At 69.8% G+C, this 47,099-nt stretch carries 54 protein-coding genes (1 of these 54 running past the window's edge); 15 read left to right on the top strand and 39 right to left on the bottom strand.

Annotated elements, in window-relative coordinates:
* Window positions 1–339 precede the first annotated feature (339 nt).
* The 10 genes from AB0N89_RS11430 to AB0N89_RS11385 form a co-directional block, all read right to left on the bottom strand.
* Complete coding sequence (locus AB0N89_RS11430; protein ID WP_364203248.1) at window positions 340–1,608, bottom strand: deoxyguanosinetriphosphate triphosphohydrolase; 1,269 nt, start codon at window positions 1,606–1,608, stop codon at window positions 340–342.
* A gap of 38 nt (window positions 1,609–1,646) precedes the next feature.
* Window positions 1,647–2,279, bottom strand: a complete 633-nt coding sequence (locus AB0N89_RS11425) for a YdcF family protein (protein ID WP_364203246.1) — start codon at window positions 2,277–2,279, stop codon at window positions 1,647–1,649.
* Window positions 2,280–2,311: 32 nt separating this feature from the next.
* Window positions 2,312–2,917 (bottom strand): response regulator transcription factor, encoded by a 606-nt coding sequence (locus tag AB0N89_RS11420; RefSeq protein ID WP_364203244.1) that lies wholly within the window; start codon window positions 2,915–2,917, stop codon window positions 2,312–2,314.
* On the bottom strand, window positions 2,914–4,110 hold the full coding sequence (locus AB0N89_RS11415; protein WP_364203242.1) for a sensor histidine kinase: 1,197 nt from the start codon (window positions 4,108–4,110) through the stop codon (window positions 2,914–2,916). Before AB0N89_RS11415 ends, AB0N89_RS11420 begins: the two co-directional genes overlap by 4 nt.
* Before the next feature lie 15 nt (window positions 4,111–4,125).
* Window positions 4,126–4,854, bottom strand: coding sequence for an ABC transporter permease (locus tag AB0N89_RS11410; RefSeq protein ID WP_364203239.1), 729 nt, complete (start codon window positions 4,852–4,854; stop codon window positions 4,126–4,128).
* Window positions 4,851–5,780, bottom strand: coding sequence for an ABC transporter ATP-binding protein (locus AB0N89_RS11405; protein WP_364203236.1), 930 nt, complete (start codon window positions 5,778–5,780; stop codon window positions 4,851–4,853). The genes AB0N89_RS11410 and AB0N89_RS11405 overlap by 4 nt, the downstream gene beginning before the upstream one ends.
* 268 nt (window positions 5,781–6,048) lie before the next feature.
* Entirely contained in the window at window positions 6,049–7,437 is a 1,389-nt protein-coding gene (locus AB0N89_RS11400) for a glycine--tRNA ligase (RefSeq protein WP_364203234.1), read from the bottom strand.
* Between the two features lie 91 nt (window positions 7,438–7,528).
* Entirely contained in the window at window positions 7,529–8,191 is a 663-nt protein-coding gene (locus AB0N89_RS11395; RefSeq protein ID WP_364203231.1) for a class F sortase, read from the bottom strand.
* Between the two features lie 93 nt (window positions 8,192–8,284).
* Window positions 8,285–8,914 (bottom strand): class F sortase, encoded by a 630-nt coding sequence (locus AB0N89_RS11390; RefSeq protein WP_364203228.1) that lies wholly within the window; start codon window positions 8,912–8,914, stop codon window positions 8,285–8,287.
* 7 nt (window positions 8,915–8,921) lie between these two features.
* Complete coding sequence (locus AB0N89_RS11385) at window positions 8,922–9,992, bottom strand: hypothetical protein (protein ID WP_364203226.1); 1,071 nt, start codon at window positions 9,990–9,992, stop codon at window positions 8,922–8,924.
* Window positions 9,993–10,180: 188 nt separating this feature from the next.
* Between AB0N89_RS11385 and AB0N89_RS11380 the strand changes: the two genes are divergently transcribed.
* Complete coding sequence (locus AB0N89_RS11380; protein ID WP_020629375.1) at window positions 10,181–10,600, top strand: metalloregulator ArsR/SmtB family transcription factor; 420 nt, start codon at window positions 10,181–10,183, stop codon at window positions 10,598–10,600.
* 2 nt (window positions 10,601–10,602) lie between these two features.
* Window positions 10,603–11,016: a Fur family transcriptional regulator gene (locus tag AB0N89_RS11375; RefSeq protein WP_020629376.1), complete on the top strand. Its 414-nt coding sequence runs from the start codon at window positions 10,603–10,605 to the stop codon at window positions 11,014–11,016.
* A 64-nt stretch (window positions 11,017–11,080) separates the two neighbouring features.
* On the opposite strand, the gene AB0N89_RS11370 is transcribed toward AB0N89_RS11375, so the two are convergent.
* The 20 genes from AB0N89_RS11370 to AB0N89_RS11275 all read right to left on the bottom strand — a co-directional run bounded on the left by AB0N89_RS11370 (window position 11,081) and on the right by AB0N89_RS11275 (window position 25,938).
* Window positions 11,081–11,806, bottom strand: a complete 726-nt coding sequence (locus tag AB0N89_RS11370; RefSeq protein ID WP_364203223.1) for a TIGR03943 family protein — start codon at window positions 11,804–11,806, stop codon at window positions 11,081–11,083.
* On the bottom strand, window positions 11,803–12,816 hold the full coding sequence (locus AB0N89_RS11365) for a permease (protein WP_364203220.1): 1,014 nt from the start codon (window positions 12,814–12,816) through the stop codon (window positions 11,803–11,805). Before AB0N89_RS11365 ends, AB0N89_RS11370 begins: the two co-directional genes overlap by 4 nt.
* Window positions 12,817–12,853: 37 nt before the next feature.
* Complete coding sequence (locus tag AB0N89_RS11360; RefSeq protein ID WP_364203217.1) at window positions 12,854–13,276, bottom strand: hypothetical protein; 423 nt, start codon at window positions 13,274–13,276, stop codon at window positions 12,854–12,856.
* On the bottom strand, window positions 13,273–14,094 hold the full coding sequence (locus AB0N89_RS11355) for an isoprenyl transferase (protein ID WP_364203214.1): 822 nt from the start codon (window positions 14,092–14,094) through the stop codon (window positions 13,273–13,275). The genes AB0N89_RS11360 and AB0N89_RS11355 overlap by 4 nt, the downstream gene beginning before the upstream one ends.
* Before the next feature lie 39 nt (window positions 14,095–14,133).
* Window positions 14,134–14,895 carry a DNA repair protein RecO gene (recO, locus tag AB0N89_RS11350; RefSeq protein ID WP_038517050.1) on the bottom strand — a complete coding sequence of 254 codons (762 nt, stop codon included), beginning with the start codon at window positions 14,893–14,895 and terminating at the stop codon, window positions 14,134–14,136.
* Window positions 14,896–14,944: 49 nt separating this feature from the next.
* Window positions 14,945–15,379, bottom strand: coding sequence for a CD225/dispanin family protein (locus AB0N89_RS11345; protein WP_364203211.1), 435 nt, complete (start codon window positions 15,377–15,379; stop codon window positions 14,945–14,947).
* Between the two features lie 27 nt (window positions 15,380–15,406).
* Complete coding sequence (locus tag AB0N89_RS11340; protein ID WP_364203208.1) at window positions 15,407–15,880, bottom strand: CD225/dispanin family protein; 474 nt, start codon at window positions 15,878–15,880, stop codon at window positions 15,407–15,409.
* 54 nt (window positions 15,881–15,934) lie between these two features.
* A complete protein-coding gene (locus tag AB0N89_RS11335; protein ID WP_364203205.1) occupies window positions 15,935–17,104 on the bottom strand; it encodes an RDD family protein in 1,170 nt (389 codons plus the stop codon).
* A 146-nt stretch (window positions 17,105–17,250) separates the two neighbouring features.
* Window positions 17,251–17,703 (bottom strand): DUF2752 domain-containing protein, encoded by a 453-nt coding sequence (locus AB0N89_RS11330; RefSeq protein WP_364203202.1) that lies wholly within the window; start codon window positions 17,701–17,703, stop codon window positions 17,251–17,253.
* Window positions 17,700–18,050 carry a CD225/dispanin family protein gene (locus AB0N89_RS11325; protein WP_364203199.1) on the bottom strand — a complete coding sequence of 117 codons (351 nt, stop codon included), beginning with the start codon at window positions 18,048–18,050 and terminating at the stop codon, window positions 17,700–17,702. The genes AB0N89_RS11330 and AB0N89_RS11325 overlap by 4 nt, the downstream gene beginning before the upstream one ends.
* 25 nt (window positions 18,051–18,075) lie before the next feature.
* Window positions 18,076–18,417, bottom strand: coding sequence for a CD225/dispanin family protein (locus tag AB0N89_RS11320; protein ID WP_364203196.1), 342 nt, complete (start codon window positions 18,415–18,417; stop codon window positions 18,076–18,078).
* Between the two features lie 156 nt (window positions 18,418–18,573).
* Window positions 18,574–19,473, bottom strand: a complete 900-nt coding sequence (era, locus tag AB0N89_RS11315; protein ID WP_005158763.1) for a GTPase Era — start codon at window positions 19,471–19,473, stop codon at window positions 18,574–18,576.
* Entirely contained in the window at window positions 19,473–19,799 is a 327-nt protein-coding gene (locus AB0N89_RS11310) for a cytidine deaminase (protein WP_364203194.1), read from the bottom strand. Before AB0N89_RS11310 ends, era begins: the two co-directional genes overlap by 1 nt.
* Complete coding sequence (locus AB0N89_RS11305; RefSeq protein WP_364203191.1) at window positions 19,792–21,144, bottom strand: hemolysin family protein; 1,353 nt, start codon at window positions 21,142–21,144, stop codon at window positions 19,792–19,794. The genes AB0N89_RS11310 and AB0N89_RS11305 overlap by 8 nt, the downstream gene beginning before the upstream one ends.
* 10 nt (window positions 21,145–21,154) lie before the next feature.
* Window positions 21,155–21,709 carry an rRNA maturation RNase YbeY gene (ybeY, locus tag AB0N89_RS11300; RefSeq protein ID WP_364203188.1) on the bottom strand — a complete coding sequence of 185 codons (555 nt, stop codon included), beginning with the start codon at window positions 21,707–21,709 and terminating at the stop codon, window positions 21,155–21,157.
* Window positions 21,706–22,791, bottom strand: coding sequence for a PhoH family protein (locus AB0N89_RS11295; RefSeq protein ID WP_364203185.1), 1,086 nt, complete (start codon window positions 22,789–22,791; stop codon window positions 21,706–21,708). Before AB0N89_RS11295 ends, ybeY begins: the two co-directional genes overlap by 4 nt.
* A gap of 114 nt (window positions 22,792–22,905) precedes the next feature.
* Window positions 22,906–23,256: a histidine triad nucleotide-binding protein gene (locus AB0N89_RS11290; RefSeq protein ID WP_364203183.1), complete on the bottom strand. Its 351-nt coding sequence runs from the start codon at window positions 23,254–23,256 to the stop codon at window positions 22,906–22,908.
* A gap of 87 nt (window positions 23,257–23,343) precedes the next feature.
* Window positions 23,344–23,733: an NUDIX domain-containing protein gene (locus tag AB0N89_RS11285; RefSeq protein ID WP_364203180.1), complete on the bottom strand. Its 390-nt coding sequence runs from the start codon at window positions 23,731–23,733 to the stop codon at window positions 23,344–23,346.
* 136 nt (window positions 23,734–23,869) lie between these two features.
* Entirely contained in the window at window positions 23,870–25,213 is a 1,344-nt protein-coding gene (locus AB0N89_RS11280; RefSeq protein ID WP_364203178.1) for an ATP-binding protein, read from the bottom strand.
* Window positions 25,210–25,938 carry a response regulator transcription factor gene (locus AB0N89_RS11275; protein ID WP_039917931.1) on the bottom strand — a complete coding sequence of 243 codons (729 nt, stop codon included), beginning with the start codon at window positions 25,936–25,938 and terminating at the stop codon, window positions 25,210–25,212. The genes AB0N89_RS11280 and AB0N89_RS11275 overlap by 4 nt, the downstream gene beginning before the upstream one ends.
* A 144-nt stretch (window positions 25,939–26,082) precedes the next feature.
* On the opposite strand from AB0N89_RS11275, the gene AB0N89_RS11270 reads away from it, so the two are divergent.
* The 3 genes from AB0N89_RS11270 to AB0N89_RS11260 are packed head-to-tail and all read left to right on the top strand — an operon-like array spanning window position 26,083 to window position 29,041.
* The gene (locus AB0N89_RS11270; RefSeq protein WP_364203175.1) at window positions 26,083–27,174 is read left to right on the top strand and encodes an outer membrane lipoprotein carrier protein LolA; all 1,092 of its coding nucleotides are present in this window, start codon (window positions 26,083–26,085) and stop codon (window positions 27,172–27,174) included.
* Window positions 27,171–28,166, top strand: coding sequence for an ABC transporter ATP-binding protein (locus AB0N89_RS11265; protein WP_364203172.1), 996 nt, complete (start codon window positions 27,171–27,173; stop codon window positions 28,164–28,166). The genes AB0N89_RS11270 and AB0N89_RS11265 overlap by 4 nt, the downstream gene beginning before the upstream one ends.
* On the top strand, window positions 28,163–29,041 hold the full coding sequence (locus AB0N89_RS11260; RefSeq protein WP_364203169.1) for an ABC transporter permease subunit: 879 nt from the start codon (window positions 28,163–28,165) through the stop codon (window positions 29,039–29,041). Before AB0N89_RS11265 ends, AB0N89_RS11260 begins: the two co-directional genes overlap by 4 nt.
* Before the next feature lie 93 nt (window positions 29,042–29,134).
* Here the strand turns inward: AB0N89_RS11260 and AB0N89_RS11255 are convergent, their stop codons facing one another.
* From AB0N89_RS11255 to AB0N89_RS11245, 3 genes are all read right to left on the bottom strand, one after another.
* On the bottom strand, window positions 29,135–30,151 hold the full coding sequence (locus tag AB0N89_RS11255; RefSeq protein WP_364203167.1) for an ABC transporter ATP-binding protein: 1,017 nt from the start codon (window positions 30,149–30,151) through the stop codon (window positions 29,135–29,137).
* Window positions 30,151–31,737, bottom strand: coding sequence for an iron ABC transporter permease (locus tag AB0N89_RS11250; RefSeq protein ID WP_364203265.1), 1,587 nt, complete (start codon window positions 31,735–31,737; stop codon window positions 30,151–30,153). Before AB0N89_RS11250 ends, AB0N89_RS11255 begins: the two co-directional genes overlap by 1 nt.
* Window positions 31,738–31,958: 221 nt before the next feature.
* Window positions 31,959–33,011 carry a thiamine ABC transporter substrate-binding protein gene (locus AB0N89_RS11245; RefSeq protein ID WP_364203164.1) on the bottom strand — a complete coding sequence of 351 codons (1,053 nt, stop codon included), beginning with the start codon at window positions 33,009–33,011 and terminating at the stop codon, window positions 31,959–31,961.
* 76 nt (window positions 33,012–33,087) lie between these two features.
* On the opposite strand from AB0N89_RS11245, the gene AB0N89_RS11240 reads away from it, so the two are divergent.
* Window positions 33,088–33,378, top strand: a complete 291-nt coding sequence (locus tag AB0N89_RS11240; protein WP_364203162.1) for a 4a-hydroxytetrahydrobiopterin dehydratase — start codon at window positions 33,088–33,090, stop codon at window positions 33,376–33,378.
* A 376-nt stretch (window positions 33,379–33,754) separates the two neighbouring features.
* Here AB0N89_RS11240 and AB0N89_RS11235 read toward each other — a convergent pair whose 3' ends face one another.
* From AB0N89_RS11235 to AB0N89_RS11225, 3 genes are read right to left on the bottom strand one after another with little or no spacing between them, the layout of a single operon-like run.
* A complete protein-coding gene (locus AB0N89_RS11235; RefSeq protein WP_364203262.1) occupies window positions 33,755–34,099 on the bottom strand; it encodes a helix-turn-helix domain-containing protein in 345 nt (114 codons plus the stop codon).
* Between the two features lie 17 nt (window positions 34,100–34,116).
* Window positions 34,117–34,497, bottom strand: coding sequence for a type II toxin-antitoxin system death-on-curing family toxin (locus AB0N89_RS11230; protein ID WP_364203159.1), 381 nt, complete (start codon window positions 34,495–34,497; stop codon window positions 34,117–34,119).
* Entirely contained in the window at window positions 34,494–34,697 is a 204-nt protein-coding gene (locus tag AB0N89_RS11225; protein WP_364203156.1) for a CopG family transcriptional regulator, read from the bottom strand. The genes AB0N89_RS11230 and AB0N89_RS11225 overlap by 4 nt, the downstream gene beginning before the upstream one ends.
* A gap of 158 nt (window positions 34,698–34,855) precedes the next feature.
* Between AB0N89_RS11225 and AB0N89_RS11220 the strand changes: the two genes are divergently transcribed.
* The 5 genes from AB0N89_RS11220 to AB0N89_RS11200 all read left to right on the top strand — a co-directional run bounded on the left by AB0N89_RS11220 (window position 34,856) and on the right by AB0N89_RS11200 (window position 38,389).
* Entirely contained in the window at window positions 34,856–35,230 is a 375-nt protein-coding gene (locus AB0N89_RS11220; RefSeq protein ID WP_364203154.1) for a hypothetical protein, read from the top strand.
* A 93-nt stretch (window positions 35,231–35,323) separates the two neighbouring features.
* A complete protein-coding gene (locus tag AB0N89_RS11215) occupies window positions 35,324–36,685 on the top strand; it encodes a M28 family peptidase (RefSeq protein ID WP_364203151.1) in 1,362 nt (453 codons plus the stop codon).
* Between the two features lie 111 nt (window positions 36,686–36,796).
* Window positions 36,797–37,954, top strand: coding sequence for a hypothetical protein (locus AB0N89_RS11210; protein WP_364203148.1), 1,158 nt, complete (start codon window positions 36,797–36,799; stop codon window positions 37,952–37,954).
* 18 nt (window positions 37,955–37,972) lie between these two features.
* Window positions 37,973–38,173, top strand: coding sequence for a hypothetical protein (locus tag AB0N89_RS11205; RefSeq protein WP_364203145.1), 201 nt, complete (start codon window positions 37,973–37,975; stop codon window positions 38,171–38,173).
* 51 nt (window positions 38,174–38,224) lie between these two features.
* Window positions 38,225–38,389 carry a hypothetical protein gene (locus tag AB0N89_RS11200; protein ID WP_364203142.1) on the top strand — a complete coding sequence of 55 codons (165 nt, stop codon included), beginning with the start codon at window positions 38,225–38,227 and terminating at the stop codon, window positions 38,387–38,389.
* A gap of 60 nt (window positions 38,390–38,449) precedes the next feature.
* Here the strand turns inward: AB0N89_RS11200 and ychF are convergent, their stop codons facing one another.
* Window positions 38,450–39,532 carry a redox-regulated ATPase YchF gene (gene ychF, locus AB0N89_RS11195; protein ID WP_093936618.1) on the bottom strand — a complete coding sequence of 361 codons (1,083 nt, stop codon included), beginning with the start codon at window positions 39,530–39,532 and terminating at the stop codon, window positions 38,450–38,452.
* A 105-nt stretch (window positions 39,533–39,637) separates the two neighbouring features.
* Here ychF and AB0N89_RS11190 point away from each other — a divergent pair, with 105 nt between their 5' ends.
* A complete protein-coding gene (locus tag AB0N89_RS11190; protein ID WP_364203139.1) occupies window positions 39,638–41,089 on the top strand; it encodes an AlkA N-terminal domain-containing protein in 1,452 nt (483 codons plus the stop codon).
* A 10-nt stretch (window positions 41,090–41,099) separates the two neighbouring features.
* Window positions 41,100–41,600, top strand: a complete 501-nt coding sequence (locus tag AB0N89_RS11185; RefSeq protein WP_364203136.1) for a methylated-DNA--[protein]-cysteine S-methyltransferase — start codon at window positions 41,100–41,102, stop codon at window positions 41,598–41,600.
* A gap of 15 nt (window positions 41,601–41,615) precedes the next feature.
* Here AB0N89_RS11185 and AB0N89_RS11180 read toward each other — a convergent pair whose 3' ends face one another.
* Entirely contained in the window at window positions 41,616–44,567 is a 2,952-nt protein-coding gene (locus AB0N89_RS11180; protein ID WP_364203133.1) for an SMC family ATPase, read from the bottom strand.
* Complete coding sequence (locus AB0N89_RS11175; protein ID WP_364203130.1) at window positions 44,564–45,715, bottom strand: exonuclease SbcCD subunit D; 1,152 nt, start codon at window positions 45,713–45,715, stop codon at window positions 44,564–44,566. The genes AB0N89_RS11180 and AB0N89_RS11175 overlap by 4 nt, the downstream gene beginning before the upstream one ends.
* Window positions 45,716–45,893: 178 nt before the next feature.
* On the opposite strand from AB0N89_RS11175, the gene rmuC reads away from it, so the two are divergent.
* Window positions 45,894–46,808, top strand: coding sequence for a DNA recombination protein RmuC (gene rmuC / locus AB0N89_RS11170; RefSeq protein ID WP_364203127.1), 915 nt, complete (start codon window positions 45,894–45,896; stop codon window positions 46,806–46,808).
* Window positions 46,809–47,036: 228 nt separating this feature from the next.
* Window positions 47,037–47,099: the beginning of a DUF6542 domain-containing protein gene (locus AB0N89_RS11165; protein WP_364203124.1), read on the top strand. Its footprint extends 816 nt past the window's final position; only the first 63 of its 879 coding nucleotides appear in the window; the start codon lies at window positions 47,037–47,039; the stop codon falls past the right edge of the window.

The following is a 47,099-nucleotide window of genomic DNA, read 5'->3' as shown; positions in this document are numbered from 1 at the left end:
CGTCAACCGGACCGTGCTCATGCTCCTGCGCCGGGAGCTCCCGGAGGACGAGTACGCCAGGATCGCCGCGTTCTTCGCCGCCGGCGCCCCCGACAACCCGAATCGCCACTCACGACCACTTGTACCGACGCCCTACTTGCCACTCACGACCACCCCGACCCAGCGTCCGACGGCAGCGCCCAACGTCGCGAAAGCCACTTTCGGGACGTCAGATGTCGCGAAAGTGGCTTTCACGGCACCCGAAGCTGGCAAGCGCGCGAGCGGCGAGCACGACACCCTTGCCTTTCCCCGCGCCCGGCGGTTCCCCCTCGGGTTCCAACCCGAAGGGCCACTCACGACTCAGCCGTGGCGGCCGGTGTGCCAGGCGTGCCACGCGTAGGCCTGGGCGTCCGTGAGCGACGCCACCTGGTCGACGACCACGCGCAGGCGGGCCGCGTCGTCCGGGGCGGCCTCCCACGCGGGCAGGAACAGGCCGTCCAGCGCGTCCGGCGCGCGGCGGCACAGCGCACCGACCAGTTCGGCGAGCGTCTGACGCTGGCCGTCCTGCATCGCGAGACGCCGTTTGTCGCTCATCACATACCGCAGCGCGAGCGCCTTGAACAACGCGACCTCGGCCGCGACCTGCTCCGGGACGACCAGCCGCGCGCTGTACCGGCTCAGCGGGCCCTCGCCGTGCACCTCCCGGGTCGCGCCGACGACCGCCGTCGCGAACCGGCCGACCAGCTCGCTCGTCAGCCGCTTCAGCGCGACCTGCGCTTTGAGCGATCCGTCGAGCCCGGGTTCGGTGAGTTCCGCGACCACGGGCAGGTCGAGCAGTTCCTTCGCCGCACCCTCCAAAGTGGACTGCGACTGGTCCGAGAACCGCCGCGCGGCCTCGGCCACCGCCGCGCGCTCCTCGGCGTCGGCCAGTACCCGCAACGAGATCCGGCCCGCGAGCACCCCGTCCTCGACGTCGTGCACGGAGTAGGCGACGTCGTCGGACCAGTCCATGATCTGCGCTTCCAGACAGGTGCGGCGGTCCGGCGCGCCCGAGCGGACCCACGCGAACACCTCGGCGTCGTCGGCGTAGACGCCGTACTTCGGATTGCCCTCTTCACGTGGCCACGGGTACTTCGTCGAAGCGTCGAGGCAGGCGCGGGTAAGGTTCAGCCCGCCGACGGCACCGCCTTCGAGCAGGACCTTGGGCTCCAGCCTGGTCAGGATCCGCAACGTCTGCGCGTTGCCCTCGAAACCGCCGCACGGCTGCGCGACCTCGTTCAGCGCGCGCTCGCCGTTGTGCCCGAACGGCGGATGCCCGATGTCGTGCGCGAGCCCGGCGGTGTCCACCAGGTCCGGGTCCGCGCCCAGCTCGTCCGCGATGCCCCGGCCGATCTGCGCGACCTCCAGCGAATGCGTCAGCCGGGTGCGGGGCACGCCGCTGACCTCGGCGCCCTCACCGGGGCCGACCACCTGGGTCTTGCCCGCCAGCCGCCGCAGGGCCGCCGAGTGCAGCACCCGCGCGCGATCGCGGGCGAAGGCGCTCCGCCCGTCCTCCGCGCCCTCCAGCGCCGCGCCCTTGGGCCGCTCGGGCAGCAGACGCGCCCTGTCGGCTTCGGTGTAGGTGTCCACGCGACCAGCTTAAACGCGATCACCGACACTGAGCGGGTTCAGACCTCCGCCGGGAACCTCGTGAGGCGGTAGTACAGCAGCGCACCGGTCTCCCGGACGATGTAGCGCGCCTGTGTCTCGCGGGTCTGCACGATCGGGCCGCTGTGGGTGGGCGACGTCCACGCCTCCAGACCGAGGTCGTCGGCCATCACCCGCGCGCGGAACGAATGCCACGGGTCGCTGACCAGCACCGCGGTCTTCCAGCCCCGCTTCTGCACCTGATCGGCGACAGCGCGCAGGCTGCGCAGAGTGTCGCTGCCCTCGCCGACCGGCAGTGTCGCCGACTCGGGCACGCCGCGTTTGCGCAGCCACTGCGCGCCGGCCTGCGCCTCGGTGTAGTTGTCGTCGGCCCGCTTGCCGCCCGCGGTGACGATGACCTTCGCGACGCCCTGGTCGTACAGCGTCTTCGCCTTGGCCAGCCGTGACTGGAAGATCTCCGACGGCCTGCCGTTGTACTGGGCCGCGCCGAGGACCACGATCACGTCGGCACGGTCACGCACGTCCTCCCGCGCGACCTGCCAGACGCGGAACGCCGTCCCGCCGATCACCGCGACGACGATCAGCAGGAACCCCGCCAGGGTCCGGCGCACCCGGTTCGCGCGGGTGGGCTTGGTCCGTTCGGCGGTACTCACGCCGGTGATTCTCGCAGAGCCGCGAGTCGATCTCAGAGCCAGCCGTGCTCTTCCGCGAGCCGCACCGCCTCGGCCCGCGTCCTCGCCCCGGTCTTGCCGATCGCGGCCGAAAGATGGTTCCGCACAGTGCCTTCGGAAAGGTGCAGCGCACCCGCGATGTCGGCCACCGTGCTGCCGTCCTTGGCCGCTTTGAGGACGTCGTGCTCGCGTCCGGTCAGCGGGCTCGCGCCGGTGGCGAGCGATTCGGCGGCGAGCGCGGGATCGACCACGCGGAGTCCACTGTGGACTCTTCGGACGGCGTCGACGAGCTGCTCCGGCGGCGCGTCCTTGACCACGAATCCCGCCGCGCCCGCCGCCATCGCCCGGGAGAGGTAACCCGGCCTGCCGAAGGTGGTGCAGATGATGATCCGGCACGACGGCAGCGCGACGTGCAGCTCGGCGGCGGCTTCGAGGCCGTCCTTTCCCGGCATCTGCACGTCGAGCAACGCGACGTCCGGGGCGGTCTCCTTCGCCCGGTGAAGCACCTCGTCGCCCGAGCCGACCTGGGCGACCACCTCGATGTCGGTTTCGAGGCCGAGCACGGTGGCCAACGCCCCACGCACCATGGCCTGGTCGTCGGCGAGCAGGACCCGGATCACGCGCAGCCTCCAGCGGGTTCGGTGAGCGGCGCGCGTGCGCCGCTCCGCACGGCGGATTCCGGTACCTCCGCGCGGACGAGCCATCCTCCCCCAGAAGGCGCGGTGGCGGTCAAGGTTCCGCCGACCGCGTCCAAGCGTTCTTTGAGACCGCGCAGGCCGTTCCCCGCCAGGACCTCGCCGCCGTCGCCGTCGTCCTCGATCTCCAGCCAGGTCTTGCCGAGCCGGACCTTGACCCGCTTCGCCCCGGAATGCCGGAGCACGTTGGTGACCGCCTCCCGCAGCACGTAGCCGAAGGTCCGCTGCAAGGCGGGGTCGACGTTGTCCACCGCGTGCGGCAGGTCCGCGTCGATCTCGGCCGCCCGCAGCGCCGCCCGGGCTCCGGCGACCTCCGCCGAAAGGGACACCTCGCGATATTCGGACACCGTGGCGCGGATGTCCGAGAGCGCGCTACGGGTCAGGTTCTCGACGTCGGTGATCTCCTGCAGCGCGCGGGGATCGTCCTTGCCGCCTTCGAGGATCCGGCGGGCGAGCCCGGCCTTGACCGTGATGGTGGTGAGGCTGTGACCCAGGATGTCGTGCAGATCCCGCGCCAGGCGCTCGCGTTCCCCCGCGACCGCGAGCGTCGCGATCTCCTCGTTCGCCGCCTCCAGTTTCCGCACCGCGCGGACGAGGTTCGCCATGAAGAACATCGCCGCCGTGATCGAGGTGACCGCGATGAGATCCCCGAAGTCGTCCCGCCCCTGGAAGAGGTGGACGACCAGGATCAGCAGCAGCGCCCCGCTGTCCAGGATCAGCGCCCACGCCGGCGGCAGGGTGAAGGCCAGCACCGCCGTCGCGTAGATCAGCACGTACGGGTTGGTGTCGGACAGGAAGGTCAGGACCAGACCGATGAGCAGCATCGACGCGGAGAGGGTGTAGGTCACCCTCCGCCGGGACGGGCGGAGCACCAGCGGGAACAGCACGTAGCAGGCGGAATAGGCGATCAGCAACAGGATGACCAGCACGTCCGCCCAGGTCCGCCCGGAGGAGAACAGGGTGAGCGCGGCGGGGATGAGCAGCGGCAGGACGAACAGGAGACCGAGCACGCCCCACCGGCCCGGCCGGGGTCCCCGGCCGGTCCGCGGCGGCATGTCCGCCCACCAGTTCTCACGGCTGTTCAAGCCCGTCGTCACCCTGCCCGGGTAGTCGCTCACCGGTTCACCTTTTTCTCAGACCCGCGCACTGTCTTTACGGTAACGCCTGACCACCAGCACCCCGAGGACCGCGGTCCACGCCGCCAGCACGCCCAGGGCGGCCGGGAGACTCACCGTGAGATGGTCGGTGACGACCGGGCGGACCAGCTGGATCAGCCAGTACGTCGGCGTCACCTGGGCGATGTCCGCCATCCACGACGGCATCCCGTCGATCGGGATCCACAGGCCGCCCAGGAAACCCATGCCCATCATGACGATCATGTTCAGCGGCTGCATCGACTCCGGGGTGCCGAACTGGCCCAGCAGCAGACCGAGCAGGACCAGCGGGATCGCCCCGAGCCAGATGCCGAACACCAGCCGCATCCAGCCGGCGGCGTCGAGGTGGACCCCCTGGACCAGGACCCCGATCAGCGGCACGAGGAGCAGTCCGGGAAGGGCCACGAGCATCGCCGAGAGCGCCTTGCCGCCGAGATAACCGGCGCCGGTCAGCGGGGTCAGCCGCAGCTGGCGCTGCCAGCCCGTGGACCGTTCGAGAGCCAGTTTCGCGCCGCTCGTCATCGCGGCGGAGAAGGTGCCGAACGCCATCATGTTGACCATGATCACCCCGGCGATGTTCACGTCGGCGGAGCCGAAAACGTTGGCCTGCAACAGGAACATCAGCACCGGGAAAGCGACGGCGAAGAGCACGAACCGCGTCGAACGGAAGGTGCGGACGATCTCGGTCTTGAGATAGGTCAGGTTCATCGGACGGCTTCCTCGGTGTTTTCCGTGTCGGTGGTCAGGGAAAGGAACGCGCCTTCGAGGCCGACAGCGCTGATCTCGATGTCGTGCGCTTCGGGGACTTCGGTCATCAGCGCGCGGAGCGTGGTGTCGGAATCGGAACTGGAGATCGCGACGCGGCCACCCCGGAGTTCGAACCCGGTGACCGCGGGCAGCCCCGCGATCACCGGCTCCGCCGCCGCGGGCACCGCCGCGCGGATCGTGCGCCCCCCTGCCAGCGCACGCACCTGCGCGACCGAACCGTCCGCGACGATCCGCCCCGACCGCATCAGCACGACACGGTCGGCGAACTCTTCGGCCTCTTCGAGGTAGTGGGTCGCGAAGAGGACGGTGCGGCCGGAGTTCGTGTACTCGTACATGGACTTCCAGAACTCGCGGCGCGTGCCGACGTCCATCGCGGCGGTCGGCTCGTCGAGGATCAGCAGGTCGGGATCGCTCACCAGCGCGACCGCGAACCGCACGCGCTGCTTCTGCCCACCGGAAAGCTTGGTGGAGCGCCGGTTCGCGATGTCCTCGATCCCGGCGCGGCGCAGCGCCTCGCGCACCGGCATCGGCTTGCGGTGCAGCGCGGCGACCATGCCGACGGTCTCGGCGACCGTGAGATCCTCGACGAGCGCGCCGCCCTGCAGCATCGCGCCGATCATCCCGTCGCCGACCGCCTCGCCCGGCTTCCGCCCGAACACGGTCACGGTGCCGCTGTCGGGCACGGACAGGCCCAGGATCATGTCGACCGTGGTGGATTTGCCCGCGCCGTTGGGGCCGAGGAGGGCGACCACCTCGCCCGGCGCGATCGTGAGGTCCAGGCCGTCGACGGCGTGGACGTCGCCGTAGTGCTTACGCAGGCCGGAAAGTCGTACCGCCGCCCCCGCGGTGATGTCTTGTTCTCGCATGCCTAGAGCTTGTCGCGCTCAGGCGTTCCGGCCGTGGGCCGCGCGTCATGACCTGGGGGTGACAGTTGTCAGGGGTGGGGCGTTCCAGTGGGGGGCGTGTTCGGTCGCACGCCAGCCTCGGTGTCGCCCCTGAGGACCGCAAGACCCGCTCATCACCCGCCGACACCGGTCCGTGAAGGCCTCCTTGAGGGACTCTGGGTCCCTCAAGGAGGCCTTCACGGACTTGGGCATCCCATAAGGACACTTCAATACGTACGTGAAGGGGGCGTCAGCAGCCGATCAGCCGACCCGCCAGGTAGGACTCCAGCTTGTCGATCGCGACCCGCTCCTGCGCCATGGTGTCGCGCTCCCGCACGGTCACCGCGTGGTCGTTGAGCGAGTCGAAGTCGACGGTGACGCAGTACGGCGTCCCGATCTCGTCCTGGCGCCGGTAGCGGCGGCCGATGGCGCCGGCGTCGTCGAAGTCGACGTTCCAGTGCTTGCGCAGCGCCGCCGCGACGTCGCGCGCCTTCGGCGTGAGGTCGGCGTTGCGGGACAGCGGGAGGACAGCGACCTTGAACGGCGCGAGCCGGTAGTCCAGCTTGAGCACCGCGCGGGTGTCGGTGCTGCCCTTGGCGTTCGGCACCTCTTCCTCGTGGTAGGCGTCGACGAGGAACGCCATCATCGACCGGCCGACACCGGCCGCGGGCTCGATGACGAACGGGCGGAACCGCTGCTTCGTGGCCTGGTCGAAGAACGACAGGTCGACGCCGGAGTGGTTCGAGTGCGTCGTGAGGTCGAAGTCGGTGCGGTTCGCGATGCCCTCGAGCTCGCCCCACTCCTGGCCCGCGTTGAACGCGAAGCGGTATTCGATGTCGACGGTGCGCTTCGAGTAGTGGGAGAGCTTTTCCTTCGGGTGCTCGTACAGGCGGAGGTTGTCCGCCTTGATGCCGAGGTCCTTGTACCACTCGGTGCGCGCGTCGATCCAGTACTGGTGCCAGGTCTCGTCCTCGCCCGGCTCGACGAAGAACTCCATCTCCATCTGCTCGAACTCCCGCGTGCGGAAGATGAAGTTGCCCGGCGTGATCTCGTTCCGGAACGACTTGCCGATCTGGCCGATGCCGAACGGCGGCTTCTTGCGCGCCGCGGTCTGCACGTTGAGGAAGTTGATGAAGATACCCTGCGCGGTCTCCGGGCGGAGGTAGTGCACGCCTTCCTCGGACTCGACCGGGCCGAGGTAGGTCTTCAGCATCATGTTGAAGTCACGCGGCGCGGTGTACTGCCCGCGGGTGCCGCAGTTCGGGCACGGGACCTCGGACAGGTCGTCCTCGGACACCTCCTTGCCCGAGCGGGCGGAGAAGTCCTCGGCCAGCTGGTCGGCGCGGAAACGCTTGTGACAGGACAGGCATTCGATCAGCGGGTCGGTGAAGACGTCGAGGTGACCCGACGCGCTCCAGACCTGGCGCGGCAGGATGACCGAGGAGTCGAGGCCGACGACGTCGTCCCGGCTCTGCACGACGGTCTTCCACCACTGGCGCTTGATGTTGTCCTTGAGTTCGACACCGAGGGGCCCGTAGTCCCACGCCGACTTGGTACCGCCGTAGATCTCTCCACACGGGAAAACGAAGCCTCGACGCTTGCACAGGCTGACGACGGTCTCAATGGTGTTGGCGGGCACTCCACGCTCCGAAGCATGCGGGGACGGGTATGGGTTAGAAGGACAAGCCTAACCGCCCGCCCCCGCGCGGCCTCCGGCGAGGTCGGACCGCTCAGGGGCGGGTGACCAACGAGGCGGTGACGATGCGGTTGTCCTCGTAACCGTCGGTCCCGCCGACGTATTCGCCACCACAGGTGACCAGGACCAGCCGGTGCGGTCCGTCCGGCCCGAACAGCTTTTCCGACTGCTCGGCCAGCTTCGTCTTGTGCACGGTGACGATCTCGCTGATCTTGTAGACCCACTTGCCGCCGTCGGTGTCGACGAGGTCGACCTCCTGACCGGTCTTGAGCCGCCACAATTCGTCGAACGGGCCCTTCTTGCCCTTCCAGTTCACGTGCCCGGAAAGCAGGGAAGCGCCCTGCTCGGCGCCGAGTTTCGCGCCCCACCAGGTGGCTTCGTCGAGCCCCTCGGGGATGGGCAGGGTCCCGTCCGCGGTCAGCTCCTTGCGGATCAGTTTCGCCGTGCCGCCGCCGGGAAGTTTGACCGTGCCGGGCGCTTGGCCCGTCTCGAGCGGGGCCTGCGACGGCTGCGCCGCGGACGTGTTCGCCTGATCCTGCGCGGCCGCGACGACCGGGTCACTCTTTCCGGCGAACATCAGCACCGCGACCACGGCCGCCACCACGAAGATCGCGGCGCCGGCGAGGATCAACCCCAGCTTGGAGCGCTTCTTCGGCTGCTCCGCGCTCGCCGTGCCGTCGTCGAACTGTCCCACCATCGGGTACTACTCCTTGCTCGCGTCAAGCCGCCGGAGCGGCCGGTGTCGCTAGACACGCGACGTGAGCCGAGAGGGGTTGCACCGACTTCCGCGTCAGGCGGGTGGTCCGGAGACGGGAGTAGCGACGATGACGCGGTTGTCGCGGTAGCCGTCCGTCCCGCCGAGATAGTCGCCGCCGCAGGTGACCAGCACCAGCCGATGCGGCCCGCTCTGCGTGAACAGCTTCGCCGCCTGCGCGGGCAGATCGTTCTTGTGCAGGGTGACGACCTCGCGGACGCGGTAGACCCAGATCCCGCCCGCGGCGTCGCTGACGGCGACCTCCTGGCCTTCCCGCATCCGCCACAGCTCGTCGAACGGCCCTTTGACGCCGCCCCAGTTGACGTGCCCGGAGATCAGCGCGGTACCCGCTTCGGCGCCGAGCCGCGCACCCCACCAGGCCGCGTCGCCGAGGCCGCGCGGGATCGGGAGGGTGCCGTCGGAGTTGACCTCGGAGCGGACGAGCTTCGCCGATCCACCGTCCGGCAGCCGGATGGTGCCGGGGCGCTGGCCACGCTTCGCGTTGTCGGCGGGCAGCACCAAGGGGGCGCCGTCCTCCCCCGGCATGACCGGGGGTTCGGCCACCGGGACCGCGGGTTCCGGCGGGATCCAGGTCAGCACGATCACGCCCGCGGAGATGGCGAGCGCGCAGACGACGGCGGAGAGTCCCGCCAGCCAGGTCCGCACCGGGCCGCTACTTCTCCCGCACCGGGACGGGTTTGCGGCGACGGAGGAGCAACATGGTCGCGGCGCCGATCACGATACCGCCGCCCAGCAGCCCGAGTCCGACCACGGTCCGCGTCGAGTCCTCTGCCTGCGGCGGGATGCCGCCCGCGGGGACCGTTCCCGGCACCGCGGGCTGCTCGGGCGCCGCGCCCGGTCCGGTCCCGCCCGCGGGCTTCGCCGTGAAGTTCTTCGGGATCCCGCAGCTCACGCCGCCGAGCACGATCGTCGTACGGGCCTCACGCAGGTCCTTGCCCGCCCCGTCGCGCACGTGCGTGACGATGTCCAGTTTCCAGCCCGCCACCGCGGTGACGTCGCCGTTGCGCCAGCCGTCCTGCCGGATGAGCTGGTCGAACGCGGTCACCCGGGACACGGTCAGGTCGGAAGTCGTCTTGCCCTTGTCGATGTTCTCGTTCTTGACGACCGACGGCGGGCCCAGTGTCAGCCCCTTGACGTCGATCCCCGAAGCACCGGCCGGCTTCAGCGCGCCGCTCTGGTCCCGCACCCAGATCTTCTCGACGCTCGTCGACGACGTCGCCTTGCTGGGCGAGGCGCAGTCGACGGAGCTCTTCGCGCCTTCGAGCACCAACACGGTGTTGTCGGCGGACTTCGCGCCGCCGCGCCCGTTGTCGATCAGGGCGTAGTTGCTCTCCGCGACCGCCGTCGGGACGGTGGTCTGCTGCAGCGCGGCGATCACGTTGTGGTCGCGGCCGGCGATCCCGGCCGGGTACGGGTTGTCGGCGCCGTAGCGGCCCAGGTTGATGTCCCATTTGTCGCCGAAGGTGTTCTTCTCGCCCTGGTCACGGGGAACCTGGGTGCGATCCGGGGAGAGCTTGGACTGACCGGGCGTCAGCGGCGACCGCTGGGTCTCGGTGACCAGCGATCCCGGGTTCCCGATGCGCACCGACGCCACGTTCGCGAACGACACGGGACCGGTCTTCTCATCGACGGCCTGCGTCGTCTGCGCGGAGGCGAACCCCGGGACCGACGCCAAAGCTACGGCCGCCGTCGCGGCGGCCAGCTTCGTCACGAAACGAGTCATTTCTCCCCACTGCCTCCCTCAGCCCTCGCGACAACCTTGCACCGTTGGCGACGACATGCGAAGTGGAATGGTCATTTCTCAGCGAAGTCACCCGAATGGAGCAGTAACGTCGCCGCCAAGTGGTCGCCCGGTCGGCGAACAGACCACCTCGGGCGGGAACACTAAGATGGACTCGACTGTTACTGGCAATGACTTCGGAAATCATGATGGACATGGAGGCGGCGATGGCTACGGTGACCCCGGACTCGGCCGCCCCGGGCTTCACGGAAGACCCCGGGCCGCATTCGGCGGCCCGCCCCCTCGCCGAACCCGCCGCGTCGGCCTCGGCCGCCGTCCTCGCGGACGCCGGCGACCTGCTCAGGGCCCTCGCCGCGCCCGTGCGCATCGCCATCGTCCTGCAGCTGCGTAACGCGGACCGGTGCGTACACGAATTGGTGGACACACTCGATGTGGCGCAGCCGCTGATCAGCCAGCACCTGCGGGTGCTCAAGACGGCGGGTGTCGTACAGGGTGAGCGACGCGGCCGTGAGGTGGTGTACCGGCTGGTCGACGATCACCTTGCGCATATCGTGGTGGACGCCGTAGCCCACGTTCAGGAGGGGAAGTGAGCATGAGTCCGACGACGGCCAACAGTTCCGCGCCGGTGCCGGGACGCCGGTCGACGAAACAGCGGGCCGCCGTGGTCGAGCTGCTCAAGGAGATCGACGACTTCCGTTCCGCCCAGGAACTGCACGACGAGCTGCGCAAACGCGGCGACGGCATCGGGCTCACCACGGTGTACCGGACGCTGCAGTCGCTCTCGGAGGCCGGTGAGATCGACGTCCTGCGCACCGACACCGGTGAGGCCATCTACCGGCGCTGCTCGTCGCACCACCACCATCACCTGGTGTGCCGCCTCTGCGGGAGCACCGTCGAGGTGGAGGGGCCCGCGGTCGAGCGGTGGGCCGAGAAGATCGCTTCCGAGCACGGCTTCTCCGACATCAGCCACACCGTGGAGATCGTCGGGACCTGCTCGAACCACTGACGAGTGTCATGAAAGGGTCGTTCAGGACGAAAAATGTCCTGAACGACCCTTTCATGACATCCGGTCAGTACTCGTAGGGGTCCTTCGGCGCCGGCACCTGCCGCACCGAGGTGAGCGTCAAGTCCGGCATGTAGCTGTTCTCCCGGACCGCCGTCCCCGGCACGACGGTCCCGGTCACTTCCAGCCAGGTGTCGTTGCCGAAACCCGACGCGCCCTCGCCCACCAGCCGCACGGTGATCGGGAAGGCGTCGGCCGCGCAGCAGCCGATGACCATCCTGGCCAGCATCGTGTTGCCCTCGTTGTGCACGACGAACCCCGACAGCCGCACCGTGCGCCCGTTCAGCGTCCCGCTCTTGTCCCAGCCGGCCCGGCTGACGAAGTCGTTGACCTCCAGTGGCACCACGTCACCGGCAGGGAGCGGGGGGAAGGCCGCGGCGTTGCTCGCCGAAGCGCTTTGCGGCGCCCTGGCCTCGGTCCGGGTCACCGAATCGGCGCCCAGCGCGGGCGGCGCGACCAGGAAGACGGCCAGCACCGGGACCATCAGCAGCCAGGCCGAACGGGTGTTGTGCTCGTGCGCGTGGACGTCTCCGGAGACGACGGCGGCGGCCCGCGCGGCCAGCAGGTCGCGGACGATCGCGACCGCGCCCAGCGCGACCATGATCGCGCCGCCGGCGATGATCCACGGCTGTTGCGCGGGCTTGACGTAGCGCAGGTAGTCACCGTTGACGGTGATCTTGAGCAGCGCCCCGCCGAGCAGGATCAGCAGGATGTTCTGGGTCTCGCGTTTCACGCGCCACCTCCCAGGATGAGCACGCCCGACACGACGGCGCAGGACAGCGCGACGACGAACGTCACCGGCGCGAACCGCAGCGCGAACGACTTGCCGAAGGTACCGGTCTGCAGGGCGAACAGCTTCACGTCGATCGCGGGCCCGACCACGAGGAACACCAGTTTCGGCAGCAGCGGCATCGCGGTCAGCGACGCGGCGACGAAGGCGTCGGCCTCACTGCACAGGGCCAGGACGACGGCGAGCACGGCCATCACCAGCACCCCGAGCACGATCTGCTCCCCCAGCACCCCGAACCACTTGGCGGGCACCAGCACGTTCATCGCGGCGGCGATCATCGCGCCGAGCACGAGGAACCCGCCCGCCTCGACCAGATCCGCCCGCGCGGTCTCGGCGAAGGTCTTCCATCGCGAACCGTGCTGGACGTCCGGCATGCGCCGCAGCGCCCGCTCCGCGATCCAGTCGAGCTTGCCCCACTTCGCCCACAGCCAGCCCATCACCATCGCCGTGGCAAGCGAACCGGCGAACCGGGCGAACACCATCTCCGGGTTCCCGGGGAACGCCACCGCCGTGGCGACCAGGACCACCGGGTTCACCGCGGGCGCGGCCAGCAGGAACGTCAGCGCGGCCGCGGGCGCGACGCCCTGGCCGATCAACCGCCGCGCGACAGGCACCGAAGCGCATTCACAACCCGGCAGGGCGACACCGGCCAGTCCCGCGACGCCGACCGCCGCGCCCGCCCGGCGGGGAAGCACCTTCTCCAGCACCCGCGCGGGCACGAACGCCGCGATCGCGCCGCTGATCAGCACCCCGAGCACCAGGAACGGCAGCGCCTGGACGCACACGGCGACGAACACCGTCGAGCCGGTCCGCAGCGCGGGCACGTCGAACACCTGCTGGAGCCAGCTCTGCCCGAGGATCGCGATCAGCAGGATCGCGCAGAGCACCTCGATCGAGGTGATCTTGAACCGCCGGGCAGGCTTCTCCGGGGCGCTCTTGGAAATGGTTTCCATGCGCGAAATAATGCCAGGTGACCCTGTGTCCCGGCGGTCAGTCCCCGGGGGTGGTGCCCAGCAGGTCGGAACGCAGCTGCGAAGCGGTCGACACGACCAGCATGAGCAGCGTCCCGAGCGGCGAGGGGTCCATGCCCTCGGCCGGGAACGCGTACCTCAGCGTGATGTCGATCCCCTTCTCCGAGCGCACGACCCCGAGCGTCCCGAACAGGCCCTGCCCGGCCCGTTCGGCGGCCGAGGCCGCGATCGCCGGGTCGTCCGGCAGATCCCAGGCGACGACGCAGGTCAGGCTCAGCACGGTCAGCCCTTCGGCCAGCCGGGTCGCCTGGATGACGCACGGGACGTCCGCGTGCGAGAAGGTCAGCGCGCCGTCGTCGTCGACGTGGACTTCGAGATAGCGCTCCAGGGCTTCCCGTGCCGACGTCAGCAACGCCGCCGTGTCCGCTGCTTCGGTGGTCATGAGGTCCCTTCGGAAGCCTTGTCGATGGCCCCGCCGAAGCGGCGGTCCCGTTTCGCGAACTCGAGGCAGGCCCGCCACAGGTGGGTGCGGTCGAAGTCCGGGAACAGTGTGTCCTGGTAGACCATCTCGGCGTAGGCCGACTGCCAGAGCAAGAAGTTCGACGTCCGCTGCTCCCCCGACGGCCGCAGGAACAGGTCCACGTCCGGCATGTCGGGCTGGTACAGGTACTTCCCGATGGTCTTCTCGGTGACCTTGTCCGGGTTCAGCTTCCCGTCGGCGACGTCCTGGGCGATCCGGCGCATGGCGTCGCCCAGTTCGGCGCGGCCGCCGTAGTTGACGCACATGGTCATGTTCAGCGCCGTGTTGTTCTTGGTCTTCTCTTCGGCGACCTGGAGTTCCTTGATGACGCTCGCCCACAGCTTGGGACGGCGGCCCGCCCAGCGGATGCGGACGCCGATCGAACCGAGGTAGTCGACCTGGCGGCGGATGGTGTCGCGGTTGAAGCCCATCAGGAAGCGGACCTCTTCCGGGCTCCGTTTCCAGTTCTCGGTGGAGAACGCGTACACCGACAGCCATTTGACGCCCAGCTCCACGGCGCCGCTGGCGACGTCGATCATCACCGCTTCGCCGCGTTTGTGGCCCTCGATCCGCGGCAGCCCGCGCTGGTTGGCCCAGCGGCCGTTGCCGTCCATCACCAGCGCCACGTGCTTCGGGAGGAGTTCCTGAGGGATCTCCGGCGGCCGGGCACCGGACGGATGCGGCTCCGGCGCGCGAAGTTCGAATTGTGACGCCTTGTTCTCGCGTCCCCTGCGCAGCACCTTCGAGCCTCCTGATCGAGTGAATCCGTGACTGCGACCCTACTGCGCCGGAGTAGTGGTCTCCCGCGCACGCCTCTCCACCAGCGGCAGCGAGCGCAACTGGCGCTCCAGATGCCACTGCAGATGCGCCGCGACCAGGCCGGACGCGTCCCGCCGCGGCACCGGCAGCGACGCTTCGGCGACCGGCCACTCGCCGTGCAGGAGCGCGGCGAGCAGGGTCAAGACCTCTTGGGACGGGTGGACGCAGCCGGGAACCCGGCAATCCGGGCACATCGAGCCACCGGCCGACACGCTGAACGCCTTGTGCGGGCCAGGCAGGCCGCAGCGGGCGCATTCGGTGATCGCGGGCGCCCATCCCGCGTAGGCCATGGCCCGCAGGAAGAAGGCGTCGAGAATGAGGGAACTGTCCCGTTCGCCGCCCGCGAGCGCCCGGAGGGCTCCGACGACGAGCATGTAGAGCTTGAGCACCGGCTCGCCCTCTTCGGCGGACAGCCGGTCCGCCGTCTCGGCGATGGCGCTCGCGGCGGTGTAGCGCTGGTAGTCGGCCACCAGCGGCAGCGCGAACGCGTCGACCGTCTCGACCTGGGTGATCACGTCGAGCGAACGGCCCGTGTAGAACTGGACGTCGACGTGCCCGAACGGCTCCAGCCGCGCCCCGAAACGCGATGACGTCCGACGCACGCCCTTCGCGACCGCACGGACCTTGCCGTGCCGCCGCGTGAGCAGGGTGACGATCCGGTCGGCCTCACCCAGCTTGTGCGTCCGCAACACCACTCCGGTGTCGCGATAGAGGTTCACCACCCCGACATCGTCCCACCCGGGACCGACATCGGGGTGGTGCGCCCCGGAATCAGCAGTAGCGGCCGTAGCAGCTGGGCACGGAAGCGGCCGCGACGATCGAGACGATGATCATCACGATGGCGAAGAGACAGCCGAGACCACCGATGATCGAAGCGATCATGCACATGGTCCTCGTCGACCTCGACGCGTCCGCGGCGGCGGCGTAGTTGCCCTGCATCTTGTAGGTGTTGACCTCGTTGGACTTCATGATCGCGAAGATCGCGATGATCCAGCAGAGGAAGATGCAGCCGATCGCCCAGCCCTTGTAGTCCTTGATGGCGTTGATGTCGCCACCGCCACCGGGCATGCCGCCCGGCGCACCGTAAGGAGACGGCGCGCCGTAGGGGGCGGGCTGGCCGTAAGGAGCGGGCATGCCACCGGAAGGCGGCCCGTAGCCAGGCTGCTGCTGTCCGTAGGGCTGCTGCTGGCCGTAGGGGTTGGTCATTGAGAAGTCCTCGTGGTTCTTTCGGTCTCAGAACGCCGTCGCGACGGCCAGGATGATCCAGAGAATGGAGAACAGGCAGCCGACCCCGCCGATGATCGAGGCGATCATGCACATGGTCTTCGTCGACTTCGACGCGTCCATGGCGGCGGCGTAGTTGCCCTGCATCTTGTAGGTGTTGACCTCGTTGGACTTCATGATCGCGAAGATCGCGATGATCCAGCAGAGGAAGATGCAGCCGATCGCCCAGCCCTTGTAGTCGGGGATCGAGTTGATGTCCCCTCCGCCGGGCATGCCGCCCGGAGCGCCATACGGCGCGGGCTGACCATACGGGGCGGGCTGCCCATACGGCGCCGGCTGGCCGTACGGCATGGGGTTCGCGCCCGAAGGCTGGCCGTACGGTGCCGGCGTGGCACCGGACGGAGGTCCGTATCCGGGCTGAGGCTGCTGGCCATAGGGCTGCTGCTGGCCGTAGCCGGGCTGCTGGCCGTACGGGTTCGTCATCGGGGTCCCCACTTTTGTCGCGCTTCCCGGCGGGTGGATCCCGCCGGTCGTTCCTTACTGCTGCGGCGTCCCGGGCCCGTTCGGCCCGCCCTCCGCCCCGGGCGGCTGCTGCCTCAGCTGCTCGGGCGTTATCTTCTGCGTCGGCTCGGCTTCGTCGAACCCGGACGGCGCCTGCTGAGCCTGCGGCTGACCCGGGCGGAGTACCTGGGTCGGTTCCGGCTCACCGAAGCCCGGTCCGGGCTGGGACTCCGGGGAGGCCGCCGCGGTTCCCTGCGGCTGCTGACCGGACGGCTGCCGGCCGAACGGCTGTGCCTGCTGGGGCTGCTGCCCGAACGGCGACTGCTGCTGCGGCGCGCCGAACGGCTGCTGCGGCTGGTGTGCCTGCTGGCCGAACGGCTGCGACTGCGCGGGAAACGACGACGAAGACGACGGTGCCGGGAAGCCCGGGGTCTGGCCGAACGGCGCCGACACGGCGGCGGCTTCGCCCGGCACGACGACGGTGCTGAGGATCTTGTCGGCGAACGTCTGTTTCTTCTGGTCCCAGAGCGGCCAGAGGTAACCGAGGCCGCAGACCCAGCCGTCGAGGTTGTGGCACAGGTCCCGGACGAAGGCCATCAGCGGACCGATCGGCTGCCCGTCGCTCTCGCGGACGAGCTTGATCTTCATGACCTTCTTGCCGAGCGACTGGCCGGTGGTGCCCATGGTGATCCACCGGTTGTAGATGGTCCAGCCGAGCCCCGCGAGGTAGCCGATGCCGGCGATGATGCCGCCGAGGAGCGAATTCGCGTTCGTGGCGATGACGGAGCCGATGATCGGGAGCACGACGATCGGCGCGAAGTCGATCAGTGTCCCGGCCGCGCGCAGGCCCCAGTGGGCGTAGTCGGTCTGCGGCCCGAACTGGGGGGCGGCCTGGCCGAACGGCGACTGCTGACCCGGCTGACCGAACGGCGACGACTGGCCCTGCTGCTGGCCGAAGGGCTGCTGCTGCTGCTGCGCGCCGAACGGCTGCTGGGGCTGCTGCCCGAAAGGTGACTGCTGCTGACCGAACGGGGAAGGCTGGTCTCCTTGCGGTGGCTGACCGAACGGCGAGGGCTGCTCTCCCGATGGCGGCTGTCCGAACGGCTGCTGCGGCTGCGGTGACTGCTGCTGCCCGTCCCCCGGCGGAGGCCCGGATCCGGGTGGCGGCTGCTGTCCCGGCGGCTGCTGGCCGTAGGGAGTGGTCATCGAAATCCCCTCGCTGGTTCCTCGCCCCTGGCGCACGGGGCCTCGTCGGCGACCCGGGCTGAATGTACGGCATGGGTACACACCGAGCAGACCGGTGCGCGGGAGCGTACTCGGTACCACCGACGATCCGGGGCCCGGCCCGGCACTCAGACGTAGAGCGAGGTGAACGGGGCGAAGGGCAGGTTACGGATGACGAACCAGACGACGAACACGATGCCGAACGCGAGCGGTGTCCACCGCCAGTGCAGCCAGCTGTCCACCGACCGGCCGCGGAGCCTGCCGACCGCCCAGGCGACAGTGCTCCAGACGAGCAGCAGAACGACCACAAAGGACACCGCGTTGTAGTGCAGCGCGGCGGGGATGTCCCCGTGCAGCGCGCTGTAGACCATGCGCATACCGCCGCAGCCCGGGCAGGCGATGCCCAGCAAGGCCTTGGTGGGACAGACCGGAAGCGGTCCGCCCGGGGTGGTGGGATCGCCCAGCCAGAGGACGACGCAGCCCGCCGCGGCACCGGCGGCGACGGCGAGGGGCGGCCCCAGCGCGCGGGCCCGTGCTTTGAACCCGCGCGCCGGGAATCCCGTATAGACGGACGACGTCACGGCGTGAAGCTTCCCGCCGACGCTCCGATGATCACCATCACCACGATGAAGATGATGTACAGCAGGAAAAGACCGCCGGTGGCGATCGCTCCCCACATGGACCACTTCTTCGCGTCGTCGGCGGCCTTCTGGGCTTCGGCGTGGAAGCCCTGCGCCCACAACGTCTGCACCTGGCTCGACTTCACGATCGCCACGATACCCAGCGGCAGACAGCACAACACCGTGCAGAGAATGGCCCACACCAGGTTGTTGTCCGGCGGAGGACCATAGTTCGGCGCGCCGCCGTAATACGGCTGCTGCGGCGGTGGCCCGCCCGGAGGCGGGTAGTTCGGGTACTGGTCGGTCATGAGGTCTCCCCCTCGGTCGCCGCTATCAGCGGTAGTTGTTCACGTCCACCGAACCCGCGAAGACGCCGAGGACGACGACGAGCACGACGTAGAGGATGGCGATCACGACACCGACGATCGCGGCGATGATCGACCACTTCTTGGCGGCGTCGGCCGCTTCCTGCGCGGCGGCGGGCTGGCCCTGCGCCCAGAGGGTGTTCACCTGGTTCGCCTTGACGATCGCGACGATGCCGAAGGGCAGGCAGCACAGGATCGTGGTGAGGATCGCCCACACCAGGTTGTTGTTGGGCGGCGGGCCGGGGTTGTTGAAGCCGCCACCGCCCTGAGGGTCGCCGGAGTAGTTGGGCAGGCCCTGGTTGTCGGTCATTTACCGCTTTCCCTTCACGAATGAAATGTGGAAATCGCCCCGCGCGCCGCCGCCCGATCAGCGATCACCGGAGTCGAGGAGTGAGACTCTAAGGTCACCCGTCCGGTTCCACACCGTCAATCGGTCTCCGCGACCGAATCGAGACATTCCGTTAAGTCAGAAGCCCAGCCGTCGCAACTGTCGGGGGTCGCGCTGCCACTCTTTGGCGACCTTGATGTGCAGGTCGAGGTAGACCTTCGAACCGAGAAGACCCTCGATCTGCTGCCGGGCGCGGGCGCCGACGTCCTTGAGGCGCTCACCCTTGTGCCCGAGGATGATGCCCTTCTGGCTCGGTCGTTCCACATAAAGGAACGCGTGCACGTCGATCATGTCGTCCCTGCCCTCGTGGGGCAGCATCTCCTCGACGGTGACGGCGATCGAATGCGGGAGTTCGTCCCGGACGCCCTCCAGCGCGGCCTCGCGGATCAGCTCGGCGACCAGGGTCTGCTCGGGCTCGTCGGTGAGTTCGCCGCCCGGATACAGCTGCGGGCCTTCGGGAAGGTGGCGCACCAGCAGGTCCGCGAGCGCGCCCACCTGGAAACCATCCACAGCGGACACCGGGATGAGCTCGGCGAACTCCATGACCTCCTGCAGGGCGAGCAGCTGCTCGGCGACCTGCTCGGGTTTCACGAGATCCGTCTTGGTGACGACGCCGATCACCGGCGTACGCTTGGCGATCTTCTTGAGTTCGGCGGCGATGAACCGGTCGCCGGGGCCGACTTTTTCGTTGGCGGGCACGCAAAGCCCGACGACGTCCACTTCGGACCATGTCGAGTGGACGATGTCGTTGAGCCGCTCGCCGAGCAGCGTCCTCGGCCGGTGCAGGCCCGGTGTGTCGATGATCACCAGCTGGGCGTCGTCGCGGTGGACGATGCCGCGGATGGCGTGCCGGGTGGTCTGCGGTTTGCTGGAGGTGATCGCCACCTTGCTGCCGACGAGCGCGTTGGTCAGCGTCGACTTGCCCGCGTTGGGCCGCCCGACGAAGCAGGCGAAACCGGAACGGTGCGGCTCGGCCATCAGTTCAGCACCTTGCCACTGGGGTCGGCGAGATAGATCGGGGCTTCCTCGGCGATGTCGCGCACCGCGTGCACGGACGCCTCCTTGAGCAGGCCCTCGGCGGTGACCACGACGGCGGCTTCGATTCCTTCGGCTCCGCTCGAAACGGCGGCGGCGACGGCGACCTGGAGCGCGGTGAGCTTGAACGACGGCTGGTCGACCGTGCTCGCCGCGTAGGTGCGGCCGTCGGTGTCGCGGAGCGCGGCGCCTTCCTCGGCCTGGGTGCGGGCTCGCGCGGACCTGGCCAGGGTCACCAGCTTCTGGTCCTCGGCGTCCAGCTCAGGCATGTTCGACACTCCTGTCACTTTCATCGGGCTGCGAGACCCGGGTGCGGCGCCTGCCCTGGGCTGCGTCGGTCACCGCGTCCGCGTCGGCGGGGTGGACGACCACCGTGGTGATCCGCATCCGCCCGCGCCGGTCCTTACCGCCTTCGGCGAACAGCCGAAGTCCGGCGACCTCGGCTTCGGCCCCCGGCAGCGGGACCCTACCGAGTCGCTCCGCGAGCAGCCCGCCCACGGTCTCCACGTCGTGGTCTTCGAGGTCGATCCCGAACAGTTCGCCCAGGTCGTCGATCGAAAGGCGGGAGGAGACCCGGACCGCGCCGTTTTCGAGTTCTTCGACCTCGGGGCGTTCGTCGGTGTCGGATTCGTCGGTGATCTCGCCGACGATCTCTTCGAGGATGTCCTCGATGGTGAGCAGGCCCGCGGTGCCGCCGTACTCGTCGACGGCGATGGCCATGTGGTTGTGCGAGACCTGCATCTCCTTGAGCAGGTCGTCGAGCCGCTTCGAGTCCGGCACGAAACTCGCCGGGTTCATCAGCTCTTCGACCAGGCGCAGCGACCCGCCTTCGGCCATGTACGCGGGCATGAGGTCCTTGATGTTGACGACGCCCGCGACGTCGTCGACGGAGTCGCCGATCACCGGCAGCCGGGTGAACCCGGTGCGCAGGGCCAGCGCGAGCGCCTGGCGGACGGTCTTGTCGTGCTCGATCCAGACGATCTCCGTACGCGGCACCATGACTTCGCGCGCGACGGTGTCGCCGAGCTCGAACACCGAGTGGATCATCTCGCGTTCGGATTCCTCGACGACGCCGCGTTCCTGGGCGAGGTCGACCAGCTCGCGCAGCTCGACTTCGGAGGTGAACGGGCCTTCGCGGAAACCGCGACCGGGGGTGATGGCGTTACCGAGGACGATCAGCAGCCTGCTGAGCGGGCCGAGGATGGAGCCGAGGACGCGGACCGGGCCCGCGACGACGAGACCGATCCGGTACGGGTGCTGACGGCCGAGGGTGCGCGGCCCGACGCCGATGATCACGTAGCTCACCACGACCATCACGCCCGCGGCGACGACGATGGCGAGCCACAGCGGGCGGATCCAGCCGAGGATGTCGACGGTGACCAGCACGGTGGCGGTCAGCTCGCAGGTCATCCGCAGCAGCAGGATCAGGTTGATGTGGCGGCGGCGTTCGGCGATGACCAGCGACAGCTGACGCGCGCCGGGGCGCCCGAGCCGGACGAGGCCGTCGGCGCGGGCCTTGGAGACCGTGCTGACCGCCGCGTCGGCGGCCGCGAACACCCCGGCGAGCAGGATCAGCGCGATGGCGATGAGCAGCAGGGCCGTGGGACTACCCATGTCCGCGGGCCTAGGCGGGAGGTTCGTCGGCGGGCACGGTGTCGAGACCCGCTGTGCCGAGGAGCCTGTCGTCCGCGGAGCGCTGCGCGTCGCGCTTGTTGTGCGCGGCGACGGCGGCCTGGAACTCGCCGAGGATCCGCTTCTGCAGACCGAACATCTCGCGTTCCTCGGCGGGTTCGGCGTGGTCGTAGCCGAGCAGGTGCAGCACGCCGTGGGTGGTGAGCAGGTGCAGCTCGTCCATCAGCGCGTGGCCCGCCGTCTTGGCCTGGTCCTTCGCGAACGCCGGGCACAGCACGATGTCGCCGAGCAGCGCGGGCGAGGCGTCGGGCGCGTCGGGGCGGCGGGACGAGTCGAGCTCGTCCATCGGGAAGGCCATCACGTCGGTGGGACCGGGCAGGTCCATCCACCGCTCGTGCAGGTCCTCCATCACTTCGAGGGTGACGAGCAGGATGGACAGCTCGGCGAGCGGGCTGACCTCCATCTTGTCGAGCGCGAACCGCGCGGCCGACACGATCGAGGTCTCGTCGACGTTCACGCCCGATTCATTGGCGATCTCGATGCTCATGAACGGCGCTGACCCTTCCAACCGCTGCTCTGGTCCTTGCTGTCCTGCACTGCCTGCCACTTCTCGTACGCATCGACGATGTCGCCGACGAGCTTGTGCCGCACGACGTCCTGGCTGGTGAGCTGGGCGAAGTGCAGGTCCTCGACGCCTTCGAGGATGTCCCGGACCACCCGCAGGCCGCTCTTCTGGCCGTTGGGGAGGTCGACCTGGGTGACGTCGCCGGTGACGACGATCTTGGCGCCGAAGCCGAGCCGGGTGAGGAACATCTTCATCTGTTCCGGCGTGGTGTTCTGCGCTTCGTCGAGGATGATGAAGGCGTCGTTGAGGGTGCGGCCGCGCATGTACGCGAGCGGCGCGATCTCGATGGTGCCCGCCTGCATCAGCCGCGGGATCGACTCGGGCTCGACCATGTCGTGCAGCGCGTCGTAGAGCGGGCGCAGGTACGGGTCGATCTTCTCGTTGAGCGTGCCCGGCAGGTAGCCGAGGCGCTCGCCGGCTTCGACCGCGGGGCGGGTCAGCACGATGCGGGTGACCTGCTTGGCCTGCAGCGCCTGGACGGCCTTGGCCATGGCGAGGTACGTCTTGCCGGTACCGGCGGGGCCGATGCCGAAGACGATGGTGTGCTTGTCGATGGCGTCGACGTAGCGCTTCTGGTTGAGCGTCTTGGGCCGGATGGTCTTGCCGCGCCGGGAGATGATGTTCATGCTCAGCACTTCGGCGGGCGACTCGGAGTCACCGGTGGAGAGCATGCCGACGGTGCGGCGGACGGTGGCCGGGTCGACCTGCTGGCCGCGGCCGGCGAGCGTCACGAGTTCGGCGAAGACGCGTTCGGCGAAGGCGACGTCGGCGGGGGCGCCGGTCAGGGTGACCTCGTTGCCCCGGACGTGGACGTCGGCGGCGAGGAGTTCCTCGGCGACTCGGAGGTTTTCGTCCCTGGAGCCGAGCAGGCTGAGCGCGGCGGCGTCGGGAATGGGGAATCGGGACTGGGCCGCTTCGGTGACGGCGGCCTCGTCGGCCTTCGTCGGGGTGACGTCCGCGGGAACGTCGGGTCGGGCGGCTTCACCCGGTACGGTTCCGGCCACGTGGCCTCGGGCCTACTTCCTGCGCTTACGCTGCGATTTTCAACGACACTGACAAAATCGATGTTACTGCTTGCGGGTGTCGGCACGCAGTCCGGTTTCTCGCGGTGGCGCGTTTCAGCGCCCGAAATGCCCCAGCTGCTCGCCGCCGAGCACGTGCGCGTGCACGTGGAAGACGGTCTGCCCGGCGTCACCGTCGGTGTTGAACACCACCCGGTAACCGGATTCCGCGATCCCCTCGATCTCCGCGACCTTGCGCGCCGCGAGCGCGACGTCCGCCAGCAGCCGCGGATCCGCCGCCGCCAGCTCGCCGACGTTCCGGTACCGCTTCTTCGGCACCACGAGCACATGCACCCGCGCCTGCGGCGCTATGTCCCGAAACGCATACGTCGTCGCGTCCTCGTACACCTTGTCGGACGGGATCTCGCCCGCGATGATCCGCTCGAACAACGTCTCCGCGTCACTCATCCCCCCACCCTATCCCCCACCCGGCGCAACGCCTCCCCAAGTCCGTGAAGGCCTCCTTGAGGGACTCTGGGTCCCTCAAGGAGGCCTTCACGGACTTGCGAGCAGGGTGCGCAGGGCGGGCAGGAGGACGCGGTCGGCGGGGAGCCAATCGAGACCCGAAAGCTCCACCGGGGAGATCCACCGGACGTCTTTGTGCTCCACCGCCCGCGGCTCGTCCCCCGCGCCGACCAGCGACGCGGCGTAGATGCGCAGCACCTTCCCCTTCGGCAGCGGGACGTCTTCACCGACCCGGCCCCCGACCTTCACGGCGACGTCCAGCTCCTCCAGGCATTCACGCGCCAGAGCGGCCTCGTCGCTTTCGCCGTCTTCGACCCGCCCGCCCGGCAGTTCCCATTGCCCGGCGTGGTCGGCGGGCCAAGCCCGCTGCTGCGCCAGCAGCTGTCCGTTCCGCACGATGGCGGCGCCCACGATCACCACGGCGCACACCCTACTGATGGCCGGGCCACCGCTCGCGTGATCGGACGGACAGCACGCGTGTCCAGATGGACGACACTCGTGATCAGACGGACGACACGACGGCGGAACCCCGGCTACACGTGTGTCGTCCGTCTGATCACGGGTACGAGGAGCGCTGAGGCCGGGCCACCGGCCAGACGATCTGGAAGCGCGCCCCGCCATCGGGTGATTCGCCGACGCGGACCCGGCCGCCGCGCCGCCGGACGGCCTCCGCGACCATCGCCAGTCCCAGCCCGGTGCCGCCGGAGGACCGCGCCCGCGAATCGGAAACGCGGTAGAAGCGGTCGAAGACCCGGTCCCGGTGTTCCGGCGCGATACCCGGCCCGTCGTCGTCGACCACCACCCGCACCGAAGACCGCGACGCGAGCACCGACACCACGATCTCGCCGCGCGCGTACCGGCAGGCGTTGCGCAGCAGATTGCTCAGCACCAGTTCGACCTCGGCGTGCGTGGCCAGCGCCCACGCCGTCCCGACCGTGCCGCTCACCCGGACGTCCGGCGCGCCGGCGGGCATCCGCGCGACCGCGGCCCGCACCTCGCTCACCAGCTCGACCGGTTCCGCGGGCGGTACCTCCCCCGCGTCCGACCGTGCCAGCGCCAGCAGCCCGTCGAGCAGCGCGGACAGCCGTTCCGACTCCTCCAGGATGTCGGAGAGCGTCTCCTGCGAGAGCTCGGGATCGGGGTTGGCGACGGCGACCTCGGCCTGCACCCGGATCGACGCGACCGGCGAACGGAGCTCGTGCGCGGCGTCCCCGGTGAACCGCCGCAGCCGGTCGGCGCCTTCCTCCTGCCGGGCCAGCAGCGCGTTGAACTCCTCCGCGAGCGCGCGGAGTTCGTCGTGCGAATCCGGCAGCGGCAGCCGCGCGCCCGGCGGAAGCGCCCGGACCGATCCGCGCATCCGCGCCACCGGCCGCAGCGCGAACCGCACCAGCAGCCACGTCGCGATCCCGGCGCCCACCGCGCCGACGGACGCGACCACGAACAGCCACAGCCCGCCTGAACGCACTGCGGTGGCGAAGCCGACCAGACCGGCGCCGGCGGCGACCAGCCGCTGCTGCCCGTCGGGCGCGGTGATCACGGTGCCGACCCAGCGCCAGCTGTGCTCGCCACCGGTCGTGACCGGTTCGCCCGCCTTCAGCGCGCGGACCTCCGCGGGGCCGAGGTTCGCGGCGGGCAGGCCGTCGACCGGGCCGCCGCCGGTGTCGAGGACGCGGACGGTGACCGCCGAGGCCGTCGGTGGCCGCCCGGCGGAGACGTCGGCCTTCGCGATCTCCAGCTGGGCGCCGAGTTCGTCGTCGACCGAGCCGATGAGCAGCGGCCGGAGGTTGTCCCCGGCGACCGCCGCCAGCCCGAGCAGGAATCCGAGCGTGACCGCGGCCGTGAGCAGGGTGATGCGGACCTGGAGCGATCGGCGGCGCCACCAAGACGGTGAGCCGATCACCCCTGTCCCGCCGGGGCGATCACTTCGTCGAGCTGCGGATCCGAAGCCAGGTAGCCGTGCCCGCGCACGGTCCGGACCAGCGCGCCCGCGCCGACCGCGTCGAGTTTGCGGCGCACGTAGCCGACGTAGACCTCGACGACGTTGCGGGTCGCGGCCTGCTCGTCGCCCCAGACGGCGCGCAGCAGCTCGTCCTTGGTGACCACCGTGCCCGCGCGGCCCGCCAGCACCTCCAGCAGCGCGAACTCGCGGGGGCTGAACGCGACGTCGACGCCGTCGTAGCGGACCTGCCGCAGGCTCCGGTCGACTTCGAGCGCGCCGATCCGCAGGGGCCCGCGGATCGCGTCCGGCGACGCCCGCCGCAGCACCGCGCGCACCTGCGCGACCAGGACGACGAACGAGAACGGCTTCACGAGGTAGCCGTCGGCGCCGAGGTCGAGGCCGTCCGCCTGGTCGACCTCGCCGTCCTTCGCCGAAATCATCAGCACCGGCGTGGTGACGCCGAGCGCCCGCAGCCGTTCGAGCACGCGGTAGCCGGAAAGCCCCGGAAGCATGATGTCGAGCAGGACGACGTCGAACGAGCCCGTCTGCGCGAGCCGCAGGCCGCTGGGCCCGTCGGCCGCCGTGACCACGTCCATGTCCTCGGCGCGCAGCCCCCGCTGCAACGCCTTGCGGACGCCGGGCTCGTCGTCGACCACCAGTACTCGAGGTTTCACGTCCCTCATCATTCACGCTTTCACCAGCTCACGCGCGACCTCTCAGCGCCATCTCAGCCTGGGAGGCGGAGTCTGAGTGGTATCTCAGCGTTTCCGGGGAAGCGTTGTCGCCAAGACCCGAGCACACTGGGGTTCGGGGAAACAGGGAGAGACAGCATGGATCCGAAGAGGAAGGCCATCACCGCGGCGGTGGTGGGGACGGCCCTGGGTGTCGGCGGGCTCGCCGTCGTCGCGCTGCCCGCCAGCGCGGGTGACGCCCCGGTGCTGCCGCAGATCAGCGCCGAAGAGCTGGTGCAGTCCACGCTCAACGCGAAGCCGGCGGCGTTCGACGGCAAGGTCAAGGTCAGCAACGACCTCGGCCTGCCGCAGATCGGCAGCACGCTGCCCGGCGCCGCGGCGCTCAACGTCGACTCGGCGCAGATCTCGACCGACGGCGCGGGCAAGAGCAAGGTGTCGCTCACCGAGGGCTCCAGCCAGCAGACCATCGTCCGCAACGGGCAGAGCGTCTGGGAGTACAACTCCAAGGACAACTCCGCGACCAAGGTCACCATCCCGGACGACCTGGCCAAGGAGCACCAGAACAAGACCGAGGGCCAGGCCGTCGATCCGGCCACGGTCGCGTCGGAACTGCTCGGCAAGGTGCGCGAGAGCAGCACGATCGCCGTCGACGGGACGTCCTCGGTGGCGAACCGTTCGGCCTACGAGCTGGTGCTGACCCCGAAGCCGACCGAGCGGACGCTCCTGCGCGAGATCCGCGTCGCGGTCGACGAGCAGACCCGGATGCCGCTGCGGCTGACGGTGCTGGCCAACGGCACCTCCTCCCCGGCGCTCGAGGTCTCCTTCAGCGAGATCAACTTCGCGGACCAGCCCGCGTCGAACTTCGAGTTCACCCCGCCGAAGGGCGCGAAGGTGACCGAGAAGACCGCCGAGGTCGACCCGAAGAACCGTGAACTCGCCGAGCAGGCCAAGTCCGACGTCAAGGTCGTCGGCGACGGCTGGGACACCGCGATCACCGGGAAGATCCCGGCTGACGCGCTGGCCAAGGCCGGCAGCGCGAAGGACGAGGAAGGCCGCCAGGTCGACCCGAAGGCGCTGCTTTCGCGGTTCGCCAAGCCGGTCAGCGGTGCCTGGGGCAGCGGATGGCTGGTGACCACCAAGGTCGGCAGCGGCGTGCTGACCGACGACGGCCGCTTCGCCGTCGGCGCGGTGCCGGAGCAGGTCCTCTTCGAGGCTTTGGCCGCGAAGTGACCACCACTTTCGAAGCCGGGACGGACGCCTCTCGGGAGGCGTCCGCTCCGGCGGTACCCATGGCGGCCCGCACCAGGGGCCTGCGCAAGGTCTACGGCCGCACGGTGGCCGTGGACCACGTCGATCTCGACGTTCCCGAAGGCGCCGTGCTGGGGATGCTCGGCCCCAACGGTTCGGGCAAGACGACGACCATCCGGATGCTGCTCGGACTCGTGCGGCCCACCGAGGGCGAGGTCGAACTCTTCGGCAAGAAGATGCCCGACGAGGCGGCGCACGCGCTGCCCGACGTCGGCGCGCTGGTCGAGGGTCCGGGTTTCCACCCCTTTCTCTCCGGGCGGGAGAACCTGCTGCGCGTGGCGGCGGCCGAACCGAGGCTGGCCTCGGCCGGGATCCCGGGCGCGGTCGACGCGGCACTTGAGCGCGTCTGCCTGAGCGACGCCTCGACCCGGCGCTACAAGGGGTACTCGCTGGGCATGAAGCAGCGGATGGGGCTGGCGAGCGCGCTGCTCGTGCAGCGGCGGATGATCGTGCTCGACGAGCCGACCAACGGCCTCGATCCGGCCGGTACCAGGGAGATCCGCCGGATCATCGCCGAACTGCACGCGGACGGCGTCACCGTGCTGGTGTCGTCGCATCTGCTGGCCGAGGTCGAGGCGACGTGCACGCACGTCGCGGTGCTCCAGTCGGGGAACGTGATCGCCCAGGGCGAGCTCACGGAACTGCTGGAGTCGGGGAACGCGGCGCTGCTGGTGCGGACGCCGGACGCCGAGCTCGCGGTGGAAACGTTGCGGGAGAACAGGATCGGCAGCAGGCTCACCCCGGACGGCGTCCGCGTGGACCTCACCGCCGCCGAAGCCCCCGACGTCCTGCGTCATCTGGTGACGGCCGGAGTGGCCGTGCACGAGGCGGCGCGGGCCCGGACCGGCCTGGAGGACCTGTTCGCCCGGCTCACCCAGCCGGAGTCCACTGTAGACGGTGAGGGGGAGTCGTGACCCACGCTCTGGCCGCGGCACCCGCGGCACGGACCGGCAAGGACAGCGTCGGCCTGCTCCGGCTGTATCGCGCCGAACTGCGCTGGATCTTCCGGCGGCCGCGCACGCTGGCCGTACTGGGCCTGCTCGCGCTGATCCCGATCGTCATCGGCGTCGCGCTGACGCTCGTCGACCCCGCGGAGGCGAACGGCGGTGGCGGCGGCGGGGACGGCGCGCTGCTCGCGTCCGCGATGAACAACGGGTTCATCCTGCCGGTCGCGGCCCTGACCATGACGCTGGCGCTGCTCCTGCCGCTCGCTTCGGCGATGGCCGGCGCGGACGCGATCGCCGGCGAGGCCGCGCACGGCACCTTGCGGGGCTGGCTGATCGCGCCGGTCGGACGGGGCAGGCTGCTCGCGATCAAGGCGTTCGGCGTCGCGACGGTGTCGGTGATCGCGGTGCTGGCGATGACGTTCACCGGATTCGTCACCGGGCTGATCATCAGCGGCACCGACTCGATGTTCACCCTCACCGGGTCGACACTGAGCGTGTGGGACGCGCTGGGCAGGCTCCTGATCCTGGCCCTGTGGATCACCCTGCAGCTGTGGGCGGTCGGCGCGGTCGCGCTCGCGATCTCGTCGTTCACCGAGCATCCGATGCTGGTGGTCGCGTCGGTGCTGGCCGGGACGATCGTGTTCACCATCCTGGGCTTCCTGGACGCGGTCTCGTGGCTGCATCCGTTCCTGCTCAACAAGGACTGGGCGCAGGCGCCGGCCTCGGTGCTGATGGATCCGCTCGACACGACGTTGCTCGGCGAGGGCGCCCTGCGGGCCGCCTGCTACGTCGTCATCGGGCTCTCGATCGCCTACTCGCGCCTGACCACGCGGGACGGCTGACTTTCACCAGGGCGAACGAACGGCCTTTCACCGCATGCGACGCGGTGAAGGGGCTTCAGGCGGTTCCGCCCAGGGAGTACCGCATTCAGGGGACTAAGTACGTAGCCGGGCGACGCCGTCCGGGTCCAGGGCGAGCCGGACGACGTCCCCCGGGCGCAGGTCGGCCGTCACCGGCGCGACGGCGTCCACAGTGGACAGGTCACCGCCGGGCGCCACCACGAGCCGGACGTGTTCCCGCCGGTGCACCACGGCGGTGACCTCGCCCTCGACGCCGTCGGGGGCGACCCGCAATCCGTGCGGCCGCAGTCCCAGCCGCACCGCGCCGTCCTCGACGTCGGACAGCGTGACCTCGCCGAGCGGCGTCCGGACCACACCGCCGGACGCCTCGCCGTCGACGAACGTCGTCACGCCGAGGAATCGCGCCACCTTCTCGTCCACCGGCTGCCGCCAGACGCGGCGCACCGCGCCCTCCTGCCGGATCTCGCCGTCGTCGAGCACGGCGACCCGGTCGGCGAGGGTGAACGCCTCCTCCTGATCGTGCGTGACCAGCAGCGCGGTGATCTTGCTGCGCCGCAGCAACGCCGCGAGGTCGATCGCCAGCTGTTCCCGCAGTCCGGCGTCCAAACCGGACAGTGGTTCGTCCAGCAGCAGCAACCGCGGTTCCGGCGCCAGCGCGCGGGCCAGCGCCACCCGCTGCGCCTGCCCGCCGGACAGCTCGGTCACCCTCCGCCGCTCGTAACCACTCAGCCCGACCAGGTCCAGCAGCGCCCGGACCCGTTCCGCGTGCTCGCTTTTCGGCACGTCGTGCATCCGCAGGCCGAACGCGATGTTCGAGGCGACGTCCTTGTGCGGGAACAGCTGCCCGTCCTGGAAGACCAGCCCGAACTCCCGCCGGTGCACGGGGACGCCGGAGAGGTCCTCGCCGTCCCAGCGCACGGTGCCCGACGTCAGCGGCTCCAGCCCGGTGATCGCCCGCAGCAGCGTCGACTTCCCCGAACCGGACGGGCCGAGCAGCGCCAGCACCTCGCCGTCGGCGATGTCCAGCCCGGCGTCCTTCACCGCCACGAAAGATCCATAGTGGACGGTCAGGTCCCGTACCGACAGCGACACTAGAACTCCCCTACCGAATTCTGCCCGCGGACCGCGCCGAACCGGTCGATCAGCACCACCGCCACCACGGTCACGATCATGAGCAGCGCGCAGGCCGCGTAGGCCATCTGGTTGTTCAGCTCCCCCGGCCGCGAGATCAGCGTCGCGACGGCGACCGGCAACGTCGGCGCGTCCGGCCTGGCCAGGAAGCTCGTCGCGCCGAACTCGCCGAGCGCGACCACGTAACCGAAACCGGCGGCCGCGACCAGCGAACGCGCCGTCAGCGGCAGATCGATCTCCCGCCACACCCGCCCGGGGCTCGCGCCGAGGGTCGACGCGGCCTGCCGCAGCCGGACGTCGACCGACCGCAGCACCGGCAGCACCATCCGCACGATCAGCGGGATGATGACCAGCGCCTGTGCGAGCGGCACCAACAGCGGCGAAGTCCGCAGGTCGCCCGGCAGCGCGTCCAGCGTGACGAGGTAACCGAAACCGACGGTCACCGCGGACACGCCCAGCGGGAGCATCAGCGCCGCGTCCATCGTCTCGCCCATTCCCCGCGCCAGCCTGCCCGGCGTGCGGCGCAACGCGACCAGCACGACGGAGGCCAGCACACCGATGATCATCGCGAGCATGGTCGCGTCGAACGCCGTCCGCAGCGACATCGACGCCGCGTCCCAGCCAGAGACCTGGAGCGCGCCGCGGGATCCGTGCCCGGCGAGCGCTTCGTACCCGGCGAGACTCCAACCGTCCGAATCAGACCCAGTGGACACGGATTCGACGAGCAGCGCCACGATCGGCGTCATCAGGAGCGCGATCACCGCGAGCCCGGCGCCGACAGCCCACCACTCGCCGCCCCTCGGTCGCCTCGCGGTCTCACTCCCCGAGCGCAGGCGAACCGCGTTCTCCCGGCGCCGCCTCGCCAGCGCGCCGACGACGAGCGCGGCGACGACGGCGGCGAACTGCACCAGCGACAACGCGGCCGCGCCGGAGAGGTCGAGCAGTTCCACCGTGCGCAGGTAGATCTCGGTCTCCAGGGTGCGGTACTTCGCTCCGCCGAGAATGAGCACGACCCCGAAACTGGTGGCGCAGAACAGGAACACCACCGCGGCCGAGGACGCGACGGCGGGCGCGAGCGCGGGCAGCGTCACCGTGCGGAAGGCACGCCACGGTGACGCGCCGAGCGCCCGCGCCGCGTCCACGGTGCGCGGGTCGAGATGGCTCCACAGCCCGGAAACCGTGCGCGCGACGACGGCGACGTTGAAGAAGGCGTTGGCGAGCACCAAGGGCAGCAGGCCCCCGTCGGGCCAGAGCGCGCGGAACGCCAGGCCGACCACGACGGTCGGCAGCACGAACGGCACCAACACGAGCGTCCGGACCAGCGATACACCTGGCAGCTTCACGCGGGCGAGCAGGAACGCGACCGGCAGGCCCGCGAGGACGGCGACGATCGTCGAAACCCCGGCGCCGGCGACGGTGAATCCGGCGAGTTCCCAGGTCAGCGGATCGCCGATGGCCGTGCCGACGCCGCCGGAACCGAAGCCCCGGCCGATGATCGCCGCGACCGGCCAGGCGAAGAACACCACGAGGAAACCGAGCGGCAGCACGGCGAGCGCGCCGAGCCCGGCTCCTCGGAAGGTCGGCCTGGAGGTGCTCAGCCGCCTTTCAAGGCGCGCTTTCGGATTTCCACAGCCGGGCCGTGACATCGGCTGTTCGCTCACCTGGCCGAGTCGGCGGCCCGTCTCCGCAAATCCGAGGCCTCCGGCCGAAGAACGGCGCGCGCGCGTATCGTCGCCCGGTCTGTCGGCTTCAGTTCGCGATGCACGCCTTAACCTTCCACTAGCGTGCGCCACTGGGCGATCCACTGCTCGCGCCCGGCCTGGATCTTGGCCGGTTCGAGCGTCTTCGGCTGCTGCGGCAGCGGCGCGGCCTGCGCCCAGCCCTGCGGGAGCTCGACGCCCTGGCGGGCCGGGTACACGTACATGTTGCTCGCCACGGTCACCTGGAACTGCTGGGACAGCAGGAAGTCCACGACCTTGCGGGCCTTGTCGACCTGCTTGCCGCCCGCCAGCACACCCGCGTACTCGACCTGGCGGTAACAGGTGTCCAGCAGCGCCTTCGTCCGCGGCTTGCCGTCGTCACCGAGTTCGGCGGCGGGCGAGGACGCGTAGGAGACGACGATCGGACGCGGTCCCTTGCCCGAAGAGCCGGAGAATTCCTTGGTGTAGGCCTCTTCCCAGCCGCTGACCGTCTTGAGGCCGTTGGCCTTCAGCTGCGTCCAGTACGCCTGCCAGCCCTGTTCGCCGAACTGGGCGACGGTGCCGAGCAGGAACGCCAGGCCGGGCGACGACGTCGCGGGGCTTTCGGCGACCATCAGGTCCTTGTACTTGGCGTCGGTCAGGTCCGCGAACGACTTCGGCTCCGGGATCCCCTTGTCCACGAAGTACCGGCTGTCGACGTTGACGCAGACGTCGCCGAGGTCGACGGCGGAGAGCCGGTGCTCGGGGTCGACCGAGTAGCGCTGCGGGCCGCGATCGGCTTCAGGGCTCGTGTACTGCTCGAAGACGCCCTCGGCGAGCGCGCGGGAGGCGAACGTCGAGTCGATGCCGTAGGCGACGTCCCCGATCGGGTTCGCCTTGGTCAGCACCAGTTTGTTGGTCAGCGCGCCCGCGTCACCCTGCTTGAGCACGGAGATCTTGATGCCGGACTGCCGCTCGAACGCGTCGAGGACCTCCTGCGGGGCGAGCCACGAGTCGTGTGTCACGAGAGTGACCGTCGCCGGCGCCTGCGGGTCGTTCCCCGTGTTCCCGGAGAGCGAGCAGCCCGCGACGAGGGCGGCCACCGTGCCAGCCGCAACGACCGTGCGGAGGGCGCGTTTCATCTAGCCTCCTGCGTTCTTCAAAGGGGGGACCCGTGGCAAACGTGCAGCGTAGCCGACGGCGTACCACCATGGAGTCATGGCGGAAATCTTGAACGACCACCAGGCCGACGAGGCCGTGACCAAACTCTCCGGCTGGACTCGTGACGGCGTCACGATCGAGCGGACGGCGAAGCTGCCGAGCTTCCCGAAGGCCATCGAAGCGGTGGACAAGGTGGCCGAACTGGCGGAGGCGGCCGACCACCATCCGGACATCGACATCCGCTGGCGGACGGTGACGTTCCGGCTCAGCACGCACTCCGCCGGAGGGCTGACGGAGAAGGACTTCGCGCTTGCGTCGCAGATCGACGGGGTACTCGACGCTGTGTGACGTCCGCAACGACTGCGCCACGACACCGCTTCTCGGACGTCTCCCGGATACGACCGAAGAGAAAAGGACGAATGATGACGCAGGCGATCGTGGTGGGTTTCTCCGCATTCGGCGCGATGGTGGCGGCCGCTGCCGGAGTGCTCTGGTACACGGCGCGCGATCGGCACCATCAGCACGATCAGTGACCTTGATCACACTGACGTTTAAAGGGTAACGCGGAGCCTGATCAACGCGCTGTTCCCGGCGGACCTGTCGCTTCTCGCCCCCGGGGAACCGCCGTGAACAACGCCTCCATCACCGCCGCCCAGCGCGCCTGGGTGACCACCTTCGCCGCGGCCATCACGCTGCTGACGATCATCGTGCTCGGCCTTCTCGGCTAGACCTGGCCCGAGTAGGCCTCGCGGGCGGCGACAAGCTCCGGAAGGTGCTTCGCCGCCCACTCACGGCATGCCTCCATCGGCTCGAACAACGTCCGGCCGAGCGAGGTGAGCTCGTACTCCACGCGCGGCGGCATCTCGTCGTACGCCGTCCGCGTGATCATGCCGTCGCGCTCCAGGGCCCTGAGGGTCTCCGTGAGCACCTTCGACGTGACTCCCCGCAGAGGCACCCGCAGTTCGGAGAACCGGCGCGGCCCCTCTTCCAGGCACAGCACGACCAGGCCCGCCCATTTGTCGCCGATCCGGAACGGCGTCAGATTCGACGGGCACTCCGGCGCGAACATGTCGGGACTCAACGGCTTCACCTGTCCGAAGTTACCCTCGCCCATGCGGCCAGTTCGCCCGCCGCGTCCGAGTAGGTGCGCGAACCGGTGGACATCGCGATCACGAGGTCGTACGCCTCGTCTTCCGGTGCGTCGAGGTCGTGACCGTTCAACCCGTAGAAGACGAACGTCGCCATCCAGGACAGCCGCTTGTTACCGTCGATGAGCGGATGGTTGCGGACGACCGACTCCAGCAGCACCGCCGCCTTCTCGTTCAGCGTCGGATACGCGTCCTGGCCCATCAGCGAAGCCTGCGGGCGATGCGCGGCGGAATCGAGCAGCCCGAGATCGCGGACCTTGGGCACGCCGAGGTCTTCCGCGAGCGCCAGGAGGTCTTCGACGGTGAGATACTCGATCACTGGGCTAGACGGTCGAGCAGGGCGGCGTAGCGCTCCCTGCCGTCATGGGACAGCGCCCGGACACGGTCGTCACGGACGCGGCGCGCGGCGGCCTCGGTGATGGCGCGAACGGTGGCTTCGTGCTTGCTCACGCCGTCGGTCTCGGCCAGCAGCGCGAGTGCGCGCTCCTGCTCGTCGTTCAACCTCAGGGTCATGGCCATGCGATCGATGCTACCACTCTGGTATCACTCCTTCGACGCCTTTTCCAGTGCCCCGTACGCGGGTCCGCGTAGGCCCGATTGCCGCTTCCGGGCCGACGCCTTCCGCAGCCACGAGCGGGACTCTTCAGTGGTCATCCGATCCAGTGAGGAGTCCCACCATGAATCGTTCCACCGCGGCCGTCGCCAACGCCTTCTTCCTCTTCGTCGGCGTCGCCGGCCTGATCATCCAGATCGCGTCGGGCGTACCCGGATTCCCGGACATCCCACCTGGCCCGTTCATCCTCGGCATCACCGGGATCCTCGTGCTGACGCTGGCCGCCCGGTTTCGCTGGATCCTCTTCCTCGGCATCGCCGCACCGGTGTTCATCCTCGTCGGCGCCCTGCTCGAAGGCTCGTTCTGGGGACGGCTGGCCGATGTCGGCGACTTCGGGCCGTTCGTCGGGACCGCGCTGCTGATCGGCGGGGTGATCGCGGCGGCGGCCTGCGGCGTCGTCGCCGTCTCGCAGGCCTACCACCGGGCCGCCGTGCGCTGAATCGGAAAAAGGGGACGATCGGAGGTTGTTCCGGCGACTGTCCGACTCTTAGCTACTCGAACGAAGAGTCTCCCGAGATGTGAGGGGTGTTCCATGGCAGGTCTGCGCAGACGTGAGGTGCTCGCGGGCGCGGTGGCACTGGCGGGCGCGGCGACGATCGGGCTGAACCCCGGCACCGCCGCCGCGGCCACGCAGCAACGTCCGGGCGCGCAGTTCCCGCCGTCGCTGGACTTCGGCGACTACCCGGTGATCGCGCGGGTCCGGTCGCGGCGGGCGCTGGAGCACCTGCGGGTGCTCAGCGACAAGATCGGCCCCCGGATCGCCGGGACCGAAGGCGAACTGCGGGCCAAGGACTACATCGCGAAGGTGCTGCGCGACCTGCGCTACCAGGTCACGCTTCAGCCGTTCCCGATCGCCGACAAGTTCCTGGGCGGCCTGTCGATCGGGCGCGACAGCTGGCAGACCGGCTCCTCGCCGCAGGGCGCGCAGGACGTCACGCGGGAGGCCGTCGTCGTCGACGCCGGTGACGGGACCACGCTTCCGGACGACCTGACCGGCAAGATCGTGCTGATCGCGGCCGTGACGAACAAGGCCGACGCGTACCTCACGGCCGCGCAGCGCGGAGCGGACGCCGTGCTGATCGGCCGGGTCAGCGCGGACCCGGCGCGGAAGCTGTCCGCGTTCTCGCCGACGCTCACCACGCCGGTCACCGTCCCGGTGCTCGGCCTGGCCCAGGTGCAGGTGGAACGCCTGCGCGAACGGCTCGCGAAGGGTTCGGTCACCGCGAAGGTCACGGCGACCCACCACAAGAACCTGACGTCGTACAACGTCATCGCCGAGCGGCCCGCCACCTTCCCCGGCAAGGACAACGGCGTGGTCATGGTGACCGCGCACTACGACAGCGTCCCCGGCTCGCCGGGCGCCAACGACGACGGCAGCGGCACCGTGCTGTGCCTGGAGCTGGCGCGCGTCCTGCGGTACCTGCCGACGAACAAGGCGCTGCGATTCGCGCTGTGGGGTTCGGAGGAGTACGGGCTGATCGGCTCGCGGCACTACGTGTCGAACCTGTCCGATCCGGAAGCGAAGCGGATCGCGGGCTGCTTCCAGAACGACATGGTCGCCACCAGCTACGACCCGGCGAACATCTACTGGCTGCTTTCGGTCGACGGCGCCGACAACGCCACGACCGCGGCCGTCAACGCCGCCGCCAAACGACTCGGCTACGACCCGCAGGTGAAGGGTCCGGTCGCGCGCGGTTCGAGCGACCACGTGCCGTTCTTCGAGCGCGGTATCGCTTCGGGCAACTTCAGCTGGCGCGGCGAGGGCGGCCCGGCGCTGCTGGAGCCGACGTACCACACGCCGGAAGACACCATCAAGGACAACGTTTCCCTTGAGCGGCTTCAGGTTTCGCTGGAGCTGATCGGCTCCGCCGCGTACAACCTGCTGCGGAAGTAACGCGCGCGGCCCATGTCATGAAAGGGTCGTTCAGGACGTTTCTTGTCCTGAACGACCCTTTCATGACACTCAGGGGCCAGGATTGTCGGTGGTCACTGCTTCCATGACGCCATGACCACCGTGCACGAGATCGCCGCACTCCTGCCCGACCCCGCCCGCCTCCGCGAGCACCTGCGCGCACTCGCGGTCCTGGATTCGGCGATCGGCGAAGATCCGGAGTACGGCCAGTACACCTTCGACTCCGCCTGGGGTCCCGGCGTCGAAGCCGCCTTCATGGACAACGGTTCAGGCGACGACTTCACCGTTCTCTTCACTTCGTCCGGCGTGCTCGTCCACGGCTTCGACCACGAGTCGCCGATGAGTCCCTACGCGGCGGACGACGAGCGGGTCTGGCCCGGCGTCATCGACGACGTGCCCGCCGCCCTGCGCTCGCTCCTGGAAGATCCCTCCTTTCACGAAGAGGGCATCGACGTTCCTCGGGTCACCGCCTGCCTGTGGTGGGAGCACGGAGACACCGCCTGGCACACCGGATCGGCCATCACCTTCCCCACCGAAAGCGAGAGCCCGGACGGAGCGGGTTTTCTCTTCGAGCTCCTCGTCGGTCGATCTCCCGAAGCCGTCAGATCCCACTTCGAGGACTACTACGAGCGCCCTGTCCCTCTCGACGCCATCCGCCATGTCCTCGACGGGAACCCGCTCACGCCCGCGGTCGCCGTGGCCCTCAACCCCGCCATGCTCTCCGACGAAGCACTGCTCGAGAGAATCGCCGAGCATCCCGAAGCTGCCTCGTATCTGGCCTGTGACGGCGAGTTCGACCTCGCCCGCACCGACCCGATCGAGTCCATCGCCCTGCCCAACGGGCTTTCGGTGAAACCTGTCGCGGGCTGCAACGCCGGTGGCACCCATTACCTCTGCGGCCCGGCGACACCCGACGGCTCGCGCCCCGTTCTGTACACCGACTCGGAAGGCGGCGCTTCCCTCATCGCCGAATCCGTCGCCGAGGCGGCGACCCTCGCGATAGTCCTGCCGTCTTGGCACGACGCCTTGGCAGGCTCACGTCCCCCTGAGCTCGGAGCCGACCACCTCGAAGACAACCCGGACCACCCCGCCGTCCGCGACCGGCTCCTGGCCGAGCTCCGGCTGCCTCCGGCCACCGAGCAGGAAGTCCTGGATCGTTTGCTCGCCACCGCCGCCCGCACGGTCCCCGACGGGTTCCTGCCTCACGTCGCCGGAGAGGAGGATTCCGCTTTCGAACCCTTGCTCGGGTGAAGTGGCAGGCTCACCGGTATGAACGGTGTGCTGACCACTGTGGTCGCGATATCCGGAACCTTGGCCGGTTCGACCCTCACCTATCCGCTCGGTCTCCTGAACACACGTCGAACAGAACGAACCGCCCGTGACGAACGGCTTCGGCAGGAACGGATAAGCGCCTACGTGGCCTTCGCCGAAGCCATGACCGACCTGCGGCAAGGCGTGATCGCGAAGTGATTCCTCAAAGAGCGCGGCGCGACGGCCGATCACGCACGGCTCAGGATCCGGATGCTCACCGAAGATCCCGAGCTCCTCGGGCTCGTCGACGCCACCTTCGAGCCGATCGGGGCCTTGCATCGAGCACCGGAACTGGCCACCGTGAAACAGCTCGAAAAACGCAGCCAGGAGACCCTGACCGCGTTCATCCAAGCCGCGGGGCGCCAAGTGCGATGACGTGTTCCCGTCGCCGCAGGCAGGTACTACGCGAGATCCGTGCGTGTCGTCCGCACCGGCTCAGACGTTGAAGCGGAACTCCACCACGTCGCCGTCCGACATGATGTAGTCCTTGCCCTCCATCCGCACCTTCCCGGCAGACCGGGCTGCGGCCATGGAGCCGTTCTCGATCAGGTCGTCGTACGAGACGACCTCGGCCTTGATGAAGCCGCGCTCGAAGTCGGTGTGGATGACGCCGGCGGCCTGCGGGGCGGTCGCGCCCTGCGGGATCGTCCACGCGCGCGACTCCTTGGGGCCCGCGGTCAGGTACGTCTGCAGGCCGAGGGTGTGGAAACCGGCGCGCGCCAGCGAGTACAGGCCCGGCTCCTGCTGGCCGACGGACTCCAGCAGCTCGCGAACGGACTCCTCGTCGTCCAGTTCGAGCAGCTCGAATTCGACCTTGGCGTCGAGGAACACCGCGTCCGCGGGCGCGACCATCTTGGCCAGCTCCTCACGACGGGACTCGTCGGTGAGGATGCCTTCGTCGGCGTTGAAGACGTAGAGGAACGGCTTCGTGGTGAGCAGGCTCAGCTCGCGCAGCGCCTCGAAGTCGACCTCCTTCTGCGCCTGGAAGAGGGTCCGGCCCCCGTCGAGGATCTCCTTGGCCTTGACCGCGTTGTCGAGGGCGGGCTTGGCTTCCTTCTTGGTCCGCGCCTCCTTCTCGAGCCGGTGCAGCGCCTTGTCGAGGGTCTGCAGGTCGGCGAGGATCAGCTCGGTGTTGATCGTCTCGATGTCGCTCGCCGGGTCGATCCGGTCGTCGACGTGGATCACGTCCGGGTCGTCGAAGACACGGACGACCTGGCAGATTGCGTTCGCCTCGCGGATGTTGGCGAGGAATTTGTTGCCGAGCCCGGCGCCCTCGGAAGCGCCCTTCACGATGCCCGCGATGTCCACAAAGGACACGACGGCGGGCACGGTCCGCTCGGAGCCGAAGACCTTGGCGAGTTCGTCCAGCCGCGGGTCCGGCAGCGGGACGACGCCGACGTTGGGCTCGATCGTCGCGAACGGGTAGTTCGCCGCGAGCACGTCGTTGCGGGTCAGCGCGTTGAACAGGGTGGACTTGCCGACGTTGGGCAGGCCGACGATGCCGAGGGTGAGACTCACGGGCCAGAAGTCTACGTGCCGCCCGCCGCCGCATCCGCCGAGGCCTTGATCGCCGTGTCGGATTTCCGCCAGCCGCGCCCTCGACCTGGTGGCACGATCGACGTCATGACCGAGCAGACCTTGGCCGAACGGGCCGTGTGGCGCGACACCGAACGGTGTTACCGCGCCGTCGCCGCCCGTGATTCCCGGTTCGACGGCCAGTTCATCATGGCCGTCGCCACCACCGGGATCTACTGCCGCCCGTCCTGCCCCGCGTCGACGCCGAAGCAGCAGAACGTCCGCTTCTACCCGACGTCGGCAGCCGCGCAGGCCAACGGCTTCCGCGCCTGCCGCCGCTGCCTCCCCGACGCCGTCCCCGGCTCGCCCGACTGGGACATCCGGGCCGACCTCGCCGCGCGGGCGATGCGGCTCATCTCGGACGGGGCCGTCGAACGCGACGGCGTCCCGGGCCTCGCGCGGCGGCTCGGCTATTCCGAACGCCAGCTCGGGCGCGTCCTCACCGCCGAACTCGGCGCCGGGCCGCTGGCGCTGGCCAGGGCACACCGGGCGCACTCGGCACGGCTGCTGATCGAGATGTCCGGGCTCCCGCTCACCGACGTCGCGTTCGCGGCGGGCTTCTCCAGCGTCCGCCAGTTCAACGAGACGATCCGCGAGGTGTTCGCGACGACGCCTTCACAGCTTCGCGCGGCGAGTCTGCGTCGCGGGCGTCGGAAGGCCGAAGAGACGCCGACCGGGACCCGGCTGAGCCTGCGGCTGCCGTTCCGCAAACCGTTCGACGCGGACGGGGTGCTGAACTTCCTGGCCGACCGGGCCATCCCGGGCGTCGAGCACGTGACGCGAGACGATTCCGGGGTGACCGGCTACGGGCGCACGCTGCGGCTCGCGCACGGCTCGGGCGTGGTGTGGCTGACCGCGAACGACGACCACGTCCGCTGCGACCTGCGCCTCACCGACCTGCGCGACCTGAGCAGCGCGGTGGCGCGGGTGCGGCGGCTGCTCGACCTCGACGCCGACCCCGAGGCGGTCACGAGGGTGCTCGGGGCCGACCCGGCGCTCGCGCCGCTGGTCGAGGCGATCCCGGGCATCCGGGTGCCCGGCGCCGTCGACGGCGACGAGCTCGTGCTGCGCGCGTTGCTGTCCCCCGCCGAGACGGCGTCGCTCGCCGACGCCATCGGCGAACGCGTGCCCAGCTGTGACGAAGCGCTGGAAGGGCTGACCACGCTGTTCCCGACGGCGGCCCAGGTCGCCGAACACGGTCCGGAACGGGTGACCGCGGTGGCCCGCGCGCTGGCGGGCGGGATTTCGGTCCACGTCGGCCGCGATCCCGAGGAACTGCGGGCGGAGCTGCTCGATCTCCCGGGGATCGACCCCCGGACGGCGGATTATGTCCTGATGCGCGTCCTGGGCGCGCCGGACGTCCTGCTGACCGGCGATCCCGCGCTGCGCCGGGGAGCGGCCGCGCTGGGCATCGCCGACGACGAACCGACGCTGGCCGAACGCGGACGGGCCTGGCAGCCCTGGTCCTCGTACGCCGGCATGTACCTGTGGCGCGCTTGAAAGGAAGATGATGAGCATCGCGTATTGGTCCACAATGGACACGAAGATCGGCCCGTTCACCGCCGTCGTGGCGGGTGACGGGGCCGTGCTCGCCTCGGGCTGGACGGGCGACGTCGGCGAACTGACGCCGTTGATCTCGCCGTCGCTGACCCCCGGCGAGGTGAAGCGGCGACGGGACCTGGGCCCGGTGAGCACCGCGATCCGCCGATACCACGACGGCGATCTGGACGCCGTCGCCGACATCGAGGTGCGGCAGCGGTCCGGCGCTTTCCGTGAGCACGCTTGGGAAATCCTGCGGAAGGTGCCCGCGGGCGAGCCGGTGAGCTACGCGGAGTACGCGGCCATGGCGGGGAATCCGTCGGCCGTGCGGGCGGCCGCGTCGGCGTGCGCGAAGAACGCGGCGGCCCTGTTCGTGCCGTGCCACCGGGTGGTGCGGACCGGCGGGGGCGTGGGGAACTTCCGGTGGGGTGTCCCGGCGAAGCAGTGGCTGCTGACCCACGAAGCCGCTTGATCCAGCCCGGCAGGATCAGGAAGCGTGGATCTCCACCGAAGACCCCGTCCGCGCCTTCCTGATCCGCAGCCGGGTCGGGATCCGCTGCCGCAGTTCCTCCACGTGCGAAACCAGCCCGACCACCCGTCCGCCGGCGCGAAGCTCGTCGAGGATGTTCATGACGATGTCGAGCGTCTCGGCGTCCAGCGTGCCGAAGCCTTCGTCGATGAACAGGGTGTCCAGCAGCGCTCCGCCGGTCTCGGCGGCGACGACGTCGGCGAGCCCCAGCGCCAGTGAGAGCGACGCGAGGAAGGACTCACCGCCCGAAAGCGTCTTCGCGGGCCGGACGGTGCCGGAGTAGTCGTCGAGCACGTCGAGACCGAGTCCGCCGCGAGTGCCCCGGGCGCCTGCCGCGTCCGAGTGCACGAAGGAGTAGCGGCCCTGGCTCATCGTCCGCAGGCGCGCGGTCGCCGCGACCGCGACCTCCTCCAGCCTCGCGGCCAGGACGTACGAGCGCAGCGACATCTTCCGCGCGTTCTGCCCGCGTCCGTTGACGACCTCGGCCAGCGCCTTCAGTTCGTTGTACCGCTCCTCCACCGGTGCCAGATCCGCCATCAAGGACGTCATCCGCTCGGCCACTTTCGCCAGGTCGGCGTGCCGCGAAGCAGCCGTCCGCAGCGCCACGAGCGCCTGTTCGGCCTCGCCCCGGGTGTCCCGCGCCGCTTCCTCGGAGGCCGCTACGTCGATCTCGTCCTCCGGCGAGAGGCCGAACAGCTCGGGCTGTGCGAGCTCCTGCCGGGCGGCCTTCTCCATCACCTTCGCGTCGGCGAGGCCTGCCTCGAGTTTCGTGATCTGCTCCTCCGGCCTCGCTGCGGCACGCATCGCGTCGAGATCAGAGAAACCCTTGGCCCGCAACGCTTCCTCGACCAGTTTCGCCTGCTCGTCCCGGCGCTCACGAGCCCCCGCGACACCGAGCCGCGCTTCGGCGAGCGCGTCGAGGCGGGTCGCGAAGCCGAGCAAGTGCCGTCGCTTCGCCCCGACGTCGGCGAACTCGCCGCGTGCGATCTCCAGCCTTCGCGCGCGCTCGGCCAGCCGCTCCGTCAAGCCGCGTGCCTCGGCGGCGACCTCGGCGGCGCGCCGCTCGGCCGCACCGCGCTGTTCGGCCAGCTGCTCGATTTTCTTTTCCAGCTCAAGGAGTCGCTTCTCCAGAACGGGCTTGCGACGCGCCGTTTCCGACAGCGCGCCGCCCAGCTCCCGCGCCTCGCCGAGTTCGGCCCGCAGCGTCTCGGCGGTGCGCTCGCGCAACCGCTCGGCCAGGACCTTCAGCCGCCCTTCGGCTTCCAGCAGCGAAGCCTGCGCCTTCTCGCGTCGCTTGTCGGCCTGCTGCTCGGCGGCTTCGGCGCGACGTTCGTCCTCGGGATCGACGAGACCGCCGGTGTGCGTGGCGGGCGACGGATGCTCGGTCGCCCCGCACACCGGGCAGTCCTCACCCGCGGCCAGTCCGGCGGCGAGTTCGGCCGCCATCCCGTCGAGGCGCCGCTCACGGAGGTCCAAACGATGCTGCCGCGCCTGCTGATGGACGTCGACGGCGTCGCGGACCAGGGCACGCGCCTTTTCGACGGCCTGCTCCGCCCGAGGCGCCTCCTCGGCGTCCCGGACCAGCGCCGTCAAATCTTCGAACCGGGTGCGGACACCTTCGAGTTTCGCCTCGGCTTCGGCGGCCGCGAGCACCTCGGCACGCGACGCCGTAATCTTCTCCGGCGTGGATTCGAGCTCCGCGGCGAAGTCCTCGACCTGCTTCTTCGCCTGCGACGCGGTGGTGTTCAGCTGATCGCGGCGAACGAGATCCCGTTGCTGCTGCTCGCTTTCCGCCACGAGTTCGGCGAGCGCGCCCGCCTCTTCACGCACCCCGCCGGCACGAGTGCGAAGCTCGGCGGCGGAACTGTCCGCCGCGTCAGGCACTTCCTGGGCCCGAACCGCCTCCGTGGCTTCGGCCTCCGCGACCTGGTCCAGCCTGCGTTCGAGAAGATCGGCTTCTGCGGCGACGCCCGCCGCGCGGTGCGCCGCCTCGACCTCTTCCGCCCACTCCGCGCGCTGGTCCGCCTGCTCGGCGATCGCCGAAAGCCGCGTGTACGCGGTGCGCACCCGGCGGATCCGTTCGGCGGTGGACCGGTTCTCCTGCCAAACGGCCTCGGCCTTCTCAGCCGCCGCGCGGGCCTTCGCGTCCCGTTCCTGTGCCTGGCCGACGCGCTCCGCGGACTCGGCGAGCACCGCCTCGACCCACTCGGGCTGTCCCTCTTCGGGCGCTTCCTGCCGGGCGACCTGCGCGAACCGCGCGACCCACTCCCGCAGCGACTGCTGCCTCGTCTGCAGCTCGCGGCCGCGTTCGGCACGCAGATTCGCGAACCAGTTCTCGACATCGGAGAACCGCTCGGTGCCGAACAGCCGCTCCAGCAACTCCTCGCGCTCGGCGGTGTTCGCCCGCAGGAAGCGCGCGAACTCGCCCTGCGGCAGCAGGACCACCTGGAAGAACTGCTCGTGCGTCATGCCGATGAGTCGCTCGACCGTGCGCGCGACCTCGTCGATCCGCGTGATGCCTTCGGCCACGTGCCCGGCGGGCACGGTGCCGACCCAGTTCAGCACCGCCTTCGCCTGCTGGAGGGTCATCCCCTCGCCCCGGCGTTTGGGCCGCTGGTACTCGGGGTTGCGCGCGATCCGCATCCGCTGGCCCTGCACGGTCAGCTCCAGGACGACCTCGGTGACCTGGTCGGGCTCGGCGAGGTCGCAGCGCAGCCGCTTCACCTCGCCGCGAGCGCCGGGGACCGTGCCGAACAGCGCGAACGCGATGGCGTCGAGCAGCGTCGTCTTCCCCGCGCCGGTGTCGCCGTGCAGCAGGAACAGCCCGTCGGCGCCGAGGACGTCGAAGTCCACCACCTCGCGGCCCGCGTACGGGCCGAAAGCGGCGACCTCCAGCCGGTGCAGTCTCATACTTCGCGCTCCCTGCCCGCCGCGCCCAGCGCCGCCAGCACCAGCCGCTCCTCGCTTTCGGACGGCGCGGAACCTCGGCAGTCCTCCAGGAAACCGCGGGTGATCTCGACGTCGGATCGCCCGCGGACGGCTTCGGCGTACTTCAGCGCGGCGCCGTCGTGCCCGCCCTCCGGCTGCCAGTCCATGTGCACGGCGTACGGGAACCGCTCGCGCAGCTTGCGCATGGCGTCGATCGGGCGGACCCGGTCGGTGACCGTGAAGGAGAGGAAATGTTCGGTGAGGCCGTCGTGTTCCGGGTCCGACAACAGCTCGTCCAGCTCTCCTCGGAGCATCGCGAGGTGCCGAGGAACCGGCAGTTCATGACGCCGGACCTCGGCCAGCCCGTCGGCGTCGAGGTCCACCAGCCAGACCGATTTCCGCTGGCGTGTCTCGGAAAACGAGTACGCCAGCGGGCTGCCCGAATAGCGCAGATGCTCGGCGAGGGTCTGCGGGCCGTGCAGATGGCCGAGCGCGACGTAATCGACGCCGTCGAACACCGAACCCGGCACCTGCTCGACGCCGCCGACCGCGATGGTCCGCTCGGATTCGGTCGGCTCGCCGCCGGTGACGAAGGCGTGCGCGAGCACGACCGAGCGCGTTCCGGACGGCCTGGCGGCGAGGTCCTCGCGGATCCGCCGCATCGCCTCGGTGAGGACGCCCGTGTGGCCGCGCGCCTCGGGCACGCCGAGGGCGTGGCGCGCGGGCTCCGGTTCGAGATACGGGATGCCGTAGAGGGCGAGGTCACCGTATTCGTCGGGCAGCAGCACGGGTTCGGCGAGACCGTCGATCGTGGCGCGCAGGTACAGCCCGCCCGCGGCGGCGAACTCGGCGAACGCGCCCAGCCTCGGCGCGGAGTCGTGGTTGCCCGGTGTCATCACCAGTTTCGCGCCGGCCTGGCGGAGCCTGCCCAGCGCGGTGGTGGCCACGCGGACGGCTTCCGCCGAGGGCACCGCGCGGTCGTAGATGTCCCCGGACACGAGCACGACGTCGACCGATTCGGCGACCACGAGGTCGGCGAGGTGGCCGAGCACGGCTTCCTGTTCGGCGAGCAGATCGGCGCCGTGGAAGGTGCGGCCGATATGCCAGTCGGACGTGTGCAGGAGCTTCACGCAGCCCAAGGTAGGGCCGCGCACCGGCCGGGAAGGGGAGGCGCGCCCTTGGCGCCCCTGCGCTTTCCGACACGCCGGGGACCGCGCAGGTCAGATACGGAGCGCGACCGCGCCGTCCGGTTTTTGTCGGTGGGTTCCGCCATGATGTCCCCGACTCGGATCCGGAGGGGAGGTACCGGTGGCGACGGTGATCACCACCGCGGCCGTCGTGCTCGCGTTGCTGCTGCTCGTCGCCGTCGCGTTGCTGTGGCGGCTGTACAACGACGGCATGCGGCGGGCGGACGCGGCGGCGAAACAGGTCGCCGCCGAACGCGCGAAGGCGGATCAGCAGCAGCTGGCGCTACGCCGGTACGAGGTCGCCTTCGCCTCGATCAGCGGCCGCGGTGAACTCGGCGAACAAGTACTCCTGGAGACCGCACGCGCGCTCGGGCTCCGCGAAGAGCTGCACTTCACGCTGCAGACGGACCTGGCGGGCGGCGGCGCGGCGAAACCGGACATGGTGCTGCGGGTCGGCGGCGGGCGGACGGTGCCTGTCGACGCGAAGGCGAGCATGGCCTGCTGGGCCGAAGCGGTCGAGACCGACGACCCCGAAGAACGGCTCGACGCGCTGCGCGTCCACGTGCGCCAGATCCGGTCGCGCGCGGCCGAGCTGGCGGGCAAGGGCTACCAGCGCTGGGCCGACGCGATCTACGGGACGATCATGTTCGTCCCGTCCGACGCGGCGGTGGTGGCCGCGCTGGACACCGACCCGGAACTGCTGCGCTGGATGCTGGACAGGCGGGTCTTCCTCTGCGGGCCGACCGGGTTCGCCGTACTGGCCTCCGCCGCGCTGTTCGCCGCGACCGAGCGCGCCCTGGTCGAGGACGTCGAGCAGGTCCGGGCGGGCGCCGCGGCCGCGCACCGGGCCGCGGGCAACGCGGTCGACGCGCTGAATCTGTCGAGCACCCACCTCCAGCGCTTCATCTCCGCCCGGCGGCGGGAACTGGAAGCGCTCGAGAGTTTCCGGAGCACGGTGTCCCCGCTGACCGACGCGTCGGGCAGCCCCGCACCGGTGCCGTCGATCAGGAAGGCGGACGAACTCCCGGCCTCGTGAGGTGGTGGGAACAGTCCCAACCACCCACGACAGAACGTTCCCCACCTGCGGTTTCCGGAATCAGAGGCTCCGCTTCGGCCCGCGTGACAACCTTGTCGCACCCCCACCCGTAGTACCTCTGGAAAGCCCCCGGGCAGTCCGTCCGGGTGGTCCGGAATGACCACTACCAGGCGATAGAGATACCGCCTGTTGGCGGTTTGTCCTCAGCTTGGATATACGGTGGGGCCTGTGACCGCGATTCGCGATCGCCAGAGCGATCCTGATGCCGACGACGTTCCCGTAACCTGGGAC

It is taken from the genome of Amycolatopsis sp. NPDC089917 (assembly GCF_040684635.1).
GTDB lineage: Bacteria > Actinomycetota > Actinomycetes > Mycobacteriales > Pseudonocardiaceae > Amycolatopsis.
The sequence above is the reverse complement of the archived record's forward strand: the minus strand, read 5'-3'. Positions and strand labels throughout refer to the sequence as shown.

Coding starts and splice junctions, on each gene's coding strand:
- AB0N89_RS11410 (WP_364203239.1), bottom strand. CDS start 4,854: ATGAACCTGACCTATCTCAAGACCGAGATCGTCCGCACCTTCCGTTCG.
- AB0N89_RS11405 (WP_364203236.1), bottom strand. CDS start 5,780: ATGCGAGAACAAGACATCACCGCGGGGGCGGCGGTACGACTTTCCGGC.
- AB0N89_RS11395 (WP_364203231.1), bottom strand. CDS start 8,191: ATGGTGGGACAGTTCGACGACGGCACGGCGAGCGCGGAGCAGCCGAAG.
- AB0N89_RS11385 (WP_364203226.1), bottom strand. CDS start 9,992: ATGACTCGTTTCGTGACGAAGCTGGCCGCCGCGACGGCGGCCGTAGCT.
- AB0N89_RS11380 (WP_020629375.1), top strand. CDS start 10,181: ATGACTTCGGAAATCATGATGGACATGGAGGCGGCGATGGCTACGGTG.
- AB0N89_RS11375 (WP_020629376.1), top strand. CDS start 10,603: ATGAGTCCGACGACGGCCAACAGTTCCGCGCCGGTGCCGGGACGCCGG.
- AB0N89_RS11365 (WP_364203220.1), bottom strand. CDS start 12,816: ATGGAAACCATTTCCAAGAGCGCCCCGGAGAAGCCTGCCCGGCGGTTC.
- AB0N89_RS11360 (WP_364203217.1), bottom strand. CDS start 13,276: ATGACCACCGAAGCAGCGGACACGGCGGCGTTGCTGACGTCGGCACGG.
- AB0N89_RS11345 (WP_364203211.1), bottom strand. CDS start 15,379: ATGACCAACCCCTACGGCCAGCAGCAGCCCTACGGACAGCAGCAGCCT.
- AB0N89_RS11340 (WP_364203208.1), bottom strand. CDS start 15,880: ATGACGAACCCGTACGGCCAGCAGCCCGGCTACGGCCAGCAGCAGCCC.
- AB0N89_RS11335 (WP_364203205.1), bottom strand. CDS start 17,104: ATGACCACTCCCTACGGCCAGCAGCCGCCGGGACAGCAGCCGCCACCC.
- AB0N89_RS11325 (WP_364203199.1), bottom strand. CDS start 18,050: ATGACCGACCAGTACCCGAACTACCCGCCTCCGGGCGGGCCACCGCCG.
- AB0N89_RS11320 (WP_364203196.1), bottom strand. CDS start 18,417: ATGACCGACAACCAGGGCCTGCCCAACTACTCCGGCGACCCTCAGGGC.
- era (WP_005158763.1), bottom strand. CDS start 19,473: ATGGCCGAGCCGCACCGTTCCGGTTTCGCCTGCTTCGTCGGGCGGCCC.
- AB0N89_RS11310 (WP_364203194.1), bottom strand. CDS start 19,799: ATGCCTGAGCTGGACGCCGAGGACCAGAAGCTGGTGACCCTGGCCAGG.
- AB0N89_RS11305 (WP_364203191.1), bottom strand. CDS start 21,144: ATGGGTAGTCCCACGGCCCTGCTGCTCATCGCCATCGCGCTGATCCTG.
- ybeY (WP_364203188.1), bottom strand. CDS start 21,709: ATGAGCATCGAGATCGCCAATGAATCGGGCGTGAACGTCGACGAGACC.
- AB0N89_RS11290 (WP_364203183.1), bottom strand. CDS start 23,256: ATGAGTGACGCGGAGACGTTGTTCGAGCGGATCATCGCGGGCGAGATC.
- AB0N89_RS11275 (WP_039917931.1), bottom strand. CDS start 25,938: ATGATGAGGGACGTGAAACCTCGAGTACTGGTGGTCGACGACGAGCCC.
- AB0N89_RS11270 (WP_364203175.1), top strand. CDS start 26,083: ATGGATCCGAAGAGGAAGGCCATCACCGCGGCGGTGGTGGGGACGGCC.
- AB0N89_RS11245 (WP_364203164.1), bottom strand. CDS start 33,011: ATGAAACGCGCCCTCCGCACGGTCGTTGCGGCTGGCACGGTGGCCGCC.
- AB0N89_RS11240 (WP_364203162.1), top strand. CDS start 33,088: ATGGCGGAAATCTTGAACGACCACCAGGCCGACGAGGCCGTGACCAAA.
- AB0N89_RS11235 (WP_364203262.1), bottom strand. CDS start 34,099: ATGTTCGCGCCGGAGTGCCCGTCGAATCTGACGCCGTTCCGGATCGGC.
- AB0N89_RS11225 (WP_364203156.1), bottom strand. CDS start 34,697: ATGGCCATGACCCTGAGGTTGAACGACGAGCAGGAGCGCGCACTCGCG.
- AB0N89_RS11220 (WP_364203154.1), top strand. CDS start 34,856: ATGAATCGTTCCACCGCGGCCGTCGCCAACGCCTTCTTCCTCTTCGTC.
- AB0N89_RS11215 (WP_364203151.1), top strand. CDS start 35,324: ATGGCAGGTCTGCGCAGACGTGAGGTGCTCGCGGGCGCGGTGGCACTG.
- AB0N89_RS11210 (WP_364203148.1), top strand. CDS start 36,797: ATGACCACCGTGCACGAGATCGCCGCACTCCTGCCCGACCCCGCCCGC.
- AB0N89_RS11205 (WP_364203145.1), top strand. CDS start 37,973: ATGAACGGTGTGCTGACCACTGTGGTCGCGATATCCGGAACCTTGGCC.
- AB0N89_RS11200 (WP_364203142.1), top strand. CDS start 38,225: ATGCTCACCGAAGATCCCGAGCTCCTCGGGCTCGTCGACGCCACCTTC.
- AB0N89_RS11190 (WP_364203139.1), top strand. CDS start 39,638: ATGACCGAGCAGACCTTGGCCGAACGGGCCGTGTGGCGCGACACCGAA.
- AB0N89_RS11185 (WP_364203136.1), top strand. CDS start 41,100: ATGAGCATCGCGTATTGGTCCACAATGGACACGAAGATCGGCCCGTTC.
- AB0N89_RS11180 (WP_364203133.1), bottom strand. CDS start 44,567: ATGAGACTGCACCGGCTGGAGGTCGCCGCTTTCGGCCCGTACGCGGGC.